The sequence below is a fragment of the Brevundimonas vancanneytii genome (assembly GCF_901421975.1).
GTDB classification, from domain to species: domain Bacteria; phylum Pseudomonadota; class Alphaproteobacteria; order Caulobacterales; family Caulobacteraceae; genus Brevundimonas; species Brevundimonas diminuta.
In genome coordinates this window covers 1,063,688-1,118,553 of record NZ_LR588407.1, presented here as the reverse complement: position 1 = coordinate 1,118,553, position 54,866 = coordinate 1,063,688, and the positions used below count along the sequence as shown (strand labels likewise).

The window sequence follows — 54,866 nt, the reverse complement described above, 5'->3', positions numbered from 1 at the left end:
GGACGAACCGTCGAACCCGCTGAACCGCGCCCAGCGCGACGCCTATGCGGCGGCGGCGGCCCGCTATCCGGGCGTGACGCGCTCCTTCGCCAACTCGGGCGGCTGCTTCCTGGGGCCGGACTTCGCCTTCGACGTGGTGCGGCCGGGCATCTGCCTCTACGGCGGCGGGCCGGAAGGCCGCCCGCACGAGAAAATCGCTCCCGTCGCCAGCCTGATCGCCCAAGCGGTGCAGGTGCGCGACGTTCCGGCAGGCGAAACCGTCGGCTATTCGCAAGGGTATAGGGCGGAGCGGCCGATGCGCGTGGCGACCGTTGGCGCGGGCTACGCCGACGGCGTGCTGCGCTCTTACAGCCCCAAGGGGCAGGTCTTCATCGCGGGCGGGATGCGGCCGATCATCGGCCGGGTGTCGATGGACGTGCTGGCGGTCGACGTGACCGGCCTGGACGTCAAGGCGGGCGATCCGGTGGAGATCTTCGGCGCCAACCGCCTGATCGACGACGCGGCGACGGCGGCGGGCACCATCAGCTATGAGCTGCTGACCTCGATCACGCCGCGCGTGCCGCGCGTCTATCAGGGCTGAACAGCAAAGGGCTGAGGCGCAAGGCCCCAGCCCTTCTTCAGACTTAGCTTAGCGCGAACGCCGTGGCGCCCGCGCCGACGATGACGAAGCTGGCGATCACCGCGCCGACAATGGCGAAGACGATGACGTTCAGGATGATGGCCGCGACCACCACCACGATGGTGTAGCCCAGCGCCTTGTCCGCGGCGGTCTTCATCAGCGTCGGCAGGCCCAGATACATCAGGTAGAAGCCGTACAGGCCCAACAGACCCGCCAGCCAGCCCAGCATCGGCAGGACATTCAGCACGCCCGCCACCCAGGCGGCGGTCATGGAATAGACGGCGACCTGCATCGCCTTCACCGGGTTCTTGGTCCCGCCGAAGGTCGGCGCCAGGGCGTCGATGATCAGGCCCAGGATGTAGACGCTCAGCAGGCTCAGCACATAGCTGAGCGCGCCCGCCAGCACCGGCCCGACCAGACCGCGATGACCGAAGGCGATCTGGCCCACGATGGTCGCCACCGCCGGAATGGCCGCCAGGATGACGGCGTAGCTGGTGAACAGCCCCTTGATGCTGGCGCTTTCGGCGTCGATGACCGGCCATTCGAACTTGGGCCGTGTCAGGATGTATTTGACCCGCGAGACGAGCGAGGGATCGACGGCGGGGGGATTTTCCAGGGTCATTCGTTAGCCTTCTGGGCGGTTGAGTCGGATCACGGCCTTATCATGTCAGAATGACGGCTGTGTGGATGCCGACGCAACCCCGCACTCTCCCTGTGACAGTTTCGGACGTAAGCCGTTCCGACCCGCCTGCCCTCGCCCGTCTGATCTGCTAGGTCTGCTCACATGGCGCGCGACTCTCTTCTCTTCGTCTGCAAATCCTGCGGGGCGGTTCATTCCAAATGGGCCGGGCAATGCTCGTCCTGCGGCGAGTGGAACGCCCTGGTCGAGGAATCCAAGGCGGCCCCGCCCGGCGCCATGAAGCCCGCCTCGACCGCGCGCGGGCGCGGGGTCCAGTTCGAGACGCTTCAGTCCGACACGCCCGAGCCGCCGCGCATCGTCACCGGCGTGACCGAGTTCGACCGCGTCTGCGGCGGCGGCGTGGTGCCCGGCTCGGCAATCCTGCTGGGCGGCGACCCCGGCGTCGGCAAGTCGACCCTGCTGCTGGAAGTCACGGCCAAGGCCGCCCGCAACGGCGCCAGGGTCGCCTATATCTCGGGCGAAGAGGCGATCGAGCAGATTCGCGCCCGCGCCAAACGCATGGGCGTGGCCGACGCCGATGTGTCGCTGGCCTCCGCCACCGCCCTGCGCGACATCCTGACGACGCTGAAGCGCGATCCGTTCGACATCGTCATCATCGATTCCATCCAGACCCTGTGGAGCGACGCGCACGACGCCGGGCCGGGCTCCATCACCCAGGTGCGCGCCTGCGCCGCCGAGCTGGTGCGGCTGGCCAAGAACGGCGGCCCCGCCATCGTCCTGGTCGGCCACGTCACCAAGGACGGCCAGATCGCCGGGCCGCGCGTGGTCGAGCACATGGTCGACGCCGTCCTCAGCTTCGAAGGCGAGCGCGGCTATCCCTTCCGCATCCTGCGCGCGGGCAAGAACCGTTTCGGCGCCACCGACGAGATCGGCGTGTTCGAAATGGGCGATTCCGGTCTGCGCGAAGTGCCCAACCCCTCGGCCTTGTTCCTGGGCGAAGGCAAGGACCGGGCGCCCGGCGCCGCCGTTTTTGCCGGGATCGAGGGATCGCGCCCTGTTCTGGTGGAAATTCAGGCTCTTGTCGCGCCTTCTGCATACGGCACGCCAAGGCGAGCTGTCGTCGGCTGGGACTCCGGCCGTCTGGCCATGCTGCTGGCCGTTCTGGAGGCGCGCTGCGGTCTGGGGTTCGGCGACAAGGACGTCTATCTGAACGTCGCGGGCGGCATGCGGATCAACGAGCCCGCCGCCGACCTGGCTGCCGCCGCCGCCCTGATCTCCTCGGCGCTGGACATGCCCCTGCCCCAGGGATGCGTCGTCTTCGGCGAGATCGGCCTGTCGGGCGAGGTCCGCGCCGTCGGCCGCGCCGAGGCCCGCCTGCGCGAGGCCAAGAAGCTAGGCTTCGAGCGCGCCCTCGCGCCGCCACAAGCCAATGGCAAGGTGAAGAAGGACGATGTCGCCCTGACCGTCGTCACTCGCCTGACCGACGCGGTCGAGCGAATCTCCCAGAACCGCTACTAAGGCGCGTTCCCATCCCTTGAGGCCGCAGAGCGCGTGACCGGCTACGACGTCTTCGTGATCCTGGCCCTGCTGGCCTCGGGCGCCGCCGGATGGTTCCGGGGCGGCATGCGCGAGCTCACGGCCCTGTTCAGCTTCCTGCTGGCGGCGCTGCTGGCGCTGATCACCCTGCCGTGGACGGCGCCGATCGGGCGCGATCTGGTCGATCCCGACTGGGCCGGGTCGGTGCTGGCCGTCGGGCTGGTCTTCGTTCTTCTCTATTTCGGCCTGCGTTTCCTCGGCTCGGCCATTTCGCAGGGCGCGCGCGGCCATGCCCTCGGCGTGCTGGACCAGACGCTGGGCCTGGCGGTCGGCCTCGTCCGCGCTCTGGGCCTGATCGGCGCGGTGCATCTGGTCATCATGGGCGCCATGCAGGACAACCCGCCGCGCTGGCTGTCCGAAGCCGCCACCGCCCCGGTCAGCGAAGGCGCCGCCCGCGCCATCCAGATCGTGCTGCCCACGCTTGGAAAGGGCGCCGACGCCCTGACCCCCGTGGTCGGTTCTTCCGTTCGCGAAGGGTTTTCCGACCAATGAGGCTTGCCCCGGACGCCTGGGCGGCTTACGTGCGCGGCGCCGCCCTTTGAGTTATCCTTCCCCGGTCATCGGAGCCTGACGATGCGCCACCATATCGCCGAACCCGTCGTTCACCGTGAGCATTGGCGTGAGCCGGAAGACGACCAACTGCGTCTCGAATGCGGCGTCTGCGGCGTCTGGGGCGCGCCCGAGAACGAGGCGTCCTCCATCGTCGCCCTGGGCCTGCACGCCCTGCAGCATCGCGGCCAGGAAGCCTGCGGCATCGCCAGCGTCCACGACGATCGCTTCTACACCGAACGGCACCAGGGCCTTGTCGGCGACGCCTTCGGCAACGCCGAACTGACCAAGCGCCTGCCGGGCCAGGCCTCCATCGGCCACACCCGCTACTCCACCGCCGGCGGCAGCTTCCTGCGCAACATCCAGCCGATGTTCGCCGATCTGGACCAAGGCGGCATCGCCATCGCCCACAACGGCAACCTGACCAATTTCAAATACCTGCACGCGCAACTTGTCTCGGAAGGCGCGATCTTCCAGTCCACTTCGGACTCCGAGGCCATCCTCCACCTGATCGCCCGCAGCCGTAAGGCCAAGATCGTCGACCGCTTCATCGACGCCCTGAGCCGGATCGAGGGCGGCTACGCCCTGGTGGCCCAGACCCGCTACAAGATGATCGGCGCGCGCGACCCGTTGGGCATCCGCCCGCTGGTGCTGGGCAAGGTCGGCGAAGCCTGGGTGCTGGCGTCCGAGACCTGCGCCCTGGACACCATCGGCGCCACCTTCGTGCGCGACGTCGAACACGGCGAGGTCGTGGTCATCGACGAGGAGGGCCTGACCTCGATCAAGCCCTTCGCCGCACGCGCCGCTCGCCCCTGCCTGTTCGAATACGTCTACTTCGCCCGTCCCGATTCCGTCGTGAACGGCCTGTCGGTCTATGACGTCCGCAAGGAGATGGGCCGTCGCCTGGCGCGCGAGCACAAGGTCGAGGCCGACATCGTGGTGCCGGTGCCCGACTCGGGCGTCCCCGCCGCCCTCGGCTACGCCCAGGAAAGCGGCCTGCCCTATGAAATGGGCATCATCCGCAGCCACTACCTCGGCCGCACCTTCATCCAGCCCAGCCAGGGCGCTCGTCAGAAGGGCGTGCGGATGAAGCACAGCCCCAACCGCGCCGCCCTGGAAGGCAAGCGCGTCGTGCTGATCGACGATTCCATCGTGCGCGGCACCACCTCGCTGAAGCTGGTCCGCGCCGTGCGCGCGGCGGGCGCGAAGGAGGTTCACCTGCGCTCGGCCAGCCCGCAGATCCTCTATCCCGACTTCTACGGCATCGACATGCCCGAGCGGTCGCAACTGATGGCCGCCACCCACAGCATGGACGAAATGCGCGCCGTGCTGGAGGTCGACTCCCTAGGCTTCCTGTCCATCGACGGCCTGTACGACGCCCTGGGCGCCGGGCCGCGTAACGCCGCCAATCCGCAGTACACCGACCACTACTTCACCGGCGACTATCCGACCCGCCTGTTGGACCGTGAGATCGAGGAAGGCGGCCGTGATCCGCGCGGGAAGCAACTTTCTCTGCTGGTGACCGCTTAAGGCTGGATGATCCAGCTCGGCTACTTCACGCTCGACACCCCTGACGTCGACAAGGCCCGCGCCTTCTACGCGGGCCTGTTCGGCTGGCGCTTCGATGAGGCTTCGTCCAGCCCGACCTACGCCCATGTGGCCGGGTCCGACCCCGCCTTCGGCCTCACCAAGGGCGAGCACAAGACCTTCCCCAATCTCTATTTCCGCGTGGACGACATCCACGCCGCCTGCGCCCGCGTGACCGAGCTGGGCGGCCGCGCGGCCGTGCCGGCCGAGAGCCCGTCCGGCCTGTCGGTCGTGGTCAGCGACGATCAGGGCGTCAGCTTCAGCCTGTGGCAGCCCGCGCCGGGCTACTGAGCCTTTCGCCGGGCGTCCGGCCGCGCTATCAGCGGCCCCATGTCCGAACACGCTTCCCTCCCTCTCGCCAACCGCGTCGCCCTGGTCGTCGGCGCCTCGCGCGGCATCGGCCGCGAATCCGCCCTGGCCCTGGCCAAGGCCGGCGCCCACGTCATCGCCGCCGGGCGCACCCAGGGCGCCCTGGAGGAGCTGGACGACGAGATCTTCGCCGCCACCGGCCAGCACGCCAGCCTGGTCCCGTTCGACCTAGTGGACGGCGGCGCCATCGACCGCCTGGGCGGCGCCCTGTTCCAACGCTTCGGCAAGCTGGACATCTGGGTTCAGGCGGCGGCCACCATGGGCCCGTCCGGCCTGACCCCGGTCGCCCACGCCGAACCGCGCGAATTCGCCAAGGTCGAGAAGATCAACTTCACCGGCGTCTATCGCCTGATCCGCTCGCTGGAGCCGCTGCTGCGCGCCTCGGACGCCGGACGCGCCATCCATCTGACCAGCAGCGTCGCCAGCCAGCCGCGCGCCTTCTGGGGCATGTACGCCGCGACCAAGGCGGGCGCCGAGGCCCTGGTCAAATGCTGGGCCGACGAGATCGAGAGCACGCCGGTGCGCGCCAGCATCGTCGATCCGGGTCGGATGCGGACGCAGTTGCGCGCCCAGGCGTTCCCGGGCGAAGATCCCAGCGTTCTGCCGCATCCTTCGGAGATCGGTCCCCTGATCGTCGAACTGGCCCGCCCTGATCTCACTCCGCCTCTGACGGTCAGCTTCAAGGAATGGAAGCAAGGCCTGTCGGCGGACGCCCTGGTTTAAAGTCTTCATGCCGACAAGACCGGCGACGGACGAGCGAACCGCGACAAGCTCAACGCTGCGTCGTTCGCCCCTGCCGCTGGTCCGCGCCGCCCCGTTGGCCGACGTCGTGGCGCTGATCGCTTCAGTCGGCCTGATCCTCACCTATGTCGGCTTCTGGAGCGCGCCGCTGACCGACTACGGCGCGCGCTCGGCCGACTTCCTTCGCAACTTCTACTATCCGGCTTATCTGCTGGCTGTGGTGCTGGTCTGCATGAGGCCCGAGCGCGCGATCAGGGGCATGGTCCGATCGCCGCTGCTGATCGCCCTGCTGCTGCTGACGGCGGCCACCTACTTCTGGTCCATCATGCCCGATCTGACGGCTCGGCGGATTCCGGCCCTGCTGTTCACCACCCTGGCGGGCGTGGCACTGGCCTCGCGGTGGAGCTGGCGCAGCCTGACCGAGATCATAGCGGGAACCCTCGGCGCCCTGGCCGTCCTCTCCTTCCTGCTGGGCGCGCTGCTGCCCGACTTCGGCCGGATGCAGGAGCTCTTCCCCGGCGCCTGGCGCGGCCTGTGGCTTGAGAAGAACGGCCTGGGCCATGTCATGGTGAAGACCACCATCTTCCTGCTGGCCGCGGGCGTCATGGCTCCCGAGCGGCGCAAGTTGTGGTTCGGCCTGGCGGTCGTCTCTGTGGCGCTGGTCATCCTGTCGACCTCGAAGACGGCCCTGCTGGTGCTGCTGCTGTCGCTCAGCGCCATGGGCTTCGTCGCCGTGGTGAAGTCCGGCCCCCTGCGCGCCGTCGTCGCCACCTGGCTAGCCGTCGTGGTCGTCATCGGCGGCGCTCTGCTGATCTCCGCCGAAACCGACGTCGTGCTGGGGCTGTTGGGCAAGGACGCCACCCTGACCGGCCGCACAGAAATCTGGTCCGGCATCATGCAGCAGATGTCCGAGCACCCCTGGCGCGGCTTCGGCTACGGCGCGGTATGGGACGACCCCGGCTTCACCGGCCCCAAGGCCTGGATCGGCCACCAGGCCCACTTCATCCCGGCCAACGCCCACAGCGGCTGGCTGGAGATCTACATCGCCCTGGGACTGGGCGGCGTCATCCTGTTCGCACTGTGGCTGGTGCAGATATGGGCGCAATCGCTATGGGCGGCCTACACCAGTCCCGGCGGCTGGGTGGCCCTGCCGATGATGGCCTCCTTCACCTTCACCATGCTCAGCGAGAGCATCGCCATGAACTGGCATGAGCTGCGCTGGGTCGTCATGGTCGCCCTGGCCCTGAAGCTCGCGCTGGGCGACGAACCCGAACAGCCCAGTCGCCCACGCTGATCGCCGCGCAAGGCGGAGCGATCAGCGCAAACCCGAGCAATAGGCGAAAGACGTCCCGTTGGCCGGGACGACATCGTCAGCGTTTGGCGCCGCCCTTCTGGCCCGTACGGACGCGGCCCGAGCGGGACACCTGGCGTGCGCCGCCGCGCGCGCCCTTGCCGATGAAGGCGTTGGAGCCCGCCTTCTTGGACGCGCTGGCCTTCAATCCGCCCAGGGGCTTCACCTTGGGCTTGATGCCGGCCTTGGCCTTCTGCTCCAGCGCCTTGCCGGGCAGGTTGGACAGCTTCTCGGCCTTCTCGGCCTTGATCACCCGGCGCGGGGCGGTCTTGGCGTCGCCCTTGAAGCGTTCCGGGCCGGACTTGGCGCCGCCCTCGGCGTAGGGGTTGGCCGAACCCGACTTGACGTTCAGCCGGATCGGCGTGCCGTGCAGGTCGAAGCTCTCTCGGATCGAGTTGATCAGATAGCGCTTGTAGTGTTCCGGCATGGACGCGGCGCGGCTGGCCATCAGCACGAACGTCGGAGGACGCGCCTTGGTCTGGGCCATGTATTTCGGCTTGATGCGCTTGCCGTCCACGGCGGGTGGCGGGTGTCTCTGGGTCGCCAGGGACAGCCAGTCGTTCAGATCCTTGGTCTTCACCTTGACCGACCAGGTGTCATAGGCCTGAAGCACGGCGGGCATCAGGCGCTCGACGCCGCGCCCGTTGAACGACGACAGAGCCACGAAGGGCGAACCGCGCAGCTGCGGCAGCTTGTCGTCGGCCAGGCGCTTCAGCTCGGCCAGGCGTGACTGCGGCTCTTCTTCCAGATCCCACTTGGACGCGACATAGACCAGCGCCCGCCCTTCCCGCTCGACCAGATCGGCCAGTTGCAGGTCTTGAGTGTCGAAGGCGTCGTCCTTGTCCATCACCATGATCACCACCTCGGCGAAGGTGATGGCGCGAATGGTGTCGGCGACCGACAGCTTTTCCAGCTTCTCCTGGACGCGGGCCTTGCGGCGCATCCCGGCGGTGTCGATCAGGCGGATGTTCTTGCCTTCCCAGACCCAGTCCACCGAGATGGAGTCGCGCGTGATGCCGGCTTCCGGGCCGGTCAGCAGGCGGTCGTCGCCGATCAGGCGGTTGATCAGGGTCGACTTGCCCGCGTTCGGACGGCCGATGACGGCGATGCGGATCGGCTTTTCCGGCTCGTCGACTTCCTCGATGAAGATGTCTTCCGACGCGGCCAGGATCGCCTGATACAGGTCGGCCATGCCCTCGCCGTGCTCGGCCGAGATCGGCACCGGCTCGCCGAAGCCCAGGCCGTGCGCCTCGCCCACGCCGCCGCCGCTTTCGCGGCTTTCCGACTTGTTGGCCAGCAGGACGACGGGCTTGTGCACCTTGCGCAGGCGATCGGCGAAGATGCGGTCCAGCGAGGTCACGCCTTCGCGCGCGTCCATCATGAACAGGATCAGATCCGCGTCCTCGATCGCCGCCTCGGTCTGCTCGCGCATCCGGGCTTCCAGGCTTTCGTCGGTGACGTCCTCATACCCCGCGGTGTCGATCAGGGTCAGATCCATGTCGCCGATCACGCCGTCGGCGTAGCGGCGGTCGCGGGTCACGCCGGGGCGATCATCGACCAGCGCAAGGCGCTTGCCGACGAGACGATTGAACAGTGTCGACTTGCCCACATTGGGGCGGCCGACGATGGCGACCTTCAGAGCCATGTCGGCCTTCTAGCTTAAATCGGTGAAAAGGTCAGCGGATGCTGACCAGCTGGCCCTTGTCGGTCAGGACATAGAGGGCGCCGTTATAGGCGGCCGGGGCGATATAGGCGGCCGAACCCAGCTTCAGACTGCCGGTCTGCGCGCCCGTCTTCGGATCAAAGGCCACGGCCTCGCCGTCCGAGTTGACCAGCACCAGACGGTTCGACGCCAGGATCGGGCCCGACCAGACCGGACGCACGGTGCGCTTGCCGAAGCCCAGGAAGCCGCCTTCCTTGCGGACGCGGCCCTCGTTCAGATCGCGCGACCAATAGACCTGGCCCGTCTCGCGGTTGACCACGGTCAGTTCGCCCGCCTGGGACACGACATAGACCACGTCGCCGACCGGCAGGGGCTGGTTCACCCCGACGATAGGCAGGGACCATTTCGGCTGGCCGCTGCGCAGGTCCATCACCTGCATCACGCCCGACTGGCTGATGGCGTAGACCTGACCGCGGCTGACGACCGGACGACCGGCGATGTCGCGCAGTTCCGACAGAGCGCTGGTGCGGCTGGTGCGCGACAGCACCTGCTCCCACACCGGCTGGCCGTTGGTCGCCTGCAGGGCCACGATCTGCCCCGAGGAGAAGGGCGCCACCACCGTGCCGCCGCTGACCGCCGGGCTGGAGGCGCGCATGATGCGGGCCGGCTCGGTGATGCCGCGATAGGACCAGTCCTGCTGGCCGTTGGCCACGTTGAAGGCCATCAACTGGTTGTCGACGTCGACGACATAGACCCGCTGGCCCGCCACCGTCGGCGCGCCGTGGATCGGCAGGTCGACTGCGGTGCGCCACAGCTCGGCGCCCGTATTGGCGTCAAACGCCGTCATGACGCGATAGCCCGACGAGACGAAGACCTTACCGCCGCTGACGGCCACGCCGCCGCCGAAGCCGCCGCCGCCCGATCCGCCGCCCAGGCCGATGCCCATGAAGCGGCGGCCGCGATCAGCCTCCTCGACCTTGACGCTGGCCTTCCACAGGACGGCGCCGGTGCCGGCGTCCACGGCGGTCACGCCCGCTTCGCCGTCCAGCACGAAGAGCTTGCCGTCCTCGGCCACCACCGGGGACATGACCTGGCGATCGTTCGCCGAGCCTGCGCCGATGTCGCGTCGCCAGGCGACGGTGAACTCAGGCGCGGCGATCACATGCTCGACCGCATTCTCGGCGTTGCCGCCGGGCTGGCTCCAGGTCGTCACGGCCTGCGGGCCCGGCAGGAAGAAGTCACGCCCCGACAGGGCCGCCGAGGGCGCGAGCTGCTGCTCGAACTCCAGGATGGAGACACGCTGTCCCTCGGTCGCCGTCGCAACCGGCTCCTTGTCTCCGCCCAGGCCGAACGGCAGGGCGTTGCGAACCGTGCCGCACGACGCGACGGTCAGGGCCAGACCGCTCAACAGGGCGACTTTAAGGGTTTTGGTCATGGTTGGCGTCCCGAGGGAGTCAAATCAGGGGGCAGGCGTCGCGGCGGGCGCTTGAGCCGGGGCAGCAGCCTCAGCCGGAGCCGCCTGGCCCGGAGCCGGCGTCGGCAGCGCAGCGGCGGCCTTAACGATGGCGGCCAGATTGGCGGCCGTGCCGGTGTCGACGGCCTGAACGGCGGCCTGGGCGCGCTGGCGCACCGGGTCCGGCACGTCCTGACCGAGTTGCAGCTGCACGAAGGTCTGACGCGCCTCGGCGGTCTTGCCGTGCTGCAGCTGGGCCATGGCCAGGGCTTCCTGGGCGAAGGCCTGCATCGGGCGCTTGTCGCCGGTCAGCGGCTCCAGACGCTTCTGCACGTCTTCCAGCGAGGCCGTGTCCATGACCAGGAAGACCGCCTTCAGGGCGGCGATGTCGGACAGAATCGGATCCTTGGCGGCCTTGGCGGCTTCATCCAGCAGAGCCACGGCCTCGGTCGTCTTGTTCTCGGCCTGGGCCAGACCCGCCTGCTGCATCAGGGCCAGGGCCTTGTAGCCGCCGCCGGCCTTGGCCGACTCGGCGAAGGCGGTCTTGGCCTCGGCGGGCTTGCCCGCCTGCAGCGCCTGAACGCCTTGCTCATAGGCGGCCGAGGCCTTGTCAGCCTGCGAACTCACATAGGATTGCCAGCCCCACCAGGCCAGCGCAGCGACCAGGGCGACCGCCAGCAGACCGCCCAGAACGGGCAGCCAGGTACGGGCCATACGCTTATAGCGTTCGGAGCGAAGCTCCTCCTCGACCTGCTCGAAGACATCAACCACGAAACGTCGCCCCAAAAATGCAGCCAAGGCCGATCATAAAAACGCCGCGACCCTAGAGGTTCGGCGTCACGGCCGCAACGCAGGCGTTGGGCGCGAAACGGCTTTTTCCAGCCCTAAGCCGGGACTGGGGCGGGAAAACGGCGCTCAGATCTGTTGCGACAGCTTCACCACGCCCGCCGCCAGCAGGGCGACCAGCACCCCGGCCGTGGCCCAGAACATCTGCATGCCGCCCATGGAGCCCATGGCGCTGAGGGCCGCATCGCCCAGTCCGCTCCGCTCCAGCAGGGATTGAACCGCCAGTCCGCCCTGCATCCCAGCCTGGGATCCGGCCGAATCAAGCCCGCCCCCGCCCGCCTGGGCGGTGAAGCCGTCCGGCCCCAGATGAAAGTTGACGCCCAGCAGTTCACGCACCGCGATCAGCCCGCCGATCAGCCCCGCCGCCGACAGGGCGATGGACCGCACGCGCGAGGCCTTGTTCAGCCGCGCGGCCACATCCGCTTCAAAGAAGACCGAATCGGGAAAGTGCGGCGCCTGCGCGAACAGGCGCTCAATCGTGGGGTCGAATTCGTCAGCCGACATGGGATGCGCTCCCGATTGCAACCGGCCCCGGCTGGAGCCGGGCCCGAAGTTTATCCAGACCACGCTTGACATGAGATTTCACCGTTCCAAGCGGCAAATTCATGGCCGCGGCGATTTCCGGGTGCGACAGCCCCGCGCCATGACACAGGGAGACGCACAGACGTTCGACCTCGCTGAGCCCCTTCAAGGCCTCGTCCAGGTCCACGCGGCCGATGCTGTCGACGGCGGGCGCGACGTTTTCCGTTTCGCTTTCCGCCACATAGCGCGCCTCCTTCGAGATGCGCTTCAGATACATGCGGGCGGCGATACGCTTGATCCAGGCGGCGAAGGTGCCCTCGCCCCGGAACTCGGCGCATTTCTCGAACGCCAGCAAAAAGGCGTCCTGGGCCACGTCGTCGGCCAGGGCCGGCTGGGCGCCCATGCGGCGCAGCAGCCCCCGCACCGCCGAGCCGTGCCGACGGACCAGCTCGCCGAACTCTCGGCGGCCGCCGCCGGCCGCAAGCCCGGCCAGCTCGACGTCGTGCAGATCGCGTAAGTCTCGGGCCATGACGGCTTTCCCTGTTCCGACCCGCCTCAGCCCTTGTTCTTGTTGAAGAAGCTCAGAATGATGAAGGCCAGACCGATCATGCCGGGGATCGCGGCGCCCCCGACGATGGGATAGAAGGCGTCGAAGTCGGCGAAGCTGACCGCATAGCCCAACAGGGCGATGCCGATCGCGACCGACAGCAGGATCACGCCCGCCCGCAGATCGCGCGCGGCCGTCGGGACCGCCTTCGCATTGTCCTTGCTGATGGCTTCGATCACTTCCGGCGGAAGGGACTGTCCCTTCTCGATGGAAGCCCGCAGCGTGGCCTGCATCTCGCGCCGTTCGCGGCTCTTGAGCCACGACGGCACAAGAACGATGGCCGCGATCATCGCAAAGAACGCCAGCGGAATGAAAACGTCATCCATGAGTTTGACCCCTGTTCGGCCAAGCCTGATGCGGCGGCCTTCTGATCACAAGAGGCGGCGATGATCGCCTATGGATGCAGTTGCGCGCATGAACTCTTCGTAATGCGTCACCACAGCGTGACTCGACACGCCCGAAACGGCGTTCAACGCTGTCGCCGACCCCTTCGGAGCGGCGCATGACCATCACCTATCGCATCGTCCAGCACGACGGCGGCTGGGCCTACCAACTGGGCGACAGCTATTCCGAGACCTTCCCCAGCCACGCAGCGGCGCTGGCGGCGGCCACGGCCGCGGCGCGCGAACAGCGCGTGCCGGACCGCACGTTCTGGATCGAATATGAAGACGCCTCAGGCCAGTGGGTCACAGAGCGCGCCGACGGCCACGACCGCCCGACCACCGCCGTCGAGGACTGAACCTCAGCCCTTCAGGGCGGCGGCGTAGATGTCTGGCTTGAAGCCCAACAGGGTGCGCCCGTCGCCCAGGTCCAGCACCGGCCGCTTGATCATAGACGGCTGGGCCAGCATCAGGTCCACCGCCTTGGCGGCGTCGATGTCGGCCTTGTCGGCGTCCGACAGCTTGCGGAAGGTCGTGCCCGCCCGGTTCAGCACCTTCTCCCAGCCATGCTCGGCGACCCAGCGCTCCACCTCGGCGCGATCCGCGCCTGCGGCCTTGTAGTCATGAAAGTCATAGGCGACGCCGTTCTGATCCAACCAGACGCGCGCCTTCTTCATCGTGTCGCAGGCCTTGATGCCATACAGGGTGCGGGTCATGGGCGAACTCCAAGCGTGACAGACAGCCGGGGTCTGACATCGAAGCGCGGAGGGGTCAATTTTCTCGTCGCATGAAGAAATCTTCACTCGACGAACCAACCTTCACTTGAAAGAGTCACGTTATCAAACGGAGGCGAACATGAAGCGTGCAGCAGCCTTAACGACCCTGGCGCTCATATCAGCCTGCTCCGAGCCCCGTCATGAAGTCAGTGCAAAGGTGACGACGCCTGTTGAGACGGGCAAGATCGCAGGCGTCCAACAATCTGTTGAAGCCCGCGTCGAAGTCCCCGCAGAGGCGGCAGAGGCCGTTGAAGCCCATATTCGAGCGCAGGAGGCTGAAGCTCGGAAAACCAAGAGCCCCTAAAGCACCCCCAACACCGCCTCGACCGGCCGACCGATCGCCGCGCCCTTGGGCGTCTCGACAATTGGGCGCTCGACCAGGACCGGGCTCTCGATCATCGCGGCCAGGACCGTCGCGTCATCCGCGTCGGCGGCCAACAGCTCGGCGGCCTTCGTCTCCTTCTTGCGCAGCAGGCCCTTCAGCCCGCCGCCCGTCTCGCGCGCCAGGCGGTTCAGGGTCTCGGCGTCCCAGCCGGTCTTCAGATACTCGACCACCGTCGGCTCGATCCCGCGTTCGCGCAGCAGCTCCAGCGCCTTGCGCGACGTCGAGCATTTCGGGTTGTGGTAAAGGGTGACGGTCATGGTCAGGCTCCTGTCTGCGCCCTCACCTAGGCCTTGAGGCCGTCTTGCGCCAGCTTCCCCGCCCCGCGCAGGCCGCCGATGTGCAGCAACAGGCACAGCACCATGCCGGCTCCCGCCACGCCGACGCTCCAGCCCGGCAGCCCCGGCGCGGCCGGCGACGCCCCGACCATCAGGCTGACCGACATCGCGCTCAGTTCATAAAGCGCCCAGGCCAGGCCGAAGACCGGCAGGATGCGGTTGGGACGGCGCCACTGCACCAGGCCCAGCACGGCGGCGACGGCCGAGAAGACCACCGCGAAACCCGTTGTCGCCCCGCGGAACTCCGCCTGTTCGGGCGCGCTCAGGAACCAGACCAGCCCGGCCTGCATCAGGCCCACGCCCGCCCAGATCCAGAAGGCCCAGGCGCTGCCGCGCGCCAGCGCCCTCGCCGTCTCGGTCGAATCGACCGGGGCGAACGGTTGGGGCGGTGCGATCCGTCGGTTCATGCGCGACTCCCTGACTGAGGCGGCGAAACTATCCCGCTCCGCGCCGAAATCCCAAGTGCGTGAAAGAGATATCGCCCCACCTTCACCTTTGGCGCCCGCCCGTCTAGGGTCGCCGCCATGCGGATCGAACCTCAAGATCAGGCCGTGCTCGATCACGTCGCGGCCCAAGGCGACGCCATTGTCCAGCGCGCCGTCGACTGGTCCAACATCAACTCAGGCAGCCGCCACGCCGAAGGGCTGGCGCGGATTCTCGACGTTCTGGACGCCACGGCGCGCGCCGCCTTCGCCCAGGCCACGGTCGAGCGCGTGCCGACGCAAGGCTCCACCACCGTCGCCGACAGCGGCGCGGTCATAGCCGAGAGCTACGCCGACTGCCTGAAGATCGTCGCCCGGCCCGAAGCCCCGCTTCAGGTCGTGCTGACCGGCCATTACGACACCGTCTTCCCCGCCGACAGCGCCTTCCAACGCGTCGTCACCCGCGACGACGGCGCCCTGAACGGCCCCGGCATCGCCGACATGAAAGGCGGAATCAGCGTCATGCTGGCCGCGCTGGAAGCCTTCGAGACGCACCCCGACAAGGCCCGCGTCGGCTGGACCGTGCTGCTGTCTCCCGATGAAGAGATCGGCTCGCCCGCCTCGGCCCCCCTGCTGGCGGAGCTGGGCGCGCGCGGCCACGTCGGCCTGACCTATGAACCCGCCCTGTCCGATGGGACGCTCGCGGGCGAACGCAAGGGCAGCGGCAACTTCCACCTGATCGTCACCGGCAAGGCCGCCCACGCGGGCCGCGCCTTCCATGAGGGCGCCAACGCCGTCGCGGGCGCCGCCATCATCGCCGCCCGCCTGCACGGCCTGAACGGCCAGCGCGAGGGCGTCACCGTCAATGTGGCCAAGATCGCGGGCGGCGGCCCCCTGAACGTCGTGGCCGACAACGCCGTGGTCCGCTTCAACGTCCGCGTGCCGGACGCGCAGAGCGCCGCCTGGATCGACGAGACGGTGCGCGCCCTCGCCGCCGAGCCGCCCTTCCCCGGCCTGACGCTGGACCTGCACGGCGGCATGACCCGCGCGCCCAAGCCTATGGACGCCAGCCAGACCGCCCTGTTCCACGCCGTCCGCGACGCCGGCGACCTGCTGGGCCAGACCATCGCCTGGAAGCCGTCCGGCGGCGTCTGCGAGGGCAACAACCTGCACGCCGCGGGCCTGCCCAACGTCGACACTCTGGGCGTCGTCGGCGGCGAGATTCACTCGGACCAGGAGTTCGCTTGGCCCGCCAGCTTCGTCGAACGGGCGCAGTTGTCCGCCCTGATCCTGTGCAAGATCGCCTCGGGCGAGATCGACGCCCTCAAACTGAAACAGCTCCGACTGGAGACGATGTAACCGCATGCTCGTTGTTCGCCCCGCCGGCCCCGCCGACCTTCACCACCTGCTCGAACTGGCCATCCTGTCCGGCCCCGGCTTCACCAGCCTGCCCGAGGACGCCGACGTCCTCAGCGAGCGCCTGGAACTGAGCCAGGCCAGCTTCGAAGGCCGCATCCCGCCGCAGGAAGCCTGGTACACCCTGATGCTGGAAGACGGCGACACGGGCGACATCGACGGCGTCGGTTCAGTCAAGGCGACGGTGGGGCTGAAGCGCCCCTTCTTCAGCTTCCGCGTGGTCAACAACACGGTCCAGTCGCCTTCGCTGAGCATCAAGCTGAACCATCAGACCCTGGTGCTGGTCAATGAATGCACCGGCTGGACCGAGGTCGGCTCCCTGTTCCTCAAAGCCGATCGTCGCAAGGGCGGCGCCGGGCGCTTGCTCAGCCAGTCGCGCTACATGCTGATCGGGGCCCAGCCGGACCTGTTCGCGGACAACGTGCTGGCCGAATTGCGCGGCGTCTTCACGCCCGACGGCTACTGCCCCTTCTGGGATCATGTGGCGCACAAATTCTTCCCCATGGACTTCGACGACGCCGACCGCATGAGCGGCTCGACCGACAAGCAGTTCATCCTCGACCTGGCCCCGCGCCACCCGATCTACATCGACCTGCTGCCCGAACCGGCCCGCGCCGTGATCGGCAAGGTCCACCCGCAGGGCGTGCCCGCCATGGCCCTGCTGGAATCCGAAGGCTTCCGCCCCAACGGCCTGGTCGACATCTTCGACGCCGGTCCGACGGTGGCCTGCGGCCGCGACAACATCCGCACCGTCCGCGACGCCCGCGTCCTGAGCGCCCGCATCGAGAAGGAGGTCGAGGTCGAACTGCCCAGCCTCGTCTCGACCGACAGCGTCTCGGCCTTCCGCGCCGTTCGCGCCCGCGTCCTGGTGGACGGCGAAACCGTTCACATGACCCCCGACGTCGCCGCCGCCCTGAAGATCAAGGACGGCGCCACGGTGCGGGTGAAGTCGTGATACCCGCGCTCAAGCAGCCGAAGGCGGTAGCGCACAAAAACGCCCTTCTCTCCTTGTGGGAGAAGGCAGCCTGCGAAGCAGGTCGGATGAGGGGTGTCGCCGCGACGTCCGCCTCTTATCTTAACTACAGCACCGCCCCGTCAGACGTCGCCGCAACCCCTCATCCGGTCGCTGCCGCGACCACCTTCTCCCGCAAGGGGAGAAGGGGAGAACTCAAATGACCCGTTTCATCTCCACCAACCCCGCCACCGGCGAAACCGTCTGGGAAGGCGAAGCCGCCACGACCGAACAGGTCGGCGCCGCCGTCGAGGCCGCCCGCGCCGCCTTCCCCGACTGGGCCGACCGCCCGCGCCAGGACCGCATCGACGCGGTGAAGCGCTATCAGGCCATCCTGAAAGACCGCGCCCCCGAAATGGCCGAGGCCATCAGTCGCGAGACTGGCAAGGCCCTGTGGGAGACCAAGACCGAACTGGCCTCGATGGCGGGCAAGGTCGACATCTCGATCCGCGCCTATGACGAGCGCACCGGCGAGCGCAGCAACGAGACCGCCTTCGGCCGCGCGACCCTGCGTCACCGCCCGCACGGCGTCTCGGCGGTGCTCGGCCCGTTCAACTTCCCCGGCCACCTGCCCAACGGGCACATCGTCCCGGCTCTGCTGGCGGGCGACACCGTCGTGTTCAAGCCGTCCGAGGAAACGCCCCTGACCGGCCAGCTGATGGCCGAGTGCCTGGACGCCGCCGACCTGCCCAAGGGCGTGTTCAACATGGTGCAAGGCGGGCGCGAAACCGGCGCGGCCCTGCTGGACCAGCCCATCGACGCCCTGATGTTCACCGGCTCGGGCGCGGCGGGCGCGCACTTCCGGCGCAAGTTCGCCGACGATCCCCACGTCATCCTGGCGCTGGAGCTGGGCGGCAACAATCCGCTGGTCGTCTGGGACGCCGCAGACGCTGAAGCTGTCGCCGGCATCGTGGTCCAGTCCGCCTTCGTCACCACGGGTCAGCGCTGCTCGTGCGCGCGCCGCCTGATTGTGCCGGAAGGCGCCCAGGGCGACGCCATCGTCGAGGCCGTGGCGGCCATGTCGGACCGCCTGAACTTCGCCCCGTGGGACAGCGACCCCGAACCCTACGCCGGGCCGCTGATCTCCGAGAAGGCCGCCGGCAACGCGCTGGCCGCACTGCAACAGCGCATCGACGCGGGCGCGCGCGTGATCCGCGCCTCGGGTCCGGTCGACAACCTGCCGGGCGCCTTCGTCAAGCCTGCGATCATCGACGTCACCGGCGTCGCGGTCGAGGATGAGGAGATGTTCGCTCCCTTCCTGCAGGTCATCCGCGTCCCGACCTTCGACGCCGCCATCGCCGCCGCCAACGCCACCAAATACGGCCTGTCCGCCGGTCTGGTCAGCGACGATGCGAAGAACTGGGACCGCTTCATCAACCGCATCCGCGCGGGCGTGGTGAACTTCAACCGTCCGACCACGGGCGCGGCGGGCGACATGCCCTTCGGCGGCCTGGGCGCCAGCGGCAACCACCGCCCCAGCGCCTACTACGCCGCCGACTACTGCGCCTATCCGGTCGCCAGCTTCGAGGCGGGGTCGGTCAAGAACATCGAAAACGAGATCAAGGGCTTGCGCGCATGACTTCCGCTGTCGAGGCCAATGCCGACGGCCTGATCGGGCCGACCCACTCCTACGCCGGACTGTCGCCGGGCAATCTGGCGTCCAGCCTGAACAAGGGCGAGGCGTCGAACCCGCGCGCGGCCGTGCTGCAGGGCCTCGACAAGATGAAGACCCTGGCCGACCTGGGCCTGCCCCAGTTCGTCCTGCCTCCGCATGAGCGGCCGAACATCCCCTTCCTGCGCGACCTCGGCTTCTCGGGCTCCGACGCCCAGGTGCTGAAGCGCGCATGGAAGGATGCGCCCTCCTTCGCCGCCGCCGCCTGTTCGGCCTCGCCCATGTGGGCCGCCAACGCCGCCACGGTGACGCCCAGCGCCGACAGCCGCGACGGCCGCGTCCACTTCACCCCCGCTAATCTGATCACCAACCTGCACCGCAGTCTGGAGCACGATCAGACGAAACGCGCGCTGGACGCCCTCTTCCCCGACGCCAGCCGTTTCGCCGTTCACGACGCCCTGCCCTCGGTCGCCCACCTGGCGGACGAAGGGGCGGCCAACCACGTCCGCCTGTGCCGCGATCACGGCGAGGCGGGCGTCAATCTGATGGTCTGGGGCCGCGAGGCCTGGGAGCATTGGGACGGTCCCTATCCCGCCCGTCAGACGCGCGAGGCGTCCGAGGCGATCATGCGCCGCCACGAAGCGTCCGGCGCCGTCCTGGCGCGTCAGGGCAAGGCCGCCATCGCCGGCGGCACCTTCCACAACGACGTGGTCTGCGTCGGGGCCCTGGACACCCTCTTCTTCCATGAGCTGGCCTTCGAGGACACGGACGCGACCAAGGCCGCCATCCGCGCCGCCGCCGACGGGTTCGAGCCGCAGTTCGTCGAGGTCTCGGCCGCCGACCTGCCGCTGGCCGACGCCATCAGCTCCTATCTGTTCAACTCCATGCTGATCCGGGTTCCGGGGCAGGATCGCCTGACCCTGATCTGCCCGACCGAGACGCGCGACAACCCGCGCAGCCATGCGGTCGCGCAAGGGCTCGCCGCCTCCAACGGCCCGATCGGCCATGTCGAATACGTCGACGTGCGCCAGTCGATGCGCAACGGCGGCGGCCCGGCCTGCCTGCGCCTACGCGTCGTCCTGACCGAGGCCGAGCTGGCGGCGACCAATCCGGCCATGCGCCTGACCGACGCCCTTCACGCCCGCCTGTCGGACTGGGGCCGTCGCTGGTATCGCGACAGCCTGACGGCGCACGACCTGGCCGATCCCGCCCTGCTGGACGAGACGCGCGGCGCGCTGGACGAGCTGACGCAGATCCTGAACCTCGGCGGCGGCTTCTATCCGTTCCAGCGGATCTGACCCTCAGACAGGACCATCGGCCGCAGCCCTCGTCACGCTGCGGTCAAGCCGCCGTCATCGGACCGTAATGCACCGCTCGTAAGCACGGCGCATGATCGCTTCACGCCGCGCCTTCATGGCCTCCGCCGCCGCCCTCGCCCTGTCGGGCTACGCCAAACGCGCCCACGCCGTCGCCGCCGAACCGGGCGGCTTCGTCGACGGCCCCTCGCGCAACGAGGTGTTCGGCTACGGCCCGATGAAGGCCGATCCCTATGGCCTGCTGGACCTGCCCGAGGGCTTCTCCTACCGCGTGGCGTCCCAGGCGGGCGAGACCATGGCCGACGGCCTGCTGACCCCCGACAAGTTCGACGGCATGGGCTGCTTCGGGCTGGACGAGGACCGGGTGATCCTGGTCCGCAACCACGAGGTCAATCCGCTGGAGTTCAACGCCAGCGCCTGGGGCGCCAACCATCGGCTGGTCGGCGACCTGGACCGCGCCCGCGTCTACGGCGTCTATCCCGATGAGAACGGCGCGGTCGCTCCGCTGGGCGGCGGCACCACCACCGTCGTCTACAACCTCAGGACCGGCCGCACCGAGCGCCAGCACCTCAGCCTGGGCGGCACGGCGGTCAACTGCGCCGGGGGCGTCACGCCCTGGGGCTCGTGGCTGAGCTGCGAAGAGATCGTCGCCGGGACCAAGGACGGCCTGCCCCAGGACCACGGCTGGGTGTTCGAGGTGCCCTCGCGCGCCACCGGCCTGGTCGATCCGACCCCGATCCGCGCCATGGGCCGCTTCAAGCACGAGGCCGCCTGCATCGATCCGCGCACCGGCGTCGTCTACATGACCGAGGACACGGCCGAGAGCCTCTTCTACCGCTACCTGCCGACCGACCCGCGCCGTCTGCAGGCGGGCGGCCGCCTTCAGGCCCTGGCCCTGGTCGATCAGGCGCGCGGCGACACCCGCAACTGGAACGACGTCCTGTGGCGCCAGGGCCAGCGCCTGGCCGTGCGCTGGGTCGATCTGGATCACGTCGAAAGCCCCGACGGCGACCTGTCCCTACGCGGCCACGCCTCGGGCGCGGCCCTATTCGCGCGCGGCGAAGGCGTCCACTGGGCGGGCGACCACCTCTATTTCACCTGCACCTCCGGCGGCGTCGGCCGTCACGGCCAGATCATGCGCTACGTCCCCAGCCCGCGCGAGGGCCAGTCGGACGAGGCCGGCCAGCCGGGCATGCTGGAGCTGTTCGTCGAGGCGGGCGACCGCGCCGTGCTGGACTATGTCGACAACATCGCCATCGCCCCGAACGGCCACGTCATCGGCTGCGAGGACAAGCAGGTCGGCACCCAGCATGTGAAGGGCGTCACCCCCGACGGCCGCGTCTACGCCATCGCCCGCAACGCCATGCGCCACGACGCCGATGAATCGAACACCGAGTTCGCCGGCGTCTGCTGGGCGCCGGACGGCCGGACCATGTTCGTGAACCTGTATTCCCCCGGCATGACGCTGGCCGTCACCGGCCCGTGGGAGCGGTTCAGGGTCTGAGGCCCTTCCCCCATACCGTCCCCCTCGGGCCTGTCCCGAGGGGGACGGACAGAGGGCTGTCAGCGCATCCTCACCGTCCAAACGCAGACAAATTCCGGCGTCGCCGCGCGTAGACCCGCGCTTTCACACTGTCGCCTGCGCCCATGCGATGATTTCTCCCCCGCGCCGCCGCAGAGGAGAGATTCAGACGTTTCAGACGAATTGGACTCTGTTTTTCTTCCTCCCCTTCAGGGGGAGGGAGAAGATGCGCCGCCTATGCCGCGAACCGCCCGCCTTTGGCGGCGTAGGCCTGGGTGCCGTGCGTGAACACCTTGTCGGTCGGCAGCACGGCCTCGATCGGCAGAGCCTCGGCGCCTTGCAGACGGTCGTAGATCGGGCCGAAGTCCTGAAGCGTCTCTCGCTTCAGCTGTTCGATGCTGTCGATGACGAAATAGACCTGCTGGAAGTCGTCGATCCGATAGAGGGTCTTCATCACCCGCTCCAGGTCGAAGCCCAGACGGTTCGGCGAGGGGTCTTCCAGGCTGAAGACGCTCTCGGTCGCCGACGACACGATGCCCGCGCCATAGATGCGAAGCTCGCCCGCTTCCTGCATCAGGCCGAACTCGACCGTGTACCAGTACAGGCGCGCCAGGTTCGGCAGCATGCCCAGCGACGCCGCCCGCTGCCCGCCCTTGCCGTAGGCCTCCATATAGGCGGCGAAGTCGGGGTCGGTGAGCATCGGCACATGGCCGAACACATCGTGGAAGATGTCCGGCTCCTGCAGGTAATCCAGTTGGTCCGGCTTGCGGATGAACTGGCCCGAGACGAAGCGGCGGTTGGCCAGGTGGTCGAAGAAGACCTCGTCCGGCACCAGTCCCGGCACGCAAACCACGGTCCAACCGGTCAGGGCCTGAAGCTTGGGGTTGATGATCTCGAAGTCGGGAATGCCGCCCGCGTTCAGGTCCAACGCGTCCAGGCCGCGCATGAAGGCCTCGCATGCCCGGCCAGGCAGGATCTTCATCTGCCGCTCGTACAGGGTGTTCCAGGTCTGGTGTTCGACCTCGGTATAGGCCGACCAGTTCTGAGGAATGGTCCAGTCGGCGGCGGCGCCTTCCGGCGGCTGCTCGAAAACGTGCTCGAAGTCGGACATGGGGACGCTCCTCACGGCTCTGATGGCCTTTCGGGGCAGATTAGCGCGCGTTTTCGTCCACGTCACGCACGGCTGTTGCAGCGCTTTCGTGGCGCGGCGCGGCGCAAAAGAAAACGGGCCGGAGGTTTCCCTCCGACCCGCTTCGCTTTGAAAGCTGTCTCTGGCGAACCAGAGGCCAGTTCCGAAATCTTACTTGATTTCGACCTTGGCGCCGGCTTCTTCCAGCTTCTTCTTCAGCTCTTCAGCAGCTTGCTTCGAGACGTTCTCGACGACCGGCTGCGGAGCGCCTTCGACCAGGTCCTTGGCTTCCTTCAGACCCAGGTCGGTGCGGACGCCGCGGACTTCCTTGATGACGTTGATCTTCTTGTCGCCGCCGTCAACCAGGACAACGGTGAACTCGGTTTGCTCTTCGCCAGCCGGAGCGGCTTCAGCAGCGCCGGCGACGGCGGCGACGGCGACCGGAGCGGCGGCCGAAACGCCCCACTTCTCTTCCAGCAGCTTCGACAGTTCAGCGGCTTCCAGGACGGTCAGAGCCGACAGTTCTTCAACGATTTTGGCGAGATCAGCCATTTTAGTCTTCCTTCGGTAGGATGAGGTTCAGAGAGATATGCAGAGATGACGGGCTTAGGCGGCGTCTTTGGTCGCGTACGCGTTGAAGACGCGCGCCAGTTGGCCGGCCGGCGCCTGCAGGACGCCAGCGACCTTGGTCGCCGGGGCTTGCAGCAGGCCGATGAGCTTGCCGCGCAGTTGGTCCAGCGACGGCAGCTTGGACAGGGCCTCGACGCCCTTGGCGTCCAGAACCTTGTCGCCCATGAAACCGCCCTGGATGACGAACTTGTCGTTGCCCTTGGCGAATTCGGCCGTGACCTTGGCGGCAGTGACGGGATCGGCGGCGTATGCGATGCCCACGGGGCCCTTGAACAGGCTGTGGTACTCGCTGCCTTCCTCGACGCCCAGCGCCTTGAGCGCCAGACGGTTCTTCACCACCTTGAACGCGCCGCCTTCTTTACGAAGGCGACCACGCAGGTCTTCCATCTCCACAACGGTCAGACCCAGGTTGTGGGTCACGACCACGGCGCCCGCGTCGGCGAACACGCTCTTCAGCGATTCGATCGACTCGGCTTTTTGTGCGCGGTCCATTGTGGTCTCCAGTTTTGGTATTCGCCGCCGGGCTTATTCCCGACGACGGATTTGGCTTAAGCGCCATGCATCGCTGCACAGCGTTCAGGCCGGTCTTATTGTCCGAAGGAAGCGTAGCCCGCCCGCCGGATGCCGGCAGGCAAAAGGTCTTTGCATCCCCATCTCCCCACGGCGCCAGAGGGCTCTCTGGACGTTTACGACGCGGGCGACCCCCGCATCCCGAAGTTCTCGGACAGGCATCGTCAGAACCGAGGCCCTGACGAGATGCGGGCTCTATACACGGCCCGGCGAGAAAATCAACGCTTGGGGGGCTTGGCTCCGCCCGCCGCCTGTCGGGTGGCGGCCTCACAGTCAAAGGCGCCGCAAAACTTGGTCATCAAATCTTGCAGATAGGCCATCTGGAAGCTCTGCATGGCTTGGTTCAAGGCGCCGCCCATCTCCATCTGCTTGGCGGCGATCGCGCGCCCCTGCGGCGTGTCGTAGAAACCGACCAAAGCCTCCAGTTCGGCCTCGGTGAAGCGCGTCTGGATGTCGTCGCTCAAGCTCTGGATCAGTCCATCCATATGAGGCCGCAGGATGATGACGGTATTGGCGCGGAACCACTCCAACTGTTCGGCCGGCATCTCGTCGGCCATGCCCATGAGTTCATCGCTGACCAGTTGCTGTACGAGCTTGTCGATGCCGCCCGTGGTCAACTCCAGATAGCGACGGGTCAAGGCCGCGCGATTGTCCGGAGCCTGCACAGAGGCCTTGGCCTGTTCCTCAAGCGACGCATGAGCATGGACGGGCGCCGCAAAGGTCGCTCCCGTCACGACAAGGGTGAAACAGACGGCGGACAGAACGGACGACATCGGATTCTCCATAGCGAGGCCACACCCATAACGAACACCGTTCGCCATTGAAAGCGCGCGCCCTACTCCGTCCCGCGCCCCGGATCGAAGTCGCGGATCAGTTCGGCCAGTTCGTCCTCGTCCACCACTGCGGCGGCGTCTTCGGTCGACATCCAGCGGCGCTCGCGTTGGGCGTCTTCGGGCCAGGCCCCCAGCTGGATGAAGACCTCCAGCGGATAGACGCTGGCGATGGTGGCCTGGACCCGCCCGGACTTCAGCCGCTTGCCGTACCGGAACCAGCCGATCGGCGCGCCCATGACGTCGCCCTGGACGCCCGCCTCCTCATAGGCCTCGATCACGGCGGCCTCGGCGTCGGTCTTGCCGGCCATGCGGTTGCCCTTGGGGATGACCCAGCGCCGCGTCTCGCGCGAGGTGATCATCATGATCTCCACGCCGTTCGAGCCATGCCGCCAAGGCAAGGCCGCGATCTGGCGCGTTTCCGAAGACAAGGTGCGGGGCTTGCTGGACATCAGGTCAGGAACAGCCCGCCCAGGACGTAGAACAGGGCGCCGATGGCCGCGGCGGCCGGCATGGTGATGAACCAGGCGGTGACGATGCTGCGCGCCACGCTCCAGCGTACGGCCGAAACGCGCTTGGCCGCGCCCACGCCGACGATGGCGCCGGTGATGGTGTGGGTGGTCGACACCGGAATGCCCATGCTGGTCGCCGCGAACAGGGTGATGGCCCCGCCCGTCTCAGCGCAGAAACCCTGCTGGGGGCTAAGCCGCGTAATGCGCGATCCCATGGTGTGAACGATCTTCCAGCCGCCGAACAGAGTGCCCAGAGCGATGGCCGCCTGACAGGTGATGACCACCCAGAACGGCACGTGAAACTCGCCGCCCAGCATGCCGCGCGAATAAAGCAGGATGGCGATGATCCCCATCGTCTTCTGGGCGTCATTGCCCCCGTGGCCCAGGGAATAGGCCGAGGCTGACACGAACTGCAAACCCCGGAAGACCCGGTCAGCGAAGTTGGGATTGGCCTTGGCGAACAGCCAGGACACGATCAGCACCAGCAGCAGGGCCAGCAGGAAGCCGATGGCCGGCGACATGAAGATGGCGCCCACCGTCTTCAGCACCCCGGCGATGACCACGGCGCTGGTCCCCGCCTTGGCGATGCCCGCTCCCAGCAGGCCGCCGATCAGAGCGTGCGAACTGGACGACGGAATGCCGCCCAGCCAGGTGATGACGTTCCAGCTGATGGCCCCCATCAGGGCGCCGAAGATCACCTGATCCGAGATCACGTCCGGCGAGATGATGCCCCGCCCGATGGTGTCGGCGACTTGCAGGCCGAAGAACAGAAAGGCGATGAAGTTGAAAAAGGCCGCCCACCCCACCGCATAGATCGGCGGCAGGACGCGCGTGGCGACGATGGTGGCGATCGAGTTGGCGGCGTCGTGCAGGCCGTTCAGGAAGTCGAACAGCAGGGCGACGCCGATCAGGAAGACCAGGATCAGAAGGGCGTGATCCATGGCGCCCTACAGGTGCTCGACCAAGACGCCGTTGATGCGATTGGCCACGTCCTCGAAGCGATCGATCACCTTCTCCAGGTGATCCAGCAGCTGGCTGCCGATGATGAAGCCCAGGGTGTTGCCGCCCGTCATGTCGTGACGGTGCGCCTCATAAAGCGTCTTCATGCCCGCATCATAGAGGTCGTCGCTGCGGGCTTCCAGGTTGGTGATCTGCTCCGTCAGGATCGCCAGCCGCTCATGGTTCTTGCGCATCGCCGGCAGCAGGCCGAAGGCCTCCTGCGTCAGGGCCGCGCATTCGACCGCGATGTCGGCCAACTCCCGCATCTTGGGCGAGAAATCGCGCATCTCGTACAGGGTGACGATCTTGGCCGCCTTCTGCATCTGGTCGATGGTGTCGTCCAGCGAGTTGGTCAGGCCGCGGATGTCCGAACGGTCAAACGGAGTGATGAAGCTGCGACGCACGGCGAACAGCACCTCGCGCGCGATCTCGTCGGCTTCTTCCTCGTGGGCGACCACCTTGGCGCACCATTCGCCGGTCGCGGGTCCGCCGTTCATCATCTGACGCAGGGCGCCCGCGCCATGAACCAGCGACTGAGCGTGGGCGTCGAACAGCCGGAAGAAGTTGTCTTCCTTCGGCAACAGCGCCTGGAACCAGTTGAGCATGGGTCGTCTCCGCAAGGCCGCCTCGCGCATACCGAGGACCGAGCCGGCGCCCCAAGTCCCGGCTTCCGGCCTCTTCGTCAAGTCATCCGCATACGGATTCTCGGATTTCTCCCCCAGCCATTGACGCCGTTCCAGCCGAGGCGCATGAAGAAAATGTCATCTTTGTGTTCAAATAGCGTCTGAAAATGTCATGACCTACCCTGCGGAGCAGGAGCGCCTGCTTGTCGAAGCCGGCCAGGCTCTAGCGCGTCGCGACCCCCAGTCCGCCTTGCGGTTGCTGGATCAGGCGGATCAGTTCGGTAAAACGCACAACGCCACCCTGAACCGCGCCGTCGCCCTGCGCCTTATGGGGGACTACCACGCCTCCCTGCACGTCCTGGACGAAGCGCTCGACATGCGGCCCTACGACTTCATGGCGCTGCTGGCCAAGGGCGCCATGCTGGAGAAGATCAACCAGACCAAGACGGCGGTCGAAGTCTATCGCAACGCCCTGAAGATCGCCCCGCCGCGCGCCTCCTGCCCGCCCGGCGTCGTCAGCCAGATGGACTACGCCAGCAACCTGATCGACCGACACGCCAAGGCGCTGGCCGAGTTCATGAAAGATCGCATCGCGCCGCTGAAGACCGACCTGGGCGAAGCCAGCCGGGATCGCTTTGAAGAAGGCCTGGAGATCTACGCTGGTCTGAAACAGCCGCCCAAGCAGCAGCCGCTCCTGCTCAACTACCCGCGCCTGCCGGTCATCCCCTTCTATGACCGCACCCTGTTTCCCTGGCTGGCGCAGTTGGAAGAGGCGACCCCCGTCATCCAGGCCGAGTTGGCGACCCTGCTCGAAACCGCCTTCGACGAGTTCTCGCCCTACATCGCCTATCCCAAGGGCGCGCCGGTCAATCAATGGGGCGAACTGAACCACTCGCGCAAATGGAGCTCCCTCTTCCTATGGAAGGACGGTCTCCGTCAGGATGAAGTCTGCGCCCGCGCGCCCCGGACCGCCGCCTTGCTGGAAAGCCTGCCCATGGCCGATCAGGACGGTTTCGCGCCCACCGCCATGTTCTCGGCGCTTCAGCCCAAGACGCATATTCCGCCGCATACCGGCTCGTCGAACGTGCGCCTGCTGACGCACCTGCCGCTGATCCTGCCGGGACCGGCGCGCTTCCGCGTGGGCAATACAGTGCGCGAATGGGAGATGGGCCGCGCCTGGGTCTTTGACGACACCATCGAGCATGAAGCGTGGAATGAGGCGGAGGCCATGCGCGTCATCCTGATCTTCGACGTCTGGAACCCCTACCTCGACGACGGCGAGAAACGGCTGATCACCGAGATGATGAAGGCGCAGCGAGAGTTCACGGGAGGTTGAAACCCCGACTGGCCTCTCAAGCCCGCCCAACAGAAAACGGCCCCGGAAGATCGCTCTTCCGGGGCCGTCGTCATTCTTAGCCGTGAAGCCGGATCAGGCGCCCAGCGAAGCCGGGTCGATCTTGAAGCCCGGGCCCATCGTCGAGGACAGGGCGATGCGCTTCACATAGGTGCCCTTGGCGCCCGACGGCTTGGCGCGGACGAGGGCGTCCACGATGGCCTTGACGTTGGCTTCCAGGGCGTCCTGGGTGAAGGAGGCCTTGCCGATGCCGGCGTGGACGATGCCCGCCTTCTCGACGCGGAACTCGACAGCGCCGCCCTTGGCGTCCTTGACGGCCTGAGCGACGTTCGGGGTCACGGTGCCGACCTTCGGGTTCGGCATCAGGCCGCGCGGGCCCAGCACCTTACCCAGACGACCGACCAGGGCCATCATGTCCGGCGACGCGATCACGCGGTCGAAGTCCATGAAGCCGCCGGCGATCTTCTCGTACAGGTCTTCAGCGCCGACGTGCTCGGCGCCGGCCGCCTTGGCTTCATCAGCCTTGGCGTCCTTGGCGAAGACGGCGACGCGGACGTCACGGCCGGTGCCCGAGGGCAGGTTCACCACGCCGCGGACCTGTTGGTCGGCGTGACGCGGGTCGACGCCCAGGTTGATGGCGATTTCGATCGACTCGTCGAACTTGGCCTTGGCGTTGTCTTTCACCAGCTTGATGGCGTCCGAGAAGGCCAGCAGGTCTTCGGTGACGCCCGTGCGGGCCTTATGGGCTTTGGTCAGCTTAGCCATGTCTTAGCCCTCCACCACTTGAATGCCGATGGCGCGGGCCGAGCCCTCGATGATGCGCGACGCGGCGTCCAGGTCGTTCGCGTTCAGGTCTTTCATCTTCTTCTCGGCGATTTCGCGCAGTTGCGTCTGCGTGATCTTGCCGGCGAACTCGCGGCCGACGAGCTTGGCGCCCGACTTGATGCCAGCGGCTTGCTTCAGATACCAGGTCGCCGGCGGCGTCTTGGTGATGAAGGTGAACGACTTGTCCTGATAGACGGTGATGACGGTCGGAAGCGGGGTGCCCTTGGCTTCCTTCTCGGTCCGCGCGTTGAACTCCTTGCAGAAGCCCATGATGTTCACGCCGCGCTGACCCAGAGCCGGGCCGATCGGGGGCGAAGGCGTGGCCGAACCGGCCGGCACTTGCAGCTTGATATAGCCGAGAATCTTCTTGGCCATTGGTCTCTCCTATGAATGACCCGGCGACGATGCGCCCGGCCGGTGAGCCGTGGTGCGGCATGGCTGCCTTCCACGGATTTGACGCCGGGCGACTCGAAGGCCGTCCAGCGAAGGCGCGCGTTTAGCAGGCAGACCCTGAAAACGCAAACGGGACCGCCCGAAGACGGTCCCGATCTCTGCGTGGCGTCAGCAGCCGATCAGGCGCTGACCTTCTCCACCTGATTGTACTCCAGCTCGACCGGGGTCGGGCGGCCGAAGATCGAGACGGCCACGCGCAGGCGGGCGTTCTCTTCGTCGACGCTTTCGACCTGACCGTCGAAGCTGGCGAACGGGCCGTCGATGACCTTGACGTTCTCGCCGATGTCGAAGCGGATGGTGGGCTTCGGACGCTCGACGCCCTCTTCCACCTGGCCGATGATGTTCTGAACTTCACGCTCCGAGACCGGCAGGGGCTTGGTGCCGCCCGCGGCGCCCAGGAAGCCCGTGACCTTCGGCGTGTTCTTGACCAGGTGGTAGGCCTCGTCCGTCATCTCCATCTTCACCAGCACATAGCCGGGGAAGAATTTGCGCTCGGCGTTGACCTTCTTGCCGCGGCGGATCTCGATGACGTCCTCGGTCGGAACCAGGATTTCAGAGAAGGCGTCTTCCAGGCCCTGTTGCTTGGCCTGGTCGCGCAATTGCTCGGCGACCTTCTTCTCGAAGTTCGAATAGGCGTGGACGATGTACCACTTGTGGCGGGGGTTGGCCGCCGGCTTGGGCGCTGCATCGGTCATATGCGCGTCTCCTTTATTGGCCAAGGCTGAGGATGATGCGGGACGCGAAGCCGAGACCCGTGTCGACGATCCAGAAGAAGGCGGCCGCGATCAGCACCATGATGAAGACCATCACCGAGGTGATCCAGGTCTCCTTGCGGCTGGGCCACACGATCTTGCGGGCTTCAGCGCGAACTTCGCTGATGAACTGCGGGATGGACGTCTTCTTCTTCGGCGCGGGCGCGTCGACGGCCACGGTCGCTGCGCCTTGCGCGGCTGCTGCGGTCTTGGTCCCCGTGGTGCGGCGGCCGCCCGGGGTCTTCGCCTTGGCCATTTGACGTCTCTTCAACCTCTGGATCCTGCTGCTCCACATGGGAAGTCCCAGGCGATCACAACAGGGGGAATGGCAGGAGTGGAGGGACTCGAACCCCCGGCCCTCGGTTTTGGAGACCGATGCTCTACCAGCTGAGCTACACTCCTAGTGTCCCGGACAAAGATCAGCGCGCCGTGGATAACCACCCAGCGGCGCGACCCTCGCCAGAGGGGGGCGTATGCCCGAGCCCCACGGTCATTTCAAGGGCCATCTGCGCCGCAGACGCGCGAAGTCGCGGATTTTCCTCAGAACAGACGCGCCACGGCGCTGGGCTCATAGCTCAGCCCTTTCACCAGGGCGTCGGAATCGCCGATCGAAAAGGTCTGGGCCCGGCTGCGGCCTTCAACCACCGCCACCGCCTCGATCTCTTCGGGAATCACCTTGACCACCGCCACGGCGTCGCCGCCGGGCGCCCAGGGGCTGAGGTCGGGCGAGCGGGCGATGATCAGGTCGTTCAGCCGCTTCACCTCGTCGCCGTCCGTAACCTCCTCGGCGCGGCCGTCGATGGAGACGCCGACCGCCTCCCCTTCCTCGCCCACGCCGCGCACGGCCACGCCGACGCGCGGGTCGGCGGTCATGTTCTTCAGCTTCTCGCTGTCGCGAGCGGTGACGAAATAGAGGTTCAGCCCGTCGTTCAGATAGCCCAGCGTCGCCGCCTGCGGCCGTCCGTCGGCCCGGTTCACGGCCAGGGTCATCAGCTTCTGGCTGTCCAGCAGCTTGAGAATGGCGGCCACCGCGCCGCCGTGGATCGGGGTGATGCGCGAGGTCGAGCTCATGGCGTTTCTCCAGAAGATGACGAGACAGATTGACTGAACAGCTTCGATGCAGCCTTGACGCAGATCAAGGCGACTGGACGCCGCTTCGGTTCCAATGCCCCTATGACAGAGTCCCGCTTCGCGTCCGATGCGCCTCGCCTGGAGGTGGCCCCCCTCAGCGAAGCCGAGGCGCCGGCCGCCTTCGCCCTGGCGCGGTTGTGGCGGCCCAATCTGGAGCCGGCGCAGTGGAACGCCTTCCTGTCCGCCTGGCGCGCCGCACCGGAAAGCCGGGGCATCCTCAGCGCCCGCAATCAGCGCGGCGGGGTGCTGGGCTTCGTCAGTTGGTGGCGCCAGCCCGACCTGGAGTACGGCGAGACCCTGTGGGCCGGTCCCTTCGTGGTGCGCGAAATGGGGGTGCGGCCCCTGGTGCGGCAGAGCCTGGCCGTCGAACTGACCGCCCTGGCCTGTCAGTTGGGCGCTCGGCTACGCTACGCGGAGGAAGCCGCCGCACCGGACTGCGCCGCCGAACTGACGGCTAGGACAGGCTGACCTATTCGGAATCGGCCGCTTATCGCCTAGACTGCCGCGCTATCCGGGAGACGACGTTCGTGAACACCGCTGCGGCCCAGGCCGAAATCGAAGAGGTGCGTCTGGAAGACGTCCATCCGTGCTCCACCTGCGGCGCCCGCCCGCTGGGCGTCTGCGCGGACCTGAAGGGCCATGAACTTCAAAGCATGGCCTGCGCCAGCGAAAGCGTCTCGGCCCAGCCCGGCCAGGCCCTGTTCCACGAGGGCGACCCGAACCCCTATGTCTTCAACGTCGTAGACGGCGCGGTGAAGCTGTATCGCCTGCTGCCCGACGGACGACGCCAGATCACCGGCTTCCTGTTCCAGGGCGACTTCCTGGGCCTGGGCGGACGCGGTCCGTCCAGCTTCACCGCCGAGGCGCTGACGCCGCTGAACGCCTGCCGTTTCCGGCGCGGCGACTTCGATCAACTGCTGAACGCCCTGCCCGCGCTGGAGCACCGCCTGGTGGCCCTGGCCGGGGACGAACTGATGGCCGCGCAGGAGCAGATCGTCCTGCTGGGCCGCAAGACGGCGCGCGAGCGGCTGGCCAGCTTCCTGACCCGCCTGTCCGAGCGACAGGTGCAGCTGGGCGGCGCCGTGGGCCACGTCCACCTGCCGATGACGCGGCTGGACATCGCCGACTATCTGGGCCTGACGATCGAGACGGTCAGCCGGGTCTTCACCCAGTTCAAGACCTCGGGCCTGATCCAGCTGCTGCCGGGCAATGACGTCGCCCTGCCCGATCCGGCCGCCCTCAAGGCCCTGGGCGAAGGCGCCGCCTGATCTCATTTCAGAAAAAAGGTGAAGGGGACGCGGCCTGACGTTCCGCGCCCCTCCCTGCATCGGCTTTAGAACTTGCGGCCGACGCCCACCGACACGACCCAGGGATCCAGGCTGACGCTGCTCTTCAACGCGCCGCCGTTGATCTTGGCGTCCGTGTCGAACCACACCTTCTTGGCGTCCAGGTTCAGCGTCCACGGGCCGGAGAGGTTCCAGTCCGCCCCGGCCTGAAGCGCGACGCCGAAGCCGTCGTCCAGATCGACCTCGAAGCCGTTCTTATCCTTGCCGCTGAAGAAGGCCATGTAGCTCACGCCCGCCCCGACATAGGGGCTGACCGTCGCGTTCGGCGTCGGTCGGTATTGCAGCGTCACAACCGGCGGCAGCACCCAGGTCTCATGCACGGCCACGTCGGTCGCGCCGCCCTTGGCCCGGACTTCGTGCTGAGTCGCGCCCAGGATGGCCTCGACGGCCCAGTGGTCGGCGACGAAATAGGTGAAGCCCAGCGTCGGCATCCAGTCGTCGCCCACATCGACCTTCAGGCCGCTGTCGGCCCCGGCGGCGGTGACGATGGCGTCATCGGCCTGCGGCAGGACGCCCGTCATGCGGGCCGTGACGATCAACGAGCCCTTGCCTACCTGTTCAGGCGCGGCGTTCTGGGCCGAGGCGGCGCCTGCGACGGTCAGCAGGCTGACGGAGGCGATCAATGCGGCGGCGGTTTTCATTAGTTTAATCCCCGACATTCGCCGGATCGAAAAACGCCCGGCTTCGATGTCTTGCCGATCATGCGCCTGCAACCGCCGCACAGCCTTGATCCATCGCAAGCCATGGATATTTCTTCGGTTTCGGCCAAGAAAAATCCCCTCCGACAAGCGCCGAAGGGGATCTTTCAGTCGGCATCAGCGGCCGAAGCGTCAGGGCTCTGAATGGCCCTCGTCTCCGGCGTCCGACAGTTGGAACTCATGCCACAGGCCGTTCAGCACCCCGAAGAGCACCGCAAGGCCCAAGCCCAGGATCCAGGCGAAATACCACATGGAATGATCTCCTTTCGCGGGATCAGTAGAGGTCGGGGTTGCTGCGCAGCGCCTGGGTCGTGGAACGACCCCACAGCACCTTGTAGACCCAGGCCGTGTAGAGAAGGATCAGCGGCAGGAAGATCAGCGTCACCAGCAGCATGATGAACAGCGTCAAGTGGCTGGACGATGCGTTCCACACCGTCAGGCTGGACTGCGGGTCGACCGTGCTGGGCAGGATGAAGGGGAACATCGACAGGCCGACGGTCGAGATGATGCCCACCGCCGACAGCGACGAACCGCCGAAGGCCAGGGGCTCGCTGCGGCGCCACAGGCCCAGGACCGCCGCCGCCGCGCCGAGGAAACCGAGCGCCGGAGCGATCATCATCCACGGATAGCGTCCGTAGTTGTCCATCCAGGCGCCTGAGACCGCCTCGACCGTGGTGCGCAGCGGGTTCGACGGGCCGTTGACGTCCAGGGCTCCGGTGATGCGGAAGCCCATGTCGCCATAGGCCACCATCAGGCCGCCGATCGCAAACAGGGCGATGCTCAGCACGCCGGCGACGGTGCCGATCATGCGTGCGCGGTCGGCCACGGGCCCCCGTTCGGCCTTCAGCCCCAGCCAGGCGGCGCCGTGCAACACCAACATGGCCACGGACAGCAGACCCGCGATCAGAGTGAACGGCGTGAACAGGCCCAGCAGCGAACCGTCATAGAAGGCGCGCAGTTCGCTGGTCAGGCGGAAGGGCGCGCCCAGCAGGACGTTGCCCATGGCCACGCCGAACACCAGTGCCGGCACAAAGCCGCCGATGAACAGCGCCCAGTCCCACATCGAGCGCCACTTCGCTTCGGGCCGCTTGGAGCGATACTTGAACGCGACCGGGCGCAGTATGAGCGCCGACAGCACCAGGAACATCGCCAGATAGAAGCCGGAGAAGCTGACGGCGTAGACGAAGGGCCAGGCGGCGAAGATCGCGCCGCCGCCCAGGATGAACCACACCTGGTTGCCTTCCCAGGTGGCGCCGACGGTGTTGATCACCATGCGGCGCTCTTCGTCCGTCTTGGCGACGAAGGGCAGAAGGGCGCCGACGCCCAGGTCGAATCCGTCCGTCAGGGCGAAGGCGATCAGCAGAATGCCGACCAGTCCCCACCAGATCAGGCGAAGCGTGGCGAAGTCGAGAGGAAGTTCCATCTTCGATTATCCTTGATCTGAAGCGTCAGGCCACGGCCGGTTCGGCGTCTGCCGCCGACTCGTCCTGGGCTTCCTGTTCGTGGAAGGGGCCCTTCTTGATGGCCTTGAGGATCAGGCCCACTTCAATCACGGCCAGGGCGCCGTAAAGCACGGTGAAGCCGATGATCGTCGTCCACAACTGCGTCACCGTCAGGCTGGATGCGCCCAGGAAGGTCGGCAGGACGCCTTCCACGGCCCAGGGCTGGCGGCCGACCTCGGCCAGAATCCAGCCGAACTCGATCGCGATCCACGGCAGCGGAATGGCCAGAACGGCCAGACGCAGGAACCACCGGGTTTCGTGCTTGCGCAGGGTGCACAGAATGAAGGCCGTGGCGAACAGGCCGATCATCAGGAAACCGATCCCCGCCATGACGCGGAAGGTCCAGAACATCACCGGCACGTTCGGCACCGTGCTCCAGGCCGCCAGTTGGATCTGTTCGGGCGTGGCCAGACGCGGATCCTCGACATAGCGTCTCAGCAGCAGACCGTAGCCCAGGTCGTTGCGGACCGTCTCGAACTGGCCGCGCGCAGCCATGTCGGTCGGATCAGCCTTGATCTTCTCCAGGGCGTCATAGGCCACGACGCCGCGCTCGATGCGGTCCTCGGCGATAGCCACCAGGTTCAGAATGCCTTCGACGGGCTTGTCGACGCTGCGCGTGGCGATCAGACCCAGAACATAGGGAATCTTCACCTCATAGTGCGTTTTGCGGTCTTCCAGGCTGGGGAAGCCGATGGCCGTCAGGCCCGCCGGGGCCTCTTCGGTGTGCCACATAGCCTCCAGAGCGGCGAGCTTCATCTTCTGGTTGTCGGTCAGGGCGTAGCCCGACTCATCGCCCAGAACCACGACCGACAGCGACGAGGCCAGACCGAAGGCTGCGGCCACCGTCATCGACCGCTTGGCGAAGCCCTTGTGCTTGCCCTTCAGCAGATAGAAGGCCGACACGCCCAGCACGAAGACCGAGGCGCAGACATAACCGGCCGAAACGGTATGGACGAACTTGGCCTGGGCCACCGGGTTGAACAGCACGGCCATGAAGTCCGTGACCTCCATACGCATGGTGTCCGGATTGAAGGCCGCGCCGACCGGGTTCTGCATCCAGCCGTTCGCGATCAGGATCCACAGGGCCGACAGGTTGGTGCCCAGCGCCGTCAGGAAGGTGACGAACAGGTGAGTCACCGGCTTCAGCTTGTCCCAGCCGAAGAACATGAGGCCCACGAAGGTCGCTTCCAGGAAGAAGGCCATCAGGCCCTCGATCGCCAGCGGCGCCCCGAAGATGTCCCCGACGTAGTGCGAGTAGTAGCTCCAGTTCATGCCGAACTGGAACTCCATGGTGATGCCGGTGGCGACGCCCAGCACGAAGTTAATGCCGAACAGCGTGGCCCAGAAGCGGGTGATCGTCCGCCAGATGGGCCTGCGGGTCATCACATAGATGCTCTCCATGATGACCAGCATGAAGGAGAGGCCCAATGTGAGGGGCACGAATAGAAAGTGGTATAGCGCCGTCAGTGCGAACTGAAGGCGTGACAGGTCTACGACCGCCAGGTCGATCATGGGTTCAGGCTCCTGACCGCCAGCCCCCATCGACCGGCGTTCTACTATAACCTAAAGCCGCGCCGTTTGGCGCGCCTTGATCCTGATCAAAGCTGGCGACAGCGACTTGAACTAGAGGGCGTTTCGCCCAAAGACCTTTCGCCACATAGGCTTTTTTGCCCCATCCTCTATCGTGGCCGGTTGCATTGGATGAAGCCGGATCAGGCCCACATTCCCAGAATGGCGCACCAGGAGACGTAATGACGGCCCAGCCGGTCGACCCTCAACAGGCGGATTCGCGACGAATCGCAGAGACGACGGCGCCTGCGGCCTGGTTGAAATCCGCCCTGTCCCCCTGGCGTCGCCTGATGAGCCTGGGCGGCGCCCTGGTGATCGCCGACACTCTCCCCGCCATCGGTTTCGCCGCCGGACTGGCCCTGGCCGTCGGCGCCCTGCCGCAGGGTCTGGCCGAAGCCGTTCCCGGCCTGATTCTGGCGACTGTCGCCCTGATCGCGCGCGCCGCGCTCAACCAGGGCGGCGGTCTTCGTCAACACCCGCGCCGCACGCGCCGCCAAGAAACGGCCTGCGACGTCGTGCGTTTGAAGGGCGCCCTCAGCGGCCGCCTGTCGGACGCCGCCGCCATGACCGCCGCCGCCGAGGGCGTAGAGGCCCTGGACGGCCACGTCGCCCGCTTCGCCCCCGCCCGAACGGCGGGCGGCCGTCTCGCCCCTGATCCTGATCCTGGCGGCGGGCATCGTCAGCCCCTTCACCGCAGGCATCCTGATCTTCACCTTGCTGCCCTTCGTTCTGGGCATGGCCCTGACCGGCATGGCGGCGGGCGCCGAGAGCCGTCGTCAGTTCCAGGCGCTGGAACGGCTGTCGGGATTGTTCCTGGACCGGGTGCGCGCCCCTGCCGGCCATCCTGTCCTTCCAGGCAGAAGCCCAACAGACCCGCGTCATCGCCCGCGCCTCGGACGACCTGGCCCGCCGCACCGGCAAGGTGTTGAAGGTCGCCTTCCTGTCCTCGGCGGTGCTGGAGTTCTTCTCGGCCCTGGCTGTGGCCCTGGTCGCCGTCTACTGCGGCTTCAACCTGCTGAAGCTGCTGCCCTTCCCCGCGCCGGACGAGCTGAGCCTGACGCAGGCCTTCTTCGTCCTGGCCCTGGCGCCCGAGGTCTATCAGCCCATGCGCCGTCTCGCCGCCGCCTATCACGACCGTCAGGCCGCCGAGTCCGCCGTCCCCAGCCTCAGCCGCCTGCATCAAACTGACGAGACGCCCCGCGCCCGCCCCTCCCCGCCCGTCGCAGCGCCCGCCGTGCGTTTCAAGGACGTGGCGATCGCCTATGACGGCGCGCCGGTGATCAGCGGCTTCGATCTGACGGTCGCGCCCGGCTCCATCGTGGCCCTGACCGGCCTCAGCGGGGCGGGCAAGACCAGCCTGCTGAACCTCTTCCTGGGCCTGGCGCCCCTGTCTGCAGGCGATGTCGAAGTCGGCGACGCGCGCCTGTCGGACCATCCCGACCTGGCCGCCTGGATCGCCTGGGCCGGTCAGGCCCCGGTCGTGATCCGCGGAACCCTGGCCGAGAACATCGCCCTGGCCCGGCGCGGGGCTACGCCCGAAGAGATCGAACAGGCCGCACGCAAGGCGGGGCTCGACGGCGCGCTGGACCGCCGGATCGACGAGCGCGGCGGCGGTCTGTCGGGCGGCGAGCGGCGGCGTCTGAGCCTGGCCCGCGCCTTCCTCAAGCCCTCGCCCCTGCTTCTGCTGGACGAGCCGACCGCCAATCTGGACGCCGCCGCCGAGGCCGCCCTGCTGCCGCTCATCCGCGAGGCGGCGCGCGGGCGCACGACCCTGATCGCGACCCATTCCGACGCCGTGGCCGAACTGGCCGATGTGGTGGTGCGCCTGTGAAGCCTCAGTCCTCTCCCGGCGTCGCCCGACTCAAGGCCATGATCCGCGCCCAGGAGCGCGCCCAGTTTCCACGCCTGCTGGCCGCTTCGGTCACGGGGGCGTTGGTCTCGGCCGGGGCCGTGGCCCTGCTGGGGGTGTCAGGCTGGTTCATCACCGCATCCGCCCTGGCGGGCGCCGTCGGACCGGCCGCGGCCCAGGCGTTCAACTATCTGGTGCCCAGCGCGGTCATCCGCTTTCTGGCCATCGTGCGCACCGCGTCCCGCTATGGCGAGCGCGTCACCGGACACGAGGCGGCGCTGAAGGCGCTGGCCGCCCTGCGCCCCCAGCTGTTCGACGGCCTGGCGCGCGGCCCCGCGACCCGCGCCCTGTCGCTGGCGGGCGGCGAAGCCTCGGCCCGTCTGGTGCAGGACGTCGACGCCGTTCAGGACCGTTTCGTGCGCCTGTCCGCCCCGTGGAGCGCGGGCGCTGGCCTGCTGACCGGCATGGTGATGGCCTCGCTGGCCGGATGGCGGGCGGCCGTTGCGGTGGCGCTGGCCGCCGTAGTCAGCGTGGCGCTGGGCGTCCTCATGGGCCGTCGTCTGGCCGAACCTGCGGGCCGCCGCTTGCAGGAGGCCATGGGCGACTTCAAGACCGACTTCGCCGCCATGGCCGCCGCCGCGCCTGAACTTCAGGCCTATGGCATGAAGGACTGGGCCGTGGACCGCCTGGCCCGTCAGGGCGGCGCCGTCGAGGCCGCCGCAGAGGCCCTGGCCCGCGCCGGAGGCTGGCTGATGGCAGGCCAGACCCTGGCCATGGCGCTAGGCGTCACGGGCGCGGCGCTGGCCGCAGGCGCCGCCTCTCCCGCCCTGACGGCGCTGGCCATGCTGGCCGCCGTCGCCACGGTCGAGAGCGCCGGAAATCTGCTCAACGCCCTGCGCCAGAACGGCGCCGTCGCGGTCGCCGTCCAGCGTCTGGGCGAACTGTTGGATGGGGAAGCGCCCGTCGCGGCGCCTGCCGCCGCAGCGCCGACGCTTCGCCTGTCATCCGCCGATCTGCGCCTCACGCCGCCTCAACGCCTGGCCATCGTGGGCCGCTCAGGCGCGGGCAAGACCACCCTGATCGAGCGGATGATGCATCTGCGCGCGCCCATTCCAGGCGAGGTCGCCTTCGCCGATATGGACGGCGCCGCCCTGTGCCCGGATGCGGTGCGGCCGCTGTTCGCCTATGCGCCGCAGCAGGCGGTGCTGATGGCCGGAACGGTGCGCGAGAACCTGCGCCTAGCCGCCCCCACGGCAGATGACGACCAGCTCTGGGCCGTGCTCGAAGACGCCGGACTGGCTGATCGCATCCGCGCCGCGCCCGGCGGCCTGGACGCGCCTCTGGGCGAAAACGGCGCACGGCTGTCAGGCGGCGAGCGGCGGCGCCTGGGCCTGGCCCGCGCCTATCTGCGCCCCGCCCCCTGGCTGGTGCTGGACGAGCCGACCGAAGGCCTGGACGCCGCCACTGAAGCCAAGGTGCTGGACCGGCTGTCGCAACGCCTCCAACGCACGGGCCAGGGCCTGATCCTGGTCAGCCACCGCCCGGCCCCCCTGACCCTTTGCGATCAGGCTCTGACGGTCAGCGGCATCACCCAGAACGGCCATATCCAGGCCCACGTCGGACCGCTTCGGGCCGCCGCCTGATCTGCGAGACCTTTGATCTCCATCAAGGCGAAGAGGGCCGAGATAGGCTCTGCTGTCGGCATAGGAGAACTGTCATGCCTTCAGAAATCGTCGCCCCCGTCGCCGCCATGGGCGCCTTCTTCCTCACCTTCATGGCCGCCATGGCCTATGGCGTGATCAGCAGCAACCTGGCCGACCGCAAGGCGCGCTGACCATGACGCTGCACCATATCCGGCTGGAGTTGGCCCGCGAGGCCGATGCGCCGCACGGCGATCCGCGCGACGGCTATGATCTGGTCATGACGCTGGACCAGCAATCACGGCTGGACGCGGCGGCCCTGCTCGCTGCGCCCGAGCGCACGCGCGTCCGCCGTTTCCGCGACGGCGAAACCCTGGCGGTCGGCCAACTGTCTCAGGGCGCCGACGGCCGTTGGGTGCTGGACTTCCCCGGCGAAGAGTCCGACGCCGTCGGCTTCCGCCTCGAAAGCGAACGCTTCGTGCCGGGGGAATACGTCTCCCTGGCCGAGCCGGGCGGCCCCATGCGTCCCTATCGGGTCGCCCTGGTCCAGCCGCTGGATCGCGACTGAACCGTCATGATCGACGCCGCCTGGATCAGGCGGCGTCGGTTTCTTCGCCCTTGATGACCGGGCGGAACAACAGCTTGTCGATGCGTCGATCGTCCATGTCGATGACCTCGACCTCGAAACGCCCCAGTTGCAGGACGTCGCCCTCGTTCGGCACCCGCGACAGATGGTGCAGCACCAGGCCCGCCACCGTGTGGAAGCCTTCATGCTCGCCGAAGTCTTCGCCCAGGGCCTCGCCCAGTTCATCCAGATCGATCTGACCGTCGACAGCCCAAGTGCCGTCAGCGCGCTTGCGCACGGCCGTCTCGGCCTCGTCATGGCTCTCGTTGAAATCGCCGGCGATCATCTCCAGCAGATCCGTCGCCGTGACCACGCCTTCGAAGGCGCCGTATTCATCGACCACGAAGGCCATGTGAACCTTGGAGCCCTTCAGGATCTCCAGCGCCTTCAGCACCGAGGTCGACTGCGGGATGAAGGCCGGCTCGGCCACCAGCTTCTCGACATTGAACTCGCCGTTGTCGAGCAAGCTGTCCAGCAGATCCTTCTTGTGGACCACCCCCAACGGATTATCGATGTCGTTGTCGCGCGCCACTACGATGCGCGAATAAGGGCAGGTGCGGATTTCCTCGCGCAGCACCTCTTCCGAATCGTCCAGGGCGATCCAATAGACCTCGTGACGCGGCGTCATGGCCACGCGCACGGCCCGGTCGCCCAGGCGCAGGATCTCTTCGATCATCTCCTGCTCTTCCGGCTCGATCAGGCCCGCAGAAGTGCCCTCGGCCAGGATGCTCTCCACCTCTTCCTGGGTGACGTCCGAACCGTCGCGGTCCTTGACGCCCAACAGTTTGAGGATGCCCGAGGTCGAGGCCGTCAGCAGCAGCACGAACGGCTTCATCACCAGGGCCAGGGTCGAGATCGGACCGGCCATCTTGGAGGCGATGGTCTCGGGGAAGATCAGGGCCAGCCGCTTGGGCACCAGTTCGCCGACGATCAGCGAGACATAGGTGATCAGCACCACGACCACGCCGGTGGCGATGATCTGCGAATAGGGGGCCAGGGCCGGCAGGTTCGCCGTCAGGATGTCATCCAACTCGCCTGCGATGGCGGCCTGACCGTAGGCGCCCGCCAGAATGCCGATCAGGGTGATGCCCACCTGAACCGCCGAAAGAAACTGGGTCGGCTCCTCGGCCAGCTTCAACGCGGCGCGGGCGCCGCGGTCGCCTCGTTCGGCGCGGCTCTGAAGCTTGGATTTGCGGGAGGACACGACCGCGAGTTCGGTCATGGCGAAAAGGCCGTTCAGCACCACAAGCAGCAGCACGACGACGATAGCGATGGTCAACATCGAAAAGGGAGAAGCCCTGACGCGGCGCGACTAACGGCGTCCGCGCAGCCGATAGTAAAGGCGAAGCCTCGTCTGCGCCAGCACTGTTGTCGAAACTGCGGCGTTCAGCCCGTTCGAGCCGCTTCGACGCCGCCGTAGAAGCCCGTATCGACGTCCCCTTGCCTCATATGCCCGGCGGCGCAAGCGCTGAGTCCGATCACCAGACCAATCATCAAGCCCAGACGCGCGGCGCGTTTCATCGTGGTTAACCGATCATTGACGACCGCTTCTGAACGCCGAGCCGTGCGGCCCGGTTCCTGCGGTCAGGCGGCCGAAAGAACCGGCTCGCCCGACCATTCAGCGGCGGCGGCGGCGCCCTGCTCCATCCCCTGCAACAGGATGTCCAGGGTGACAGGCTTGGATACCAGATGATCGGCGCCCGCCTGCACCGCCTTCAGATGGTGAACTTCGGTCGTATTGGCCGTCAGCATGACGATAGGCGTGCGTTCGGCGCCCAGTCGCGCTTCGTCGGCGCGGATGCGGCGCATGGCGTCCAGCCCGTCCATGACCGGCATCTGCATATCCATCAACACCATGTCGAAATGCTCCTGCTCGAAACGCCGCACGCCTTCCAGACCGTTGTCGGCAGTGACGATCTCGAAGCCCAGCGGCTCCAGCAAGCAGCGCACCACCATCTGATTGGCCGGGTTGTCCTCGACCGCCAGGACGCGAATCTGCGCGCCCTCATCCGACGCATGCGCCGCTTCAACCGATGTCGCCGCCGGTTCGGCCACGACCGCCGCCACACGCTCGACGGGCAGGACCACACGGAACAGACTGCCCTCGCCCAGCGCCGACTCTGCGGCAATCTCTCCGCCCATCAACTCGGCCAACGACTTGCAAATGGACAAGCCCAGACCTGTACCGCCGAACTGGCGCGATATGGCGTCATCGGCCTGAACGAAGGGATCAAACAGGCGTCGCGCCGCTTCGGCGTCAAAGCCCATGCCCGTGTCCTCGACCTCAATAATCAGATGTTCCCGGTTGTCCTCGGCGCGCACGTCGACACGAACAGATACACGCCCCTCAGCCGTGAATTTCACCGCATTGGACACCAAGTTGGATACGATCTGGGTGATGCGGACGCCGTCGCCGATCACCTGCCCCTGCGCGCTCGGCGCAAACGCCACGTCCAGCGTCAGCCCCTTGTCCTCAGCGACCGCGCGGCGCATCTCAACGACGGCCTCGATGTCGGTTCTGAGATCAAACGGCGTCAGCGACAGGCTGAACTGACCCGCCTGCATCTTCGACAGGTCCAGCATGTCGTCCAGCACGCGACGCAGGGCGTCCCCTGCTCCGGTGATCAACTTCAGCATCTCGGTCTGGCGCGACGTCAACGTCGTGTGCGCCAGGGCCGAAGCCAGGCCCAGCACGGCGTTCAGCGGGGTGCGCACCTCATGGCTGATGTTGGCGAAGAAACGGTCCCGCACCTCGGCGGCCTGTCGCGCCTCGGCCTGCGCCAGTTCCAGGGCCTTGAGCGCGCGGACGTGGTCCGACACCTCAAAGCGGATGGCGGTGTAGGTCTCGGGCCGCCCGTCAGACCCCAGGTTCGGCACGATGGTCGTATCGACCCAATAAGGCTCGCCCGACTTGGTGCGGTTCTGGATGGTGCCGCGCCACACCTCGCCCCCCGCGATGGTGCGATACAGATTGCGGAAATAGTCGCGCGGGTGGACGCCCGAGTTCACCACCCTGTGCGTCTGACCGATCAGTTCCTCGCGCGAGTAGCCGCTGACCGCCTCGAACTTGTCATTGCAGTACAGAATACGGCCGGCGCGATCCGTGATCGCCACGATGGCGGCCTCGTCGAGCGCGGCGGAGAGGCCGGCGCGGCGGGGCCAGTCAACGTCAGTCATAGATGCTCCTTTCAGCGGCGCCTGATGGCCCACGCCTGGCTGAGAAAAGCTTAACCGTCCCATTCGACCAAAGTCGGGCGCCCGCTCTGATTCAATGCATCGTCAGAAAGCAAAACGGCCCCCGGATTTCTCCGGGGGCCGCTCTGTTACGCTTTACTACGGCCTACCGCCCTTGCGGGCTGCTTGAGGCCGGTACGCTTACGCTTACTCGTACTGTGCGGCTCGAAAGCCGCCCGTCGATATTACTCGACGATCTTGGCCCCGGCGGGAGCGAGCTCCCGCCTAGGCTTTAGTCCCGCGTGGCGAGGATCGTCGATTACTCGACGATCTTGGCCACGACGCCGGCGCCGACGGTGCGGCCGCCTTCACGGATGGCGAAGCGCAGCTTCTCTTCCATCGCGATCGGCGTGATCAGCTCGACGTCCAGCTCGGCGTTGTCGCCCGGCATGATCATCTCGACGCCTTCCTTCAGGCGCACGATGCCGGTCACGTCCGTCGTGCGGAAGTAGAACTGCGGGCGGTAGTTCGTGAAGAACGGCGTGTGACGGCCGCCTTCTTCCTTGTTCAGGATGTAGGCTTCAGCCACGAACTTGGTGTGCGGGGTGATCGAACCCGGCTTGCACAGCACCTGGCCGCGCTCGACGTCTTCACGCTTGGTGCCGCGCAGCAGCACGCCCACGTTGTCGCCGGCCTGGCCCTGGTCCAGCAGCTTGCGGAACATTTCGACGCCCGTGCAGGTCGTCTTCTGAACCGGACGGATGCCGACGATTTCGACTTCTTCACCGACCTTGACGACGCCGCGCTCGACGCGACCCGTCACCACGGTGCCGCGGCCCGAGATCGAGAACACGTCTTCCACCGGCATCAGGAACGGCATGTCGATCGGACGTTCCGGCTGCGGGATGTAGCTGTCGACCGCCGCCATCAGCTCCAGAACGCGCTCGGCGCCGATGTGCGGGTCGCGATCTTCCACCGCGGCCAGGGCCGAGCCCTTGACCACCGGGATGTCGTCGCCCGGGAACTGGTACGAGCTCAGCAGCTCGCGCACTTCCATCTCGACCAGCTCCAGCAGCTCCTCGTCGTCGACCATGTCGACCTTGTTCAGGAACACCACCAGCGCCGGAACGCCGACCTGACGCGACAGCAGGATGTGCTCGCGGGTCTGCGGCATCGGGCCGTCAGCGGCCGAGCACACCAGGATCGCGCCGTCCATCTGAGCCGCGCCCGTGATCATGTTCTTCACGTAGTCGGCGTGGCCCGGGCAGTCGACGTGCGCATAGTGACGGTTGGCCGTCTCATACTCGACGTGCGACGTGTTGATCGTGATGCCGCGCGCTTTTTCTTCCGGCGCGTTGTCGATGTCGGCGTAGTTCATCGCCTTGCCGCCGCCGGCCTTCGCCAGCGTCATCGAGATCGCCGCCGTCAGCGTCGTCTTGCCGTGGTCAACGTGACCGATCGTGCCGATGTTCACGTGCGGCTTCGTGCGTTCGAACTTTTCCTTGGCCATTCTCTAGCTCCTGGCATCCCCAAAACGGGGGTCCAAATGGGTTTGGGGATAGGTGGGGCGATTTGTGGTCAAACCGCCCCGTTTTCAAGTGAGTCCGTCGAAAAGACGGACTTAGGCGTACTTCTTGATCACTTCGTCGGCGACGTGTTGCGGCACCGCTTCGTAGTGGTCGTACTGCATGGTGAACTGGGCGCGGCCCTGCGACATGCCGCGCAGCGTGTTCACGTAGCCGAACATGTTGGCCAGCGGCACGAAGGCGTTCACGACGACGGCGTTGCCGCGCATGTCCTGCCCCTGGATCATGCCGCGACGGCCGTTCAGGTCGCCGATGATCGAACCCAGGTACTCTTCCGGGGTCACGACCTCGACCGCCATGATCGGCTCGAGCAGCTTCGGTCCGCCCTTTTCCTTCAGCTCGCGGAACGCAGCGCGCGACGCGATTTCGAAGGCCAGGACCGAGGAGTCGACGTCGTGGAAAGCGCCGTCCACCAGGGTGGCCTTGACGTCGATCACCGGGAAGCCGGCCAGCAGGCCGTTGTCCTTGGCCGACTTCAGGCCCTTTTCGACGCCCGGAATGTATTCCTTGGGCACCGCGCCGCCGACGATGGCCGACTCGAAGACGAAGTCCGACCCCGGCTCGCCCGGCTCGAACACCAGCTTGACGCGGGCGAACTGGCCCGTACCGCCGGTCTGCTTCTTGTGGGTGTAGTCGATCTCGGCCTTGCGGCTGATGGACTCGCGATAGGCCACCTGCGGCGCGCCGATGGTCGCTTCGACCTTGTAGGTGCGCTTCAGGATGTCGATCTTGATGTCCAGGTGCAGCTCGCCCATGCCCTTCAGGATCGTCTGGCCCGACTCGTGGTCGGTCGAGACGGTGAAGGACGGATCTTCCGAAGCCAGCTTGGCCAGGGCGACGCCCAGCTTCTCCTGGTCGGCCTTGGTCTTGGGCTCGACGGCGATCTCGATAACCGGCGCCGGGAATTCCATCTTCTCGAGGATGACCGGCGACTTCAGCGGATCGCACAGGGTGTCGCCCGTGCGGGTTTCCTTCAGGCCGGCCAGGGCGACGATGTCGCCGGCGTAGGCTTCCTTGATGTCCTCGCGGTTGTTCGAGTGCATCAGCAGCATGCGGCCGACACGCTCACGCTTGTCGCGCGACGAGTTCAGCAGCGACTGGCCGGTCTCCATCTTGCCCGAGTACAGGCGGCAGAAGGTGATCGAACCGACGAAGGGGTCGTCCATGATCTTGAACGCCAGAACCGACAGGGGCTCTTCGTCCGAAGCCTTGCGGGTGATCGGCTCTTCGGTCTTGAAGTCGATGCCCGGCGTCGGCGGGATGTCCACCGGCGACGGCAGGTAGTCGACGACGGCGTCGAGCAGGGGCTGGACGCCCTTGTTCTTGAAGGCCGAGCCGGCCAGGATCGGGTAGAAGGCGCCGGTGATGACGGCCTTACGGATGCAGCGCTTCAGCACTTCAACCGAGGGCTCGTTGCCTTCCAGATAGGCTTCCATCGCCTCGTCGTCGATCTCGACGGCGTTGTCCACCAGGTACTGGCGAGCGGCGGCCACGGCGTCAGCCATGTCGGCCGGGATGTCGCGCACGTCGGCCGAGGCGCCGACTTGGTCGGTTTCCCAGACCAGCGCCTTCATCTCGACCAGGTCGACCACGCCCTTCAGGTTCGATTCCGAACCGATCGGCAGTTGGATCGGCACGGCCTTGGCGCCCAGACGGTCGCGGATCGACTCGACCGACTTTTCGAAGTCGGCGCCGATCTTGTCCATCTTGTTGACGAAGACGATGCGCGGAACGTTGTACTTGTCAGCCTGGCGCCAGACGGTTTCCGTCTGCGGCTCGACGCCGGCGTTGCCGTCCAGCACCGTGACGGCGCCGTCGAGCACGCGCAGCGAACGCTCGACTTCAATGGTGAAGTCCACGTGGCCGGGGGTGTCGATGATGTTCAGGCGCTTTTCGCGCCAGAAAGCGGTCGTCGCGGCCGACGTGATGGTGATGCCGCGTTCCTGCTCCTGATCCATCCAGTCCATGGTGGACGCGCCGTCGTGCGTCTCGCCCATTTTGTGGTTCTTGCCGGTGTAGAACAGGATCCGCTCGGTCGTCGTCGTCTTGCCCGCGTCAATGTGGGCCATGATGCCGAAGTTGCGGTAGTCTTCGATTTTATGTGTGCGGGGCATTGAAGTTGCCTTCCGGGAGCTTCGCGGACGCGGCGAGCGCCCTGGGGTGTCGGATATGACGGCGCGGGCGGTTCAACCTGAACGCCCGCGCCGGATCGTCTTAAATAGTCGCCGCCATTGGCGGTTTTAAGACGCTTACCAGCGGTAGTGGCTGAAGGCGCGGTTGGCTTCGGCCATCTTGTGGGTGTCTTCGCGCTTCTTGACCGCGGTGCCGCGGTTGTTCGAGGCGTCCAGCAGCTCGGCGGCCAGCTTTTCCGTCATGGTGTTTTCGCCGCGGTTGCGCGCGGCGTTGACCAGCCAGCGGATGGCCAAGGCGCGACGACGGTCCGGACGGACCTCGACCGGCACCTGGTAGGTGGCGCCGCCGACGCGACGCGAACGGACTTCGACCGACGGGGCGACGTTTTCCAGGGCGGCGTGGAAGGTCTCGACCGCAGTCTGCTCCTTCTTCTTGTCCGCCAGGATGTCGAAGGCGCCGTAAACGATGTTTTCGGCGACGGCCTTCTTACCTTCGTACATGACGTAGTTCATGAACTTGGTGACCACCAGGTCTCCGAACTTGGGATCCGGCAGAACTTCACGCTTCTGGGCGCGGTGACGACGCGACATGGGTTATTCCTTCTCGGGCCCGACTAACGTCGGGAAAATCTCTGAAACGTAGGCCGGGGCCGATTACTTCGGACGCTTGGCGCCGTAGTGCGAACGACGCTGCTTGCGGTCCTTGACGCCTTGCGTATCGAGCACGCCGCGCAGGATGTGGTAGCGAACGCCGGGCAAGTCCTTCACGCGGCCGCCGCGGATCAGCACGACCGAGTGCTCCTGCAGGTTGTGGCCTTCGCCGGGGATGTAGCACACGGCTTCGACGCCGTTCTTGGCCAGGCGGACCTTGGCGACCTTACGCAGAGCCGAGTTCGGCTTCTTCGGAGTCGTGGTGTACACGCGGGTGCAGACGCCGCGACGCTGGGGCGAACCCTCCAGGGCCGGAACCTTGTTGCGAACCGGCTTCGGCTTGCGGGGCTTGCGGATCAGCTGGTTGATCGTGGGCATTCGAATTCGTCTCTTTTCGATGTGGAGGCGTGTGTCTTTCGACCGGAGCGCCTCATGAGCCTTCTTTTGAACGGGACCGAAGCCCCGCCCGGGTGTTATCGAGCCGAGGTCACGACGCCCAAACAGAAAAACCGGAACGCGCGCTTCGGGCGTTCCGGCGGGACACAGCCCGTCCGTTCAATTGTCACGATCTCAGCGGACGGCGAACCGCCCACGTCTCGAAAGTGCGCGGCTTCTACGCGCGATCCGTTAACAGGTCAAGGGATTCGCTCAGGCCGACGCCTGCAGCCCCGCGTTCGCATCCTGTTCAGGGATCAATGATATTGCGCCTACATATCGCCATGCTTGCCTAGGCATCATTCGTTCAGACGATGGGGGAGGCTTCATGAGCATCGCCGTTCTGCCCGACGGCCCCGCGAAGCGGGCCAGGCCGCGCCTCAAGCGGTCCCTGACGGCGGGGGCCTCCCTGCTGATGCACGTGATCGTGCTGGGCAGCATGGCTCGCTATGCGGCGGACGACCGGCGTGAGGCTCTCCCTCCGCCGCCGGCGCCGCCGATCATCCAGCTTGAACTCGAACGTCCGTTCGTTCCGCCGCAGCCGTCGCCGCCCCTGCCTGCGCCGACGCGCGTCCCGACGCCTCCGCCCACGCCGATGGAATCGCAACCGCCTCAGAGAACAGCAGCCCAACCTTTGCCGGCTCCTGCTCCGGCGCCCGCCGCGGTTCAGGCGACGCCGCCCCCTCGAACTGCGCCGCAAGCCGCGCCCCTGCCGACCCCTGCGCCCAAGGCGGCCCCCGCGCCGCCCGCCGCCGCGCTGGAGCGGGCGCCGGCCGCCCCCGCCGTGATCGCCCCCATCCGCCCGCGCAAGAAGGACGAAGAGGACGGCCGTGACGGCCTGCCCGCTCCGCCGGCGCCGCGCCTGGCCAATCCGGCGCCGGGCGCGCCTTCGGCCGCCGCCTCAGGAGTAGACGGCGTGTCGGACGCCTGGCGGGTGACGCCGGAAGGCCAGTCCGGCCGCAACGCCCGGGCGCTGCGCACCTCGCCCGCCGGCTGCCCCGCCGGCCGACTGTTGCGGCGCGGGGAAGAGATCATCTGCGACGAGCGCTTCAACGCCCGCGCGGCGCAGGGCGCAGAGAACGGCCGCATCACCGGCACCGGCAACGCCGAGCGCGACGCCCGTTTCGCCCGCGAAGGCGCGCGCGAGATGCAACGATACGAGGCCCAACGACGCCCGCTCAGCGGCGGCGTCGGCGTGCTGGCGCCGCAGGACTGCCCCGGCTCCAACTTCGGCACGGGCTGCGCGGGCGCGCACCTGGATTCCTCGATGCAGATGGACTCCAACCGCAACGTCCAGACCCGCCGCGACGGCGCCCCTGCCTCGGGCCGCCCGATGACGCCCGGCGCCGCCGGTCCGCGCGAGCCGATGCGGCCGCAGTAGAAGCAGTTCCTTCTCCCCTTGTGGGAGAAGGTGGGCGCCGCAGGCGGTCGGATGAGGGGTCTCTCTGCCGCCAGAGAAGGAGGCTGGGCCAGACTCTGCGCCACCCCTCATCCGTCATCCGTCATCCGTCATCCGTCATGCTGCGCATGACACCTTCTCCCACAAGGGGGGAAGGAAGCGAAAAACGCAGCGGTGCCCCTTCCCTCGGCCTCAAGCAGCGCAATGCGCGGTAGGCCAAACAAAAAGAGCGGCGCCTTTCGACGCCGCCCTCTTCTGTCTTTCAGGTCTGAACCCGGATCAGTCGGCCGACTGCTCCAGCTCCAGGGCCAGGTCCGCGGGAAGCGGCTCGACCGCGTCTTCGCGGGCCTGGGTCAGCTCAGCGTCACGCTCGTTGGCGATCTTCTGCAGGCTGCGCAGGTAGGAGCCCGTGCCCGCCGGGATCAGGCGACCCACGATCACGTTTTCCTTCAGTCCTTCCAGCGTGTCCTTCTTGCCGTGGACCGAAGCCTCGGTGAGGACGCGGGTGGTCTCCTGGAACGAGGCCGCCGAGATGAAGCTGCGGGTCTGCAGCGACGCCTTGGTGATGCCCAGCAGGACCGGCTGCACGGTGGCGATGCGGCCGCCGCGCTTCTCGACCTTGGCGTTCTCGATGTCGACTTCGACCCGATCGACGTGGTCGCCCTTGATGAGCGTCGTCTCGGCGGAGTCGATGACCTCGACCTTCTGCAGCATCTGACGGACGATGACTTCGATGTGCTTGTCGTTGATCGGCACGCCCTGCAGTCGGTAGACCTCCTGCACTTCGTTCACCAGATACTCGGCCAACGCCTCGACGCCCTGGATACGCAGCAGGTCGTGCGGATCCGGGTTGCCGTCGATGATGTAGTCGCCCTTCTGGATCAGATCGCCGTCGTGGACGGAGATGTGCTTGCCCTTCGGGATCAGGAACTCGACCGCCTCGGCCTGGTTGCCGTCGGCATCCGGCTCCGGGGTGATCTTGATGCGGCGCTTGTTCTTGTAGTCGCGACCGAATTCGACACGGCCGTCCATCTCGGCGATGACCGCGCAGTCCTTCGGACGACGAGCTTCGAACAGTTCGGCCACGCGCGGCAGACCGCCGGTGATGTCGCGGGTCTTGGCGCCTTCGGTCGGGATACGGGCGATGATGTCGCCCGGCTTGACCTCGTCGCCGTTGGCCACCGACAGGATGGCCCCCACGGGCAGCAGGTAACGCGCGTCAGAACCGCTCGACAGCTTGGCGTAGCTGTCGCCCTGGGTGACGCCCATGGCCGGACGCAGGTCCGCGCCGCGCGGGCTGGCGCGCCAGTCGGAGACGACGCGTTGGGCGATGCCCGTGGCCTCGTCCGTCTCTTCCTTGACCGACAGGCCCTCGACCAGATCCTCGAAGCGCACCACGCCGCCGACTTCCGTCAGGATCGGAGTGGTGTAGGGATCCCACTCGGCCAGGCGTTGGTTCTTGACCACCTCGCCGCCGTCCTTGACGCGCAGGCGCGCGCCGTACGGCACCTTGTAGGATTCGCGGTCCTTGCCGTCGACGGTCACGGTGACCACGACGTTGCGGCTCATGGCCACCGGATCGCCGTGAGCGGCGATAACGGTCGGGCCGACGACCTTGATGACGCCCGCGTTGGTCGCCTCGAAGAACGAGGTTTCCGCAACCTGAGCCGTACCGCCGATGTGGAAGGTACGCATCGTCAGCTGGGTGCCCGGCTCGCCGATCGACTGGGCGGCGATGACGCCGACCGCTTCGCCGATGTTGACGTTGGTGCCGCGCGCCAGGTCACGGCCGTAGCACATGCCGCAGATGCCGGCGTCGGCTTCACACGTCAGGGCCGAACGGACCTTGATGGACTGGACGCCGACCTTGTCGATCAGCTCGACTTCCTCTTCCTGCAGATAGGTGTCCGCAGGGAACAGGACTTCGCCGCCCGGCTCCTTGATGTCCTCGGCCGCGTAACGGCCCAGGACGCGCTGGCCCAGCGAGACGAGCACGTCGCCGCCTTCGACCACGGCGCGCAGGGTGATGCCGCGCGTCGAGCCGCAGTCTTCCTCGGTGACGATGGAGTCCTGCGCCACGTCCACCAGACGGCGGGTCAGGTAACCCGAGTTGGCGGTCTTCAGCGCGGTGTCGGCCAGACCCTTACGGGCGCCGTGGGTGGAGTTGAAGTATTCAAGGACGGTCAGGCCTTCCTTGAAGTTCGAGATGATCGGCGTCTCGATGATCTCGCCCGAGGGCTTGGCCATCAGGCCGCGCATGCCGCCCAGCTGCTTCATCTGAGCCTGCGAGCCACGAGCGCCCGAGTTGGCCATCATGAAGACCGAGTTGATGTCCGGCTCCTGACCCTTGATCAGGACGCGCGGCTGAGCGATCTCGCCCATCATCTCATCGGCGATCTTGTCCGTGGCCTTGGCCCAGGCGTCGACGACCTTGTTGTACTTCTCGCCCTTGGTGATCAGGCCGTCAGCATATTGCTGCTCGTACTCTTCCACCTGGGTGCGGGTCTCGTTGACCAGCTGTTCCTTCTTGGCCGGGATGACGATGTCGTCCTTGCCCACCGAGATGCCGGCCTTGGCCGCTTCACGGAAGCCCATCTGCATCATCTGGTCGGCGAAGATGACCGTCGCCTTCTGACCGCAGTGACGGTAGACCTGATCGATCAGGTTGCCGATTTCCTTCTTGGTCAGGTTCTTCTCAAGAAGCTTGTAGCCGATGTTCGGGTTCAGCGGCAGCAGAGCGCCCAGCTTCATCCGGCCCGGCGTGGTGTCGATCACCTTGGTCACGACTTCGCCGTCCGAGTTCATCTCGGTCCAGCGCGCCTTGATCTTGGTGTGCAGCTTGACGACCTGGGCGTCCAGGGCCGCGTCGATCTCGCCCATGTTGGCGAACAGCTTGCCCTCGCCCGGCTGGTTCTCCTTGACCAGCGACAGGTAGTATAGGCCCAGGACGATGTCCTGCGACGGCACGATGATCGGCTTGCCGTTGGCGGGCGACAGAATGTTGTTCGTCGACATCATCAGCACGCGCGCTTCCAGCTGGGCCTCGAGGCTCAGCGGGACGTGCACGGCCATCTGGTCGCCGTCGAAGTCAGCGTTGAACGCCGTACAGACCAGCGGGTGCAGGCGGATGGCCTTGCCCTCGATCAGCTTGGGCTCGAACGCCTGGATGCCCAGACGGTGCAGCGTCGGCGCGCGGTTCAGCAGGACCGGGTGCTCGCGGATGACCTCGTCCAGGATGTCCCAGACGGCGGGCTGTTCGCGCTCGACCATGCGCTTGGACTGCTTGACGGTGCCCGACAGGCCCTTGGCGTCCAGACGCGCGTAGATGAACGGCTTGAACAGCTCCAGCGCCATCTTCTTGGGCAGGCCGCACTCGTGCAGCTTCAGCTCGGGGCCCACGGTGATGACCGAACGGCCCGAGTAGTCGACGCGCTTGCCCAGCAGGTTCTGACGGAAGCGACCCTGCTTGCCCTTCAGCATGTCGGCCAGCGACTTCAGCGGACGCTTGTTCGCGCCGGTGATGACGCGACCGCGACGGCCGTTGTCGAACAGGGCGTCGACGGATTCCTGCAGCATCCGCTTTTCGTTGCGGATGATGATGTCCGGCGCGCGCAGCTCGATCAGGCGCTTCAGGCGGTTGTTCCGGTTGATGACCCGGCGATACAGGTCGTTCAGGTCCGACGTCGCGAAGCGGCCGCCGTCCAGCGGCACCAGCGGACGCAGTTCCGGCGGGATGACCGGGACGATGGTCAGGATCATCCACTCGGGCTTGTTGCCCGACTCGATGAAGGCTTCCAGCAGCTTCAGTCGCTTGGACGCCTTCTTGGCCTTCAGCTCCGACGGGTTGTCGGCCAGTTCGGCGCGGTGCTTCTCGGCCTCGGCGTTCAGGTCGATCGCCATCAGCAGGTTGCGGACGGCTTCAGCGCCGATCTCGGCCGTGAAGCCGTCGTCGCCGAACTCTTCCTGATAGTGATAGAATTCGTCTTCCGTCAGCAGCTGGTTCTGCTTCAGCGGGGTCAGGCCCGGCTCGGTGACGATGTAGTTCTCGAAGTACAGGACGCGCTCGACGTCCTTCAGCGCCATGTCCAGCATCAGCGAGATGCGCGACGGCAGCGACTTCAGGAACCAGATGTGGGCGACCGGGGCGGCCAGGTCGATGTGACCCATGCGCTCGCGGCGAACGCGAGCCAGCGTGACTTCAACGCCGCACTTCTCGCAGATGATGCCCTTGTACTTCATGCGCTTGTACTTGCCGCACAGGCATTCGTAGTCCTTGGTCGGGCCAAAGATACGGGCGCAGAACAGGCCGTCACGCTCGGGCTTGAACGTGCGGTAATTGATGGTTTCCGGCTTCTTGATCTCGCCGAACGACCACGAACGGATCTTCTCCGGCGAGGCCAGGGCGATCTTGATCTGGTCGAAGGTCGGGGTGACCGGGACCGGGTTGAAGATGTTCAGGACTTCCTGGTTCATCTTTATTCCTTCTGCGGGAATGCCCCGCGAAAATCATTCAGAGAGGAGAACAGGCGGACCGCCCTCCCCCGCCGAGGCGAGGAAGGGCGCTTGATCCGGTCAGCTGTTTTCCAGCTCCACGTTCAGACCCAGCGAGCGCATTTCCTTCACCAGCACGTTGAAGGACTCGGGGATGCCGGCCTCGAAGCTGTCGTCGCCGCGGACAATGGCCTCGTAGACCTTGGTCCGGCCGGCTACGTCGTCCGACTTCACCGTCAGCA

Annotated in this window: 54 protein-coding genes, 1 tRNA gene and 1 pseudogene (2 of these 56 running past the window's edge); 20 read left to right on the top strand and 36 right to left on the bottom strand. The window is 66.9% G+C overall.

Annotation, left to right across the window (positions count from 1 at the left end):
• Window positions 1–580, top strand: the 3' portion of a protein-coding gene (alr, locus tag FGL25_RS05400) for an alanine racemase (RefSeq protein WP_138141154.1). The gene continues 470 nt to the left of window position 1, outside the view; only the last 580 of its 1,050 coding nucleotides appear in the window; the start codon falls outside the window, past its left edge; the stop codon is at window positions 578–580.
• Between the two features lie 43 nt (window positions 581–623).
• Here the strand turns inward: alr and FGL25_RS05395 are convergent, their stop codons facing one another.
• Entirely contained in the window at window positions 624–1,241 is a 618-nt protein-coding gene (locus tag FGL25_RS05395; protein ID WP_138141153.1) for a Yip1 family protein, read from the bottom strand.
• Window positions 1,242–1,403: 162 nt separating this feature from the next.
• On the opposite strand from FGL25_RS05395, the gene radA reads away from it, so the two are divergent.
• The 6 genes from radA (at window position 1,404) to FGL25_RS05365 (ending at window position 7,395) form a co-directional block, all read left to right on the top strand.
• Complete coding sequence (gene radA, locus FGL25_RS05390) at window positions 1,404–2,777, top strand: DNA repair protein RadA (protein WP_138141152.1); 1,374 nt, start codon at window positions 1,404–1,406, stop codon at window positions 2,775–2,777.
• Between the two features lie 33 nt (window positions 2,778–2,810).
• Window positions 2,811–3,347: a CvpA family protein gene (locus tag FGL25_RS05385; RefSeq protein ID WP_138141151.1), complete on the top strand. Its 537-nt coding sequence runs from the start codon at window positions 2,811–2,813 to the stop codon at window positions 3,345–3,347.
• A gap of 81 nt (window positions 3,348–3,428) precedes the next feature.
• Window positions 3,429–4,934, top strand: a complete 1,506-nt coding sequence (gene purF / locus FGL25_RS05380) for an amidophosphoribosyltransferase (protein WP_138141150.1) — start codon at window positions 3,429–3,431, stop codon at window positions 4,932–4,934.
• A 6-nt stretch (window positions 4,935–4,940) separates the two neighbouring features.
• Window positions 4,941–5,282: a VOC family protein gene (locus FGL25_RS05375; RefSeq protein ID WP_046654292.1), complete on the top strand. Its 342-nt coding sequence runs from the start codon at window positions 4,941–4,943 to the stop codon at window positions 5,280–5,282.
• Between the two features lie 39 nt (window positions 5,283–5,321).
• Complete coding sequence (locus FGL25_RS05370) at window positions 5,322–6,083, top strand: SDR family NAD(P)-dependent oxidoreductase (RefSeq protein ID WP_138141149.1); 762 nt, start codon at window positions 5,322–5,324, stop codon at window positions 6,081–6,083.
• A 7-nt stretch (window positions 6,084–6,090) separates the two neighbouring features.
• The gene (locus FGL25_RS05365) at window positions 6,091–7,395 is read left to right on the top strand and encodes an O-antigen ligase family protein (RefSeq protein WP_138141148.1); all 1,305 of its coding nucleotides are present in this window, start codon (window positions 6,091–6,093) and stop codon (window positions 7,393–7,395) included.
• A 76-nt stretch (window positions 7,396–7,471) separates the two neighbouring features.
• On the opposite strand, the gene der is transcribed toward FGL25_RS05365, so the two are convergent.
• From der to FGL25_RS05335, 6 genes are all read right to left on the bottom strand, one after another.
• Window positions 7,472–9,097, bottom strand: coding sequence for a ribosome biogenesis GTPase Der (gene der / locus FGL25_RS05360; RefSeq protein WP_046654295.1), 1,626 nt, complete (start codon window positions 9,095–9,097; stop codon window positions 7,472–7,474).
• A 31-nt stretch (window positions 9,098–9,128) separates the two neighbouring features.
• On the bottom strand, window positions 9,129–10,550 hold the full coding sequence (locus FGL25_RS05355) for a PQQ-like beta-propeller repeat protein (protein WP_138141147.1): 1,422 nt from the start codon (window positions 10,548–10,550) through the stop codon (window positions 9,129–9,131).
• A gap of 24 nt (window positions 10,551–10,574) precedes the next feature.
• A complete protein-coding gene (locus tag FGL25_RS05350) occupies window positions 10,575–11,339 on the bottom strand; it encodes a tetratricopeptide repeat protein (protein ID WP_138141146.1) in 765 nt (254 codons plus the stop codon).
• Window positions 11,340–11,483: 144 nt separating this feature from the next.
• The gene (locus tag FGL25_RS05345) at window positions 11,484–11,918 is read right to left on the bottom strand and encodes a hypothetical protein (protein ID WP_138141145.1); all 435 of its coding nucleotides are present in this window, start codon (window positions 11,916–11,918) and stop codon (window positions 11,484–11,486) included.
• On the bottom strand, window positions 11,908–12,465 hold the full coding sequence (locus FGL25_RS05340; RefSeq protein ID WP_138141144.1) for an RNA polymerase sigma factor: 558 nt from the start codon (window positions 12,463–12,465) through the stop codon (window positions 11,908–11,910). Before FGL25_RS05340 ends, FGL25_RS05345 begins: the two co-directional genes overlap by 11 nt.
• A gap of 26 nt (window positions 12,466–12,491) precedes the next feature.
• The gene (locus FGL25_RS05335) at window positions 12,492–12,869 is read right to left on the bottom strand and encodes a DUF6249 domain-containing protein (protein WP_138141143.1); all 378 of its coding nucleotides are present in this window, start codon (window positions 12,867–12,869) and stop codon (window positions 12,492–12,494) included.
• A 176-nt stretch (window positions 12,870–13,045) separates the two neighbouring features.
• Here FGL25_RS05335 and FGL25_RS05330 point away from each other — a divergent pair, with 176 nt between their 5' ends.
• Window positions 13,046–13,282, top strand: coding sequence for a DUF2188 domain-containing protein (locus tag FGL25_RS05330; RefSeq protein WP_003165466.1), 237 nt, complete (start codon window positions 13,046–13,048; stop codon window positions 13,280–13,282).
• A gap of 3 nt (window positions 13,283–13,285) precedes the next feature.
• On the opposite strand, the gene FGL25_RS05325 is transcribed toward FGL25_RS05330, so the two are convergent.
• The 3 genes from FGL25_RS05325 to FGL25_RS05315 all read right to left on the bottom strand — a co-directional run bounded on the left by FGL25_RS05325 (window position 13,286) and on the right by FGL25_RS05315 (window position 14,826).
• On the bottom strand, window positions 13,286–13,639 hold the full coding sequence (locus FGL25_RS05325) for an ArsC family reductase (protein WP_138141142.1): 354 nt from the start codon (window positions 13,637–13,639) through the stop codon (window positions 13,286–13,288).
• Window positions 13,640–13,999: 360 nt separating this feature from the next.
• Window positions 14,000–14,341, bottom strand: a complete 342-nt coding sequence (arsC, locus tag FGL25_RS05320; RefSeq protein ID WP_138141141.1) for an arsenate reductase (glutaredoxin) — start codon at window positions 14,339–14,341, stop codon at window positions 14,000–14,002.
• A gap of 26 nt (window positions 14,342–14,367) precedes the next feature.
• On the bottom strand, window positions 14,368–14,826 hold the full coding sequence (locus FGL25_RS05315) for a hypothetical protein (protein WP_003165469.1): 459 nt from the start codon (window positions 14,824–14,826) through the stop codon (window positions 14,368–14,370).
• A 117-nt stretch (window positions 14,827–14,943) separates the two neighbouring features.
• Here FGL25_RS05315 and FGL25_RS05310 point away from each other — a divergent pair, with 117 nt between their 5' ends.
• From FGL25_RS05310 to FGL25_RS05290, 5 genes and pseudogenes are all read left to right on the top strand, one after another.
• The gene (locus FGL25_RS05310) at window positions 14,944–16,200 is read left to right on the top strand and encodes a hydrolase (RefSeq protein ID WP_046654307.1); all 1,257 of its coding nucleotides are present in this window, start codon (window positions 14,944–14,946) and stop codon (window positions 16,198–16,200) included.
• A gap of 4 nt (window positions 16,201–16,204) precedes the next feature.
• Window positions 16,205–17,212, top strand: coding sequence for an arginine N-succinyltransferase (locus FGL25_RS05305; RefSeq protein ID WP_138141140.1), 1,008 nt, complete (start codon window positions 16,205–16,207; stop codon window positions 17,210–17,212).
• Between the two features lie 208 nt (window positions 17,213–17,420).
• Window positions 17,421–18,848 (top strand): annotated as a pseudogene (gene astD / locus FGL25_RS05300) (succinylglutamate-semialdehyde dehydrogenase); the annotation flags it as partial.
• The gene (gene astB, locus FGL25_RS05295; protein WP_138141138.1) at window positions 18,845–20,179 is read left to right on the top strand and encodes an N-succinylarginine dihydrolase; all 1,335 of its coding nucleotides are present in this window, start codon (window positions 18,845–18,847) and stop codon (window positions 20,177–20,179) included. The pseudogene astD and the gene astB, both read left to right, overlap by 4 nt.
• 91 nt (window positions 20,180–20,270) lie before the next feature.
• Entirely contained in the window at window positions 20,271–21,701 is a 1,431-nt protein-coding gene (locus FGL25_RS05290) for an alkaline phosphatase PhoX (protein ID WP_138141137.1), read from the top strand.
• A 253-nt stretch (window positions 21,702–21,954) separates the two neighbouring features.
• Here the strand turns inward: FGL25_RS05290 and phhA are convergent, their stop codons facing one another.
• The 7 genes from phhA to FGL25_RS05255 form a co-directional block, all read right to left on the bottom strand.
• On the bottom strand, window positions 21,955–22,830 hold the full coding sequence (gene phhA, locus FGL25_RS05285) for a phenylalanine 4-monooxygenase (RefSeq protein WP_138141136.1): 876 nt from the start codon (window positions 22,828–22,830) through the stop codon (window positions 21,955–21,957).
• A gap of 189 nt (window positions 22,831–23,019) precedes the next feature.
• The gene (rplL, locus tag FGL25_RS05280; RefSeq protein WP_046654319.1) at window positions 23,020–23,400 is read right to left on the bottom strand and encodes a 50S ribosomal protein L7/L12; all 381 of its coding nucleotides are present in this window, start codon (window positions 23,398–23,400) and stop codon (window positions 23,020–23,022) included.
• Between the two features lie 54 nt (window positions 23,401–23,454).
• The gene (gene rplJ / locus FGL25_RS05275; RefSeq protein WP_003165479.1) at window positions 23,455–23,970 is read right to left on the bottom strand and encodes a 50S ribosomal protein L10; all 516 of its coding nucleotides are present in this window, start codon (window positions 23,968–23,970) and stop codon (window positions 23,455–23,457) included.
• Between the two features lie 296 nt (window positions 23,971–24,266).
• Window positions 24,267–24,821, bottom strand: a complete 555-nt coding sequence (locus FGL25_RS05270; protein ID WP_167493290.1) for a DUF2059 domain-containing protein — start codon at window positions 24,819–24,821, stop codon at window positions 24,267–24,269.
• Between the two features lie 62 nt (window positions 24,822–24,883).
• The gene (locus FGL25_RS05265; protein WP_003165481.1) at window positions 24,884–25,330 is read right to left on the bottom strand and encodes an NUDIX hydrolase; all 447 of its coding nucleotides are present in this window, start codon (window positions 25,328–25,330) and stop codon (window positions 24,884–24,886) included.
• Complete coding sequence (locus FGL25_RS05260; protein ID WP_003165482.1) at window positions 25,330–26,331, bottom strand: inorganic phosphate transporter; 1,002 nt, start codon at window positions 26,329–26,331, stop codon at window positions 25,330–25,332. The genes FGL25_RS05265 and FGL25_RS05260 overlap by 1 nt, the downstream gene beginning before the upstream one ends.
• A 6-nt stretch (window positions 26,332–26,337) precedes the next feature.
• The gene (locus FGL25_RS05255; protein WP_167493289.1) at window positions 26,338–26,994 is read right to left on the bottom strand and encodes a DUF47 domain-containing protein; all 657 of its coding nucleotides are present in this window, start codon (window positions 26,992–26,994) and stop codon (window positions 26,338–26,340) included.
• Between the two features lie 190 nt (window positions 26,995–27,184).
• Between FGL25_RS05255 and FGL25_RS05250 the strand changes: the two genes are divergently transcribed.
• Entirely contained in the window at window positions 27,185–28,348 is a 1,164-nt protein-coding gene (locus tag FGL25_RS05250) for an aspartyl/asparaginyl beta-hydroxylase domain-containing protein (protein ID WP_252970042.1), read from the top strand.
• 93 nt (window positions 28,349–28,441) lie between these two features.
• On the opposite strand, the gene rplA is transcribed toward FGL25_RS05250, so the two are convergent.
• The 6 genes from rplA to FGL25_RS05220 all read right to left on the bottom strand — a co-directional run bounded on the left by rplA (window position 28,442) and on the right by FGL25_RS05220 (window position 31,467).
• Window positions 28,442–29,131 (bottom strand): 50S ribosomal protein L1, encoded by a 690-nt coding sequence (rplA, locus tag FGL25_RS05245; RefSeq protein ID WP_003165486.1) that lies wholly within the window; start codon window positions 29,129–29,131, stop codon window positions 28,442–28,444.
• A gap of 3 nt (window positions 29,132–29,134) precedes the next feature.
• Window positions 29,135–29,566 carry a 50S ribosomal protein L11 gene (rplK, locus tag FGL25_RS05240; protein WP_003165488.1) on the bottom strand — a complete coding sequence of 144 codons (432 nt, stop codon included), beginning with the start codon at window positions 29,564–29,566 and terminating at the stop codon, window positions 29,135–29,137.
• Window positions 29,567–29,763: 197 nt separating this feature from the next.
• The gene (gene nusG / locus FGL25_RS05235) at window positions 29,764–30,339 is read right to left on the bottom strand and encodes a transcription termination/antitermination protein NusG (RefSeq protein ID WP_003165489.1); all 576 of its coding nucleotides are present in this window, start codon (window positions 30,337–30,339) and stop codon (window positions 29,764–29,766) included.
• A gap of 13 nt (window positions 30,340–30,352) precedes the next feature.
• Window positions 30,353–30,652, bottom strand: a complete 300-nt coding sequence (gene secE, locus FGL25_RS05230) for a preprotein translocase subunit SecE (protein ID WP_003165490.1) — start codon at window positions 30,650–30,652, stop codon at window positions 30,353–30,355.
• Between the two features lie 70 nt (window positions 30,653–30,722).
• Window positions 30,723–30,798 (bottom strand) — tRNA-Trp (locus tag FGL25_RS05225).
• 138 nt (window positions 30,799–30,936) lie between these two features.
• Window positions 30,937–31,467 carry a pyridoxamine 5'-phosphate oxidase family protein gene (locus tag FGL25_RS05220; protein ID WP_003165491.1) on the bottom strand — a complete coding sequence of 177 codons (531 nt, stop codon included), beginning with the start codon at window positions 31,465–31,467 and terminating at the stop codon, window positions 30,937–30,939.
• Window positions 31,468–31,569: 102 nt separating this feature from the next.
• Here FGL25_RS05220 and FGL25_RS05215 point away from each other — a divergent pair, with 102 nt between their 5' ends.
• Entirely contained in the window at window positions 31,570–31,995 is a 426-nt protein-coding gene (locus FGL25_RS05215; RefSeq protein ID WP_252970041.1) for a hypothetical protein, read from the top strand.
• Window positions 31,996–32,054: 59 nt separating this feature from the next.
• Window positions 32,055–32,795, top strand: coding sequence for a Crp/Fnr family transcriptional regulator (locus FGL25_RS05210; protein ID WP_046654326.1), 741 nt, complete (start codon window positions 32,055–32,057; stop codon window positions 32,793–32,795).
• Between the two features lie 65 nt (window positions 32,796–32,860).
• Here the strand turns inward: FGL25_RS05210 and FGL25_RS05205 are convergent, their stop codons facing one another.
• The 5 genes from FGL25_RS05205 to FGL25_RS17370 all read right to left on the bottom strand — a co-directional run bounded on the left by FGL25_RS05205 (window position 32,861) and on the right by FGL25_RS17370 (window position 37,379).
• Complete coding sequence (locus FGL25_RS05205) at window positions 32,861–33,514, bottom strand: OmpW/AlkL family protein (protein ID WP_252970040.1); 654 nt, start codon at window positions 33,512–33,514, stop codon at window positions 32,861–32,863.
• A 189-nt stretch (window positions 33,515–33,703) separates the two neighbouring features.
• Window positions 33,704–33,823 (bottom strand): cytochrome bd-I oxidase subunit CydX, encoded by a 120-nt coding sequence (gene cydX, locus FGL25_RS05200; protein WP_003165496.1) that lies wholly within the window; start codon window positions 33,821–33,823, stop codon window positions 33,704–33,706.
• 22 nt (window positions 33,824–33,845) lie between these two features.
• Window positions 33,846–34,994 carry a cytochrome d ubiquinol oxidase subunit II gene (gene cydB / locus FGL25_RS05195; protein ID WP_003165497.1) on the bottom strand — a complete coding sequence of 383 codons (1,149 nt, stop codon included), beginning with the start codon at window positions 34,992–34,994 and terminating at the stop codon, window positions 33,846–33,848.
• Window positions 34,995–35,019: 25 nt separating this feature from the next.
• Window positions 35,020–36,582: a cytochrome ubiquinol oxidase subunit I gene (locus tag FGL25_RS05190; protein WP_040346820.1), complete on the bottom strand. Its 1,563-nt coding sequence runs from the start codon at window positions 36,580–36,582 to the stop codon at window positions 35,020–35,022.
• Window positions 36,583–36,785: 203 nt separating this feature from the next.
• Complete coding sequence (locus FGL25_RS17370) at window positions 36,786–37,379, bottom strand: hypothetical protein (protein ID WP_252970039.1); 594 nt, start codon at window positions 37,377–37,379, stop codon at window positions 36,786–36,788.
• Window positions 37,380–37,564: 185 nt separating this feature from the next.
• Between FGL25_RS17370 and FGL25_RS17365 the strand changes: the two genes are divergently transcribed.
• The 3 genes from FGL25_RS17365 (at window position 37,565) to FGL25_RS05175 (ending at window position 40,699) form a co-directional block, all read left to right on the top strand.
• Window positions 37,565–38,473 carry an ATP-binding cassette domain-containing protein gene (locus FGL25_RS17365; protein ID WP_252970038.1) on the top strand — a complete coding sequence of 303 codons (909 nt, stop codon included), beginning with the start codon at window positions 37,565–37,567 and terminating at the stop codon, window positions 38,471–38,473.
• A gap of 38 nt (window positions 38,474–38,511) precedes the next feature.
• The gene (locus tag FGL25_RS05180; protein ID WP_138141133.1) at window positions 38,512–40,134 is read left to right on the top strand and encodes an amino acid ABC transporter ATP-binding/permease protein; all 1,623 of its coding nucleotides are present in this window, start codon (window positions 38,512–38,514) and stop codon (window positions 40,132–40,134) included.
• A gap of 193 nt (window positions 40,135–40,327) precedes the next feature.
• Window positions 40,328–40,699, top strand: coding sequence for a hypothetical protein (locus FGL25_RS05175; protein WP_003165501.1), 372 nt, complete (start codon window positions 40,328–40,330; stop codon window positions 40,697–40,699).
• 25 nt (window positions 40,700–40,724) lie between these two features.
• On the opposite strand, the gene FGL25_RS05170 is transcribed toward FGL25_RS05175, so the two are convergent.
• The 6 genes from FGL25_RS05170 to rpsL form a co-directional block, all read right to left on the bottom strand.
• Window positions 40,725–42,038, bottom strand: coding sequence for a hemolysin family protein (locus tag FGL25_RS05170; protein WP_197733804.1), 1,314 nt, complete (start codon window positions 42,036–42,038; stop codon window positions 40,725–40,727).
• A 302-nt stretch (window positions 42,039–42,340) separates the two neighbouring features.
• Complete coding sequence (locus FGL25_RS05165) at window positions 42,341–43,933, bottom strand: PAS domain-containing hybrid sensor histidine kinase/response regulator (protein WP_167493288.1); 1,593 nt, start codon at window positions 43,931–43,933, stop codon at window positions 42,341–42,343.
• 316 nt (window positions 43,934–44,249) lie between these two features.
• Complete coding sequence (gene tuf, locus FGL25_RS05160) at window positions 44,250–45,440, bottom strand: elongation factor Tu (protein ID WP_046654641.1); 1,191 nt, start codon at window positions 45,438–45,440, stop codon at window positions 44,250–44,252.
• 111 nt (window positions 45,441–45,551) lie between these two features.
• On the bottom strand, window positions 45,552–47,630 hold the full coding sequence (gene fusA / locus FGL25_RS05155; RefSeq protein ID WP_046654608.1) for an elongation factor G: 2,079 nt from the start codon (window positions 47,628–47,630) through the stop codon (window positions 45,552–45,554).
• Window positions 47,631–47,765: 135 nt separating this feature from the next.
• Window positions 47,766–48,239 carry a 30S ribosomal protein S7 gene (gene rpsG, locus FGL25_RS05150; RefSeq protein ID WP_003165507.1) on the bottom strand — a complete coding sequence of 158 codons (474 nt, stop codon included), beginning with the start codon at window positions 48,237–48,239 and terminating at the stop codon, window positions 47,766–47,768.
• Window positions 48,240–48,302: 63 nt separating this feature from the next.
• A complete protein-coding gene (gene rpsL, locus FGL25_RS05145; protein ID WP_003165508.1) occupies window positions 48,303–48,677 on the bottom strand; it encodes a 30S ribosomal protein S12 in 375 nt (124 codons plus the stop codon).
• 385 nt (window positions 48,678–49,062) lie between these two features.
• On the opposite strand from rpsL, the gene FGL25_RS05140 reads away from it, so the two are divergent.
• Window positions 49,063–50,115: a hypothetical protein gene (locus tag FGL25_RS05140; RefSeq protein WP_138141131.1), complete on the top strand. Its 1,053-nt coding sequence runs from the start codon at window positions 49,063–49,065 to the stop codon at window positions 50,113–50,115.
• Window positions 50,116–50,412: 297 nt separating this feature from the next.
• Here the strand turns inward: FGL25_RS05140 and rpoC are convergent, their stop codons facing one another.
• Together rpoC and rpoB are read right to left on the bottom strand one after the other, a co-directional pair.
• Window positions 50,413–54,606: a DNA-directed RNA polymerase subunit beta' gene (rpoC, locus tag FGL25_RS05135; protein ID WP_076224664.1), complete on the bottom strand. Its 4,194-nt coding sequence runs from the start codon at window positions 54,604–54,606 to the stop codon at window positions 50,413–50,415.
• Between the two features lie 99 nt (window positions 54,607–54,705).
• Window positions 54,706–54,866, bottom strand: partial view of a DNA-directed RNA polymerase subunit beta gene (rpoB, locus tag FGL25_RS05130; RefSeq protein ID WP_138141130.1) — the 3' portion only. It continues 3,955 nt past the right edge of the window; only the last 161 of its 4,116 coding nucleotides appear in the window; its start codon lies off the right edge, out of view; it ends in the stop codon at window positions 54,706–54,708.

Bases quoted from the DNA above. Each gene is read 5' to 3' on its own strand.
- FGL25_RS05180 (WP_138141133.1), top strand. From the start codon at position 38,512: ATGATCCGCGCCCAGGAGCGCGCCCAGTTTCCACGCCTGCTGGCCGCT.
- FGL25_RS05165 (WP_167493288.1), bottom strand. From the start codon at position 43,933: ATGACTGACGTTGACTGGCCCCGCCGCGCCGGCCTCTCCGCCGCGCTC.
- astB (WP_138141138.1), top strand. From the start codon at position 18,845: ATGACTTCCGCTGTCGAGGCCAATGCCGACGGCCTGATCGGGCCGACC.
- rpoC (WP_076224664.1), bottom strand. From the start codon at position 54,606: ATGAACCAGGAAGTCCTGAACATCTTCAACCCGGTCCCGGTCACCCCG.
- FGL25_RS05315 (WP_003165469.1), bottom strand. From the start codon at position 14,826: ATGAACCGACGGATCGCACCGCCCCAACCGTTCGCCCCGGTCGATTCG.
- FGL25_RS05340 (WP_138141144.1), bottom strand. From the start codon at position 12,465: ATGGCCCGAGACTTACGCGATCTGCACGACGTCGAGCTGGCCGGGCTT.
- FGL25_RS05365 (WP_138141148.1), top strand. From the start codon at position 6,091: ATGCCGACAAGACCGGCGACGGACGAGCGAACCGCGACAAGCTCAACG.
- rplA (WP_003165486.1), bottom strand. From the start codon at position 29,131: ATGGCTAAGCTGACCAAAGCCCATAAGGCCCGCACGGGCGTCACCGAA.
- FGL25_RS05255 (WP_167493289.1), bottom strand. From the start codon at position 26,994: ATGCTCAACTGGTTCCAGGCGCTGTTGCCGAAGGAAGACAACTTCTTC.
- FGL25_RS05355 (WP_138141147.1), bottom strand. From the start codon at position 10,550: ATGACCAAAACCCTTAAAGTCGCCCTGTTGAGCGGTCTGGCCCTGACC.
- cydB (WP_003165497.1), bottom strand. From the start codon at position 34,994: ATGGAACTTCCTCTCGACTTCGCCACGCTTCGCCTGATCTGGTGGGGA.
- FGL25_RS05170 (WP_197733804.1), bottom strand. From the start codon at position 42,038: ATGTTGACCATCGCTATCGTCGTCGTGCTGCTGCTTGTGGTGCTGAAC.
- nusG (WP_003165489.1), bottom strand. From the start codon at position 30,339: ATGACCGATGCAGCGCCCAAGCCGGCGGCCAACCCCCGCCACAAGTGG.
- FGL25_RS05250 (WP_252970042.1), top strand. From the start codon at position 27,185: ATGACCTACCCTGCGGAGCAGGAGCGCCTGCTTGTCGAAGCCGGCCAG.
- FGL25_RS05330 (WP_003165466.1), top strand. From the start codon at position 13,046: ATGACCATCACCTATCGCATCGTCCAGCACGACGGCGGCTGGGCCTAC.
- FGL25_RS05305 (WP_138141140.1), top strand. From the start codon at position 16,205: ATGCTCGTTGTTCGCCCCGCCGGCCCCGCCGACCTTCACCACCTGCTC.
- tuf (WP_046654641.1), bottom strand. From the start codon at position 45,440: ATGGCCAAGGAAAAGTTCGAACGCACGAAGCCGCACGTGAACATCGGC.
- der (WP_046654295.1), bottom strand. From the start codon at position 9,097: ATGGCTCTGAAGGTCGCCATCGTCGGCCGCCCCAATGTGGGCAAGTCG.
- FGL25_RS05140 (WP_138141131.1), top strand. From the start codon at position 49,063: ATGAGCATCGCCGTTCTGCCCGACGGCCCCGCGAAGCGGGCCAGGCCG.
- FGL25_RS05260 (WP_003165482.1), bottom strand. From the start codon at position 26,331: ATGGATCACGCCCTTCTGATCCTGGTCTTCCTGATCGGCGTCGCCCTG.
- FGL25_RS05325 (WP_138141142.1), bottom strand. From the start codon at position 13,639: ATGACCCGCACCCTGTATGGCATCAAGGCCTGCGACACGATGAAGAAG.
- arsC (WP_138141141.1), bottom strand. From the start codon at position 14,341: ATGACCGTCACCCTTTACCACAACCCGAAATGCTCGACGTCGCGCAAG.
- FGL25_RS05335 (WP_138141143.1), bottom strand. From the start codon at position 12,869: ATGGATGACGTTTTCATTCCGCTGGCGTTCTTTGCGATGATCGCGGCC.
- FGL25_RS05310 (WP_046654307.1), top strand. From the start codon at position 14,944: ATGCGGATCGAACCTCAAGATCAGGCCGTGCTCGATCACGTCGCGGCC.
- rplJ (WP_003165479.1), bottom strand. From the start codon at position 23,970: ATGGACCGCGCACAAAAAGCCGAGTCGATCGAATCGCTGAAGAGCGTG.
- FGL25_RS05205 (WP_252970040.1), bottom strand. From the start codon at position 33,514: ATGAAAACCGCCGCCGCATTGATCGCCTCCGTCAGCCTGCTGACCGTC.
- FGL25_RS05270 (WP_167493290.1), bottom strand. From the start codon at position 24,821: ATGTCGTCCGTTCTGTCCGCCGTCTGTTTCACCCTTGTCGTGACGGGA.
- FGL25_RS05215 (WP_252970041.1), top strand. From the start codon at position 31,570: ATGACAGAGTCCCGCTTCGCGTCCGATGCGCCTCGCCTGGAGGTGGCC.
- secE (WP_003165490.1), bottom strand. From the start codon at position 30,652: ATGGCCAAGGCGAAGACCCCGGGCGGCCGCCGCACCACGGGGACCAAG.
- FGL25_RS05345 (WP_138141145.1), bottom strand. From the start codon at position 11,918: ATGTCGGCTGACGAATTCGACCCCACGATTGAGCGCCTGTTCGCGCAG.
- FGL25_RS17370 (WP_252970039.1), bottom strand. From the start codon at position 37,379: ATGCCCAGAACGAAGGGCAGCAAGGTGAAGATCAGGATGCCTGCGGTG.
- FGL25_RS05375 (WP_046654292.1), top strand. From the start codon at position 4,941: ATGATCCAGCTCGGCTACTTCACGCTCGACACCCCTGACGTCGACAAG.
- radA (WP_138141152.1), top strand. From the start codon at position 1,404: ATGGCGCGCGACTCTCTTCTCTTCGTCTGCAAATCCTGCGGGGCGGTT.
- fusA (WP_046654608.1), bottom strand. From the start codon at position 47,630: ATGCCCCGCACACATAAAATCGAAGACTACCGCAACTTCGGCATCATG.
- FGL25_RS05175 (WP_003165501.1), top strand. From the start codon at position 40,328: ATGACGCTGCACCATATCCGGCTGGAGTTGGCCCGCGAGGCCGATGCG.
- rplL (WP_046654319.1), bottom strand. From the start codon at position 23,400: ATGGCTGATCTCGCCAAAATCGTTGAAGAACTGTCGGCTCTGACCGTC.
- rplK (WP_003165488.1), bottom strand. From the start codon at position 29,566: ATGGCCAAGAAGATTCTCGGCTATATCAAGCTGCAAGTGCCGGCCGGT.
- purF (WP_138141150.1), top strand. From the start codon at position 3,429: ATGCGCCACCATATCGCCGAACCCGTCGTTCACCGTGAGCATTGGCGT.
- FGL25_RS05370 (WP_138141149.1), top strand. From the start codon at position 5,322: ATGTCCGAACACGCTTCCCTCCCTCTCGCCAACCGCGTCGCCCTGGTC.
- rpsL (WP_003165508.1), bottom strand. From the start codon at position 48,677: ATGCCCACGATCAACCAGCTGATCCGCAAGCCCCGCAAGCCGAAGCCG.
- phhA (WP_138141136.1), bottom strand. From the start codon at position 22,830: ATGTCCGACTTCGAGCACGTTTTCGAGCAGCCGCCGGAAGGCGCCGCC.
- FGL25_RS05395 (WP_138141153.1), bottom strand. From the start codon at position 1,241: ATGACCCTGGAAAATCCCCCCGCCGTCGATCCCTCGCTCGTCTCGCGG.
- FGL25_RS05220 (WP_003165491.1), bottom strand. From the start codon at position 31,467: ATGAGCTCGACCTCGCGCATCACCCCGATCCACGGCGGCGCGGTGGCC.
- cydX (WP_003165496.1), bottom strand. From the start codon at position 33,823: ATGTGGTATTTCGCCTGGATCCTGGGCTTGGGCCTTGCGGTGCTCTTC.
- rpsG (WP_003165507.1), bottom strand. From the start codon at position 48,239: ATGTCGCGTCGTCACCGCGCCCAGAAGCGTGAAGTTCTGCCGGATCCC.
- FGL25_RS05290 (WP_138141137.1), top strand. From the start codon at position 20,271: ATGATCGCTTCACGCCGCGCCTTCATGGCCTCCGCCGCCGCCCTCGCC.
- FGL25_RS05265 (WP_003165481.1), bottom strand. From the start codon at position 25,330: ATGTCCAGCAAGCCCCGCACCTTGTCTTCGGAAACGCGCCAGATCGCG.